Genomic DNA, 54,388 nt, shown 5'->3' on the forward strand with positions numbered 1-54,388 from the left:
TGTCGAACATCGACCAACCAGCAGCGGCACCACCGCATGCGCCGTCGGGCGAACAGTTCATCGAGATGCAGAACAGCCCTCAGTTCCAGGAGCTGAAGGCGCGCCTGCGCAAGTTCATCTTCCCGATGACCGCGTTCTTCCTGATCTGGTACGCGATCTACGTGCTGCTCGGCGCCTTCGCGCATGACTTCATGGCAATCCAGGTGTGGGGCAACATCAACCTCGGCCTGATCCTCGGACTGCTGCAGTTCGTGACCACATTCGTCATCACCGGCCTGTACGTACGCTTCGCGAACCGCGAACTCGACCCGCGTGCCGAGGCCATCCGCAACGAGATGGAAGGCGGCCCGTCGCTGTGAACACCTCCGTCCACACCACCACGCTCGCCGCCACCGTCGGCAGCCCGGTCGCCAACATCGCGATCTTCGCCGCATTCGTGGCGATCACGATGTACATCGTCATCCGGGCCAGCAAGAACAACAATTCGGCCGCGGACTTCTTCACCGGAGGCCGTGGCTTCTCCGGCCCGCAGAACGGCATCGCCATCGCCGGCGACTACCTGTCGGCGGCCAGCTTCCTCGGCATCGCCGGCGCCATCGCGGTCTACGGCTACGACGGCTTCCTCTACTCCATCGGCTTCCTCGTCGCGTGGCTCGTCGCATTGCTGCTCGTCGCCGAATTGCTGCGCAACACCGGCAAGTTCACGATGGCCGACGTCCTCAGCTTCCGCCTGAAGCAGCGGCCGGTCCGTCTCGCGGCGGCCATCTCGACCCTCGCTGTCTCGCTGTTCTACCTGCTTGCCCAGATGGCCGGTGCCGGTGGCCTCGTCGCCCTCCTGCTCGACATCGAGGGTCGTCTCGGCCAGTCGATCGTGATCGCCGTCGTCGGCGCGCTGATGATCGTCTACGTGCTCATCGGTGGCATGAAGGGCACCACCTGGGTGCAGATCATCAAGGCGGTGCTGCTCATCAGCGGCGCGGCGATCATGACCTTCATCGTCCTCGCCAAGTTCGGCATGAACCTGTCATCGATCCTCGGTGCCGCACAGGACGCCATCAGCACCTCCGGCAGCGAAACAGTCGCCTCGCGTGACGTTCTCGCACCCGGCGCCCAGTACGGCGGTTCGCTCGAGTCCAAGATCAACTTCCTCTCGCTGGCCATCGCCCTGGTCCTCGGCACCGCGGGCCTGCCGCACGTGCTGATGCGCTTCTACACCGTGCCAACCGCGAAAGAGGCTCGTAAGTCGGTGGTCTGGGCGATCGCACTCATCGGCGCCTTCTACCTGTTCACCCTCGTTCTGGGTTACGGCGCGGCAGCACTAGTCGGACCGGACAAGATCCTCGCCGCCGCCGGCGGACAGAACGCCGCGGCACCACTGCTGGCCTTCGAACTCGGCGGTGTGGTGCTCCTCGGCATCATCTCCGCGGTCGCGTTCGCCACGATCCTCGCCGTCGTCGCCGGCCTCGCGATCACCGCATCGGCATCGTTCGCCCACGACATCTACGCGTCGGTCATCAAGCGCAACAAGGTGAGTGAGGACGACCAGGTCCGCGTCTCGCGCTACACCGTCGTCGTGCTCGGTGTCCTCGGCATCGTGCTCGGCATCCTGGCCAACGGTCAGAACATCGCCTTCCTGGTGGCCCTCGCCTTCGCCATCGCCGCGGCCGCGAACCTGCCGACGATCGTGTACTCGCTCTACTGGAAGCGCTTCAACACCCGCGGCGCCCTGTGGAGCATGTACGGCGGCCTGATCTCCACGATCCTGCTGATCGTCTTCTCCCCGGCCGTCTCCGGCTCGTCGACCGCGATGATCCCCGGTGCCGACTTCGCCTGGTTCCCGCTGGCCAACCCGGGCATCGTCTCGATCCCGCTGGCCTTCGTCCTCGGCATCATCGGCACCCTGACCTCGCCGAGCGACGCCGGGACCCCGGAACGCAACGCGGAGATGGAGGTTCGCTCCCTCACCGGGATCGGTGCGGAGAAGGCGGTGCAGCACTAGCCTTCGCAGCAAACCCACCCCTTATGGCCAGGTCCACCACCTCGAAAGGTGGTGGACCTGGCCATTCGTGGTGGGTTTGCGGAGGGCAGCCTGGAGCGGCTGAGTTCTCGCCGCTCAGGCGTCCTGGATCCGCGCGAACGGCCGGGCCGCCTCGAGTTCGAACGCGAGTTCCAGCAGGGTCCGCTCGTCACCGAGGTCGGCGGAGAACTGGATACCCACGGGCAGTCCCGACTTCGCCTGTCCCAGCGGCAGACTGATCGCCGGGGTGCCCGACGTGTTGTTCGCTGGCGTGAACGCGACGTAGCGCGTGAGACGGTCCATCGCCTCGCCGAAGTCGATGCCCGGGTCGAGGTAACCGATCTCCGGCGGCAGGTGTGCGAGCGTCGGCGACAGGATCACGTCGAACTGCTCGTGGAGCGACCTGAACGCGGCGGTGGAGCGTCGGAGACCGCGGATCGACGACGGCATGCGGTAGAGGTGCCGCAGGGCGTTGCGCGACAGACCGCGGGTCAACGGGTCGATCTGCTTACGATCGAAGCCCTTGTCGTGCAACCGCTTACCGGTACGGTCCAGCGCGAAGGCCAGCAGCGACCAGTAGTCGATGAACTGCCGGATGTAGGCGCGGTCGACCGGTAGCGGCACCATCTCCGTTCGGTGACCGAGAGATTCGACGAGCTCGGCGACCTCGGTGACGCACCGCTGGGTGTCGCGGTCGAGCAGCTGGCCGGTTATCGGTTCGGTGATCAGCGCGATCCGCAGCCGCCTCTCCCCCGGCCCTTCCACCAGACCGACCGGCGGCAGGCCGGGACCGGGACGGAAGCCCTGCGAGTCGTCGAGGAAGCGAGCGGTGTCCCGCACCGACCGGCTCACGATCCCGTTGCACACCAGGTCGATCGGCGCATCCTCGGTCTGCTTCGCCGGCGCGGTTCGACCCCGGCTCGGTTTGAGTCCCACGAGACCGCATGCGGCAGCGGGGATCCGGATCGATCCGCCACCGTCGTTGGCATGCGCGATCGGCAGCGCGCCCGCCGCCACGAGGGCGGCCGAACCACCGGAGGAGCCACCGGCGGAGTAGTCGGTGTCCCACGGGTTGCGGGTCGGCTCCCGGTCGACGTACTCGGTCGTCGCGGTCAGCCCGAAAGCCGGCATGTTCGACGCCCCGACGAGGTTCACGCCGGTCGCCAGGAACTGGTTGGTGAAGGCCTCGTTCGCCGAGGCCGGGTTCGGCGCGACCGCAGCCGACCCGTGGCAGGTGGGCAGGCCCGCGAAGTCGGTGTTGTTCTTGATGATCGACGGCACGCCGACGAACGATCCGGACGGGAAGTCGTTGTCGACGGCGCGCTTGCGGGCTCGCTCGCGGTCGTCGAAGGCGACCGCGTTCAGCTGGGGATTGACTGCGTCGATCCGGGCGAGAGCCGCTTCGACAGCCTCGGCGGCCGAGATCTCCCGGGCGGCGATGGCGTCGGCGATGCCGACGGCGTCGAGATCACCGAGTGCGTCGTCTGTGAACGCGTGAACCTTCTTCATGCCCGGACCCTATCGCCCTCCGGCGGACCCCGGGGCCGCTCCCAGCATCGCGGCGACATCGTCGACCAGCTCCGCGACGTAGGCGTCGTCGACCGCGAGACCGAAGACCGCGTGGTGGTAGAGGGGTGCGATCACATGGTCGAGGAGCTGCCGCACCGACGGCGTCGCCTCGCCGCGCTCGCGCGCCCGCGCGATCATCTCCTCGGCCTGCTCGCGGCGGATCTCCCAGCACGGGCACACCTCGACGACGTCGTCGCGCGCCGCGACCATCGCACGCAGGTAGGCCCGCCGCTTCGGCCGGCCGATGTCGGCGGCGATCACGCGGGCCCACTCCGCGATGTCGTCGCGGAGTACACCCGTGTCCGGCAGCGGTTCACCCTGCGTCAGTGCGGCGACCGCCACCTCGCCCAGGAGCGCGTCGATCGACCCCCACCTGCGGTAGATGCTGGTCGGGTTGACGCCCGCGAGGTCGGCGACCTCGGGGACCGTCATCGTGTCGCGCTGGCCGGCACCGACGAGTTGCCCGACGGCGGCATACACCGCCGACTGGACACGAGCGCTCCGACCGCCGGGCCTCTTCGCGCGCGGTGCCGCGTCCGCGGAGTCGGCCTGCGACGTTGCGCTTCCCATAGCCATGCAGCCATTATTGCAAATCTGATTGCTTTTGGAAGGAATCCGCGGCTATCGTCGTTCCAAATGCAATTGCATTTGCGTTAAGGAGACGACATGGCGCCGCTACATCCCCACCGCGCGTTCTGGCTGATCGCGGCCACGTACGTGATGGTGCTCTTCGCCTCCGCAGCTCCGTCGCCGTTGTACCCCGTCTACCAGGAGCTCTGGGGTTTCTCCTCGCTCACCCTAACCCTGGTCTTCGCGGTCTATGTGGTCACGATGCTGATGAGTCTGCTGACGGTGGGGTCGCTGTCCGACCACATCGGCCGTCGCCCGGTGCTCGCGGTCGCGCTCGTCCTGCTGATCGCCAGCATGGTGCTCTTCGTCGTCGCCGAGGACGTGGGGACGCTGCTCGCCGCACGCGCGCTCCAGGGCCTCGCCACCGGCGCAGCCATGGGCACGCTCACCGCGACGACCGTCGACCTCCAGCCCACCGCCCGACTCGGCTCGACGATCATCGGCGCCGCCCCGGCCTTCGGTCTCGCGACCGGTGTCGGTGTCGCCGGACTGCTCGTCGAATACGCACCCGCGCCCCGAATCCTGGTCTACGAGGTCATTCTCGGACTGTTCGCGGCGCTGCTGATCGCACTCCTCGTGGTCCCGGAGACCCGCGAGCGCGTGGGCTTCACCTCGCGCCGGCACCTGGCCACGACTCTCGCCCCCCAGGTTCGGGTGCCCCGCGAGGTCCGCCCGGTGTTCTTCGCCGCGGTACCCACCCTGGTGGCCACCTGGTCGCTCGGCGGGCTGTATCTGTCGCTCGGATCCTCGGTCGTCGCACGGGTCTTCGGTGTCACCAACCACGGTGAGGCCGGGCTCATCCTCTTCACCTTCTTCGCCAGCGCGACGATCACCTCGCTGTTCATCACCGGACGACCGGCGACGTTCAAACAGGCCTACGGTTACCCGACCCTCGCCATCGGCGTCCTGATCTCGCTGTCCGGCGTCCTGACCGAGATCCTGCCGCTCTACATCCTCGGCTCGCTCGTGGCCGGCTCCGGCTGGGCGGCGACCTTCCTCAGCGCCATGGACAACATCACCGCCGCGACACCTCCCGCCCAGCGCGGACAGGTCTACTCCTCGGTGTTCGTCGCCAGCTACCTCGCGTTCAGCATGCCGGCCGTGATCGCGGGAATCGTCGTGTCCCACATCGGGCTACGCGCGACGGTCATCGGATACGTCGGCTACGTCCTCGCCGTCGCACTGTTCGGGGCGGGGCTGGCGGTCGTCATGCGACGCGCCGCCGCCAGGACCGAGTCGGCAACTCCTGAACCGGAAAACGCGACGGAGCCGGTTACGGTCGGCAAGTCCTGAACGGGCGCCGGGATCAGTCCCGGTCCCGTAGCCCCACCATCCGGGTGGCCAGCTGCGCGTAGAACTCGCCCATCTTCTCGGGCGGGAGTGAGTTCTCGGCGCGGTACCAGCGAGCGAGGTCGATGCCCATCGACAGCATCGCGTTGGTGGTGGCCTGGGAATCGGACACGTCGAAGTCGCCGTTCTCGATCCCGGCGTCGACGATCGCGCGCACTCGCCGGGTGATCTCCCGGCGCAGTTCCATGACCGGCTCGAGATGTTCCGGGGCCAGCGAGGCGAGTTCGTAGTTCACGACGCGGCCGCGCACGTGTTCGCGCGCATGGTGCTCGGTGAAGGCGCCGATGACCGTCTCGAGCCGCTCCCCGGGCGGGGCAGTCGGATCGTCGACCTCGTCGATCATGGCCAGGATGCGTCGGTGTCCGGCGTCGGAGAGCTCGAAGAGCAGTTCCTCCTTGGACCGGAAGTGCACGTAGACCGCGGCCGAACTCATCTGCGCGCCGTTGGCGATGTCGCGGGTCGTCGTGGCGTTGAAGCCCTTCGCCGCGAACGCCTCGACCGCGGCGAGCAACAACCGCTGTCGGGCCGCGACCGGTTGCGCACGGGTCGTCGGTTCCGTTGACGAGACCACGTCCACCCCCTCGTTCACTCGGCGACCTCGCGCCTGTTCCAACCGATTGACACCGCCTCTGATGCGCGGCATAGTGCAAGATATCACTAAGCAAGCGCTTAGTCAGCGACCGGTCTGTCAGGGTTCTCCCAGGTAGACGGTCCGTGATTGGTGTCGCCGAACACCCGGCAACCCCCGACAGGAGTAGAGAAGAACCCATGCACCTGAAGTTCAGTCCGGAGGAAGAGGCGTTCCGCGAGGAACTGCGCAGCATCTTCGCGAAGGTCCCCGAGGACCTCCGCAAGCGGAACGAAGAGGGGAAGCTCAACTACCCCGACGACATCATCACCTCGGCGCGCATCCTCAACGAGCACGGCGTGCACACCCCGAACTGGCCGGTCGAGTGGGGCGGCAAGGACTGGACCCCGATCCAGTTCCACATCTACCGCGAGGAGATGAGCCTGGCGTTCGTCCCCGACCCGCTGCCGTTCAACGCCGGCATGATCGGCCCGGTCATCGCCCAGTTCGGCTCGCAGGAGATGAAGGAACGCTTCCTGCCGAAGACCGCCAACCTCGACATCTGGTGGTGCCAGGGCTTCTCCGAGCCCGAGGCCGGCTCCGACCTCGCGTCCCTCAAGACCCGCGCGGTCCGCGACGGCGACCACTACGTCATCAACGGCCAGAAGACCTGGACCACCCTGGGCCAGTACGCCGACTGGATCTTCCTGCTCGCCCGCACCAACCCGGACGTCAAGAAGCAGGCCGGCATCAGCATGTTCCTCATCCCGATGGACACCCCGGGCATCGAACTGCGCCCGATCCAGCTGATCGACGGCAGCTACGAGGTCAACGAGGTCTTCTTCAACGACGTCAAGGTGCCCGCCGAGAACATGGTCGGCGAGGAGAACAGCGGCTGGACCCAGGCCAAGTTCCTGCTGGGCAACGAGCGCAGCGGCATCGCCCGCGTCGGCTACACCAAGACCAACCTCGCCCGCGCGAAGCGTCTTGCCGCACAGACCAAGACCGCCCACGGGACCCTCCTCGACGACCCGCTGTTCGCCACGCGCCTCGCCGAGATCGAGAACGAACTGCTCGCCCTCGAGGTCACCCAGCTGCGCGTGGCCGCGTCGTCGGCCGACGGCAAGCCGAACCCCGCCTCGTCGCTGCTGAAGCTGAAGGGCAGCCAGCTGCAGCAGGCCGCCAAGGAGCTCCTCTCCGACATCGCCGGCCCGGACTCGCTCCCGGTCGCCGAGGTCGCCGCCGACGCGCCGAACGGCAGCGCCCAGGTCGACGCACCCGAGTGGGCCCAGCTGGCCACACCCGAGTACCTCAACTACCGCAAGGTCTCGATCTACGGCGGTTCCTCCGAGGTCCAGCGCCAGATCATCGACAAGGCGGTCCTCGGTCTCTGACCGCCGGCCCCTCCGACCTCACTTCGACTTCACAGACCAAGGACGACAATGGATTTCGAGCTTTCCGAAGAACAGGGGATGTTGCGCGACACCGCGCGCGAGGTCCTCACCAAGACCTACGACGTGGAGACCCTCCGCAAGGTGACCGACACCGATCTCGGCTACAGCGAGAAGGTGTGGAAGTCACTCGCGGAGATCGGCATCCTCGGCCTGACCTTTCCCGAGTCCGAGGGCGGCATGGACGCCGGACCGGTCGAGTTCACCAGCGTGATGACCGAACTCGGTCGCGCACTCGCCCCCGAGCCGTACCTGGACTCGGTGCTGGTCCCCGGCTCGCTGCTCGACGCCGCCGACGACGCGACACGCGCCGAGCTGCGCGGCGGTCTCGCCTCCGGTGAGCTGCTGATGGCCTTCGCCCACAACGAGCCCGGCGACCGCTGGCCGCTGGCCGCGGTGGCCACCACCGCCACCGCCGAGGGCGTGCTCAACGGCACCAAGACGCTTGTCGGACACGGCGATTCCGCACACAAGCTGATCGTCTCGGCACGCGTGGGCGACGAGGTGGGTCTGTTCCTCATCGACGCCGACGCCGAGGGTGTCACCCGCACCGCGTACCGCACCCACGATCGTCGACGCGGCGCCGAGTTCACGTTCAACGACGCCAAGGCCACCCGCCTCGGCAGCGGCGACGCAACCGAGCTCATCGCCAACGCGGAGATCGGCATCCAGACCGCACTGTGCGCCGAGGCCCTCGGCGCCATGGAGCGCAGCCTCGAGCTGACCGTCGAATACTTGAAGTCGCGCAAGCAGTTCGGCGTTCCGCTGGCCACCTTCCAGTCGCTCACCCACCGCGCCGCGGACATGTACGTCCAGCTCGAGCTCGCCCGCAGCATGGTGCTGTACGCGACGGTCGCGCTCTCGGACGGTATCGCCGACGCGGCCATCGCCTCGCGCGTGAAGCTGCAGACCGTGCGTTCGGCACGCCTGATCGGCCAGGAGGCCATCCAGATGCACGGCGGTATCGGCATGACCGCCGAGTACCCGATCGCGCACTACGTCAGCCGCCTGACCGCGATCAGCCACACCCTCGGCGACGCGGACGCCCACGTCGCCAAGCTGTCGAAGAACCTCGCGTCGTACGACATGCTCAGCGTCGGCTGACATAGCCAACCGCGCACCCTCCGCTGCCTTCAGGTGTGAGGAGCGATAGCGACGAGCCACGAAGGCCTGGTGAGAAATCGTCACCAGCCCTTCGTGGCTCGCTTCGCTCGCACCTCAGGGAGCACGGGGTGGGCTTCGCTCACACCTCAGGGAGCACGGGGTGGGCTTCACTCGCACCTCAGGGAGCAAGATGCCCCCGCTCATTGAGTAGCCGAGGAGCTCGCGACGAGGCGTATCGAAATGAGCTACGCCTCCCACCCCGTTGCCCTGCCCACCGATAGTGTTCATCTGCGAACGTCGGTGAGGAGAGAGGGACTCGGATGGAATTGCTGCGTGACAATCTGGCCGCTGGGGCGTCGTTCAGCCTCGTCGGGATCGCCCTGCTCGTCGTCGGGTTCGTGGCGCTCGACCTGGTGACCCCGGGCCGGCTGCGGCAGCTGGTGTGGATCGACCACAACCGCAACGCCGTCATCCTCACCACCTCGATGGTCATCGGGCTGTCGATCGTGCTGGTCTGCTCGGTCATCGACACCGAGCTCCTCGAGCTGTGGCGTGCGCTGCTCTACACCGTCGCCTATGTGGTCCTGACGATCGCGGTGATGATGTGGTCGTTCGTGCTCATCGACTGGCTGACGCCGGGCAAGCTCGGCACGCTGCTGCTGGAGAACGACGAGCACCCCGCCGGCTGGATCACCGCCGCGGTCTTCGTCGGCATCGGCGCCGTCATCGGCATGACGCTGCTGGTCTGAGCAGGTTTCCGTCGCGCGACCCCGTCTTATTGACGGTCCGCCAACAGTCTATTGACGGTGCGCCAACAAGCCCATAGGGTTGGCGACCATGACCGCATCACTCATCGAAGAGTCCATCGACATCGACGCATCCGCCGAGCAGGTGTGGTCGGTGATCTCCGATCTCCAGCGCATGGGCGAGTGGAGCCCGCAGTGCAAGAAGATGATCATCCGCGGTGGCACCGTCGGCCTGGGGACCAAGACCATCAACATCAACCGCCGCGGCCCGCTGGTGTGGCCCACCACCTCCAAGGTCGTGCGCTTCACGCCCAACAAGGAGATTGCCTTCCGCGTGGCCGAGAACCACACCGTCTGGAGCTACGCCATCACCCCGAACGGGTCGGGCGTGACCGTGACCGAGCGCCGCGAGGTGAACGGCTCCACCACCAAGGTGTCGTCGCTGCTCGTCGACAAGCTGTTCGGCGGTGCCGATTCCTTCGAGGCCGAACTCAAGCTGGGCATGGCAGAGACCCTCGGCAAGATCAAGCGTGCCGCGGAGAGCCAGCTCGACCGCGTCTGAGAACCGGTGGCGGCCGTCAGGTTCCGCTGATCTTGTCGATCAGTTCGGGGAGGTCGGCCACCGAGTCGATGACGTGGTCCGGGTAGGGCCCGAACTCGTCGCGGGCGAGCGCATCGAGCGCCTCCTCGCGGAACTTGCCGGTGCGCACCAGCACACCGATCAGCGCCGACGCCTGCGCACCCAGGACGTCGTTGTGCATGTCGTCGCCGACCATCACCACCTGGGTGGGCTCGAGTCCCAACATGTCGGTGGCGGCACGGAATCCGAGCGGCGACGGTTTGCCGATCGCCTTGATCTTCTTGCCCGACGCCTTCTCGAGCCCTTCGAGGTAGACGCCGGTGTCGATCGACAACCCGTCGGCCGTCGACCATGTCATCGACCGGTGCATGGCGATCACGGGCACTCCGTCGAGCAGCATCTCGAGGACCTTCGACAGCGCGTCGTGGGTGAACACGGGACCTGCCCCACCCAGCACCACGACCTCGGCGTCCGCCGGGTCGTCGGTCAGCTCGACGCCCGTCATGTCCTCGGCTATCGGGCCCTGGTTGAGAACCCACACCCGTTTACCCGGGAAGGTCGATCCCACGTATTCGGCGGTCAGCTTCGCGGCCGTGAGGATCTCGTCGGCATCGACGAAGAACCCGCAGTCGTTCAACAACTCTGCGATCTCGTTGCGCGAGCGCGAGGTGGTGTTGGTGAGGAACATCCGCGGGATCTTGCGGTCGGCGAGTCGGGAGACGGCCTCCACTGCGCCGGGCAGAGCCTTCCACGAGGTGACCATCACCCCGTCGATGTCGAGAAGCAGACCCAATGCCATGGGCACGAATGTAGTCTGCGGTCCCCGGCCACGCAGTGCAGGCATCCCTCGAACCGGGTACCCCGACCGGACGCGTCGACCCACCTGGCATCCTGAGCGCATGCGTACCGTCGCAGAGCATCAGGCCGTCGTCTCCGCCTTGTTCGGCCCACCCGTTCCCGTCCGGCTGTCGGTGTCGGAGGCGCTGGGCAGGGCGACGTTCGACGACGTCGACGCGCCGCTCTCGTTGCCCGGTTTCGACAACTCGGCGATGGACGGATTCGCCGTCCTCGCCGAGGATCTCGCGGGCGCCTCCCCCGGCTCCCCGGTGACGCTGCCCGTCGCCGCGGACATCCCGGCCGGACGCACCGACGCCCTCGCGCTGACCCCCGGCACCGCGCACCGCATCATGACCGGTGCCCCGTTGCCTGCCGGCGCCGACGCCATCGTCCCGGTGGAACTGACCGACGCCGTGGTCGGCCCGGTCGCGGCCGCGGAGACGGTCACCTTCACGGCACCGGTCGAGTCCGGAAAACACATCCGGCGTGCGGGTTCCGACATCGGGCAGGGCGAGCGCGCACTGCCCGCCGGGACCGTCATCGGGGCGCCGCAGATCGGGCTGCTGGCCGCGCTCGGGATCGCCGAGGTCACCGTCGCCCGGCCGTTGCGCGTCGTGGTCCTGTCCACCGGCTCCGAACTCGTCGAACCCGGAAAACCGTTGCAGCACGGCCAGATCTACGAGTCGAACGGAGCGATGCTCACCGCCGCCGCCATCGAGGCCGGCGCGATCGGCCGGCATGTGCACTTCGTCCCGGACGACACCGGCGACTTCCTCGAACGGCTCGACCAGGTCGCCGGCGAGGCCGATCTGATCATCACGTCCGGGGGTGTCAGCGCGGGCGCCTTCGAGGTCGTGAAGGACGCGCTGTCGGCCACCGGTTCCGTCGAGTTCGTGAAGGTCGCGATGCAACCCGGTATGCCGCAGGGCTGCGGTCACCACACCGCGTCCGACCGGCCCGACGGAACGCCCGGGCCCACCGTGCCGATCATCACACTCCCGGGCAACCCGGTCAGTGCCCTGGTGTCCTTCGAGGTCTTCATCCGGCCGGCACTCCGCGCCGCGATGGGGTTGCCACCGCAACGACGTCGGGTGACCGCCCGGCTCGGCGCCGACCTCCGCTCACCGCAGGGCAAGCGGCAGTTCCTCCGCGGAGTCCTCCGGACCGACGAGGACGGATCGGGCGTCGTCGTCGACCCGATCGGCCCGCCCGGCTCCCATCACCTCCGCTTTCTCGCCGAGGCGGACGCACTGATCGACGTGCCCACCGAGACCGACGGTCTGGCCGTGGGAACTCCGGTCGACGTGCTCGTTCTGCGCTGAGCTCTAAGCTGGACCGGAGTCGTACCCGACCCGTGGTGCGCAAGATTCATCGAGCGGCCCGCACCGGGCACAACAGGAGGTAGATCGTGGCCAGACGTCCGCGTCCGGACGAGGGCAACACCGGTCGTGTCGCCCATTTCCTAGACCTGGCCCGTGAGACCGTCCCGCCGATCCATCCGGCCGGTATCCCGTTCGTCGCCGCCCCCGCGGCGGTCGCGCTCCTGGGACGCCGCCACCGCTGGATCGCGCGGCCCGCGGCTCTGACCGCGGGCGCGTGTGCCGCGTTCTTCCGGCACCCGAGTCGTGTCCCGCCGACCGAGCCGGGCGTGGTGGTCGCACCCGCCGACGGCACGATCGCACTCGTCGACGAGGCCGTCCCACCGGCCGAATCCGGTCTGGGCACCGATCCGCTGCCCCGCGTCTCGACCTTCCTGTCGATCTTCGACGTGCACGTACAGCGTGTGCCGATCGCCGGAACGGTCACCGCGGTGACACACACGCCGGGCGCTTTCCTGTCCGCCGACCTGCCCGAGGCCAGCCGTGACAACGAGCGCACCACCATGACCATCCGTACAACGGCGACCGGCGGCGGCGCGGGACCCGACCTCGCGGTCGTGCAGATCGCGGGACTCGTCGCGCGCCGTATCGTCTGCGAGCCGAAGGTCGGTGACGCTCTGCAACTCGGTGACACCTACGGGCTCATCCGCTTCGGTTCCCGGGTCGACGTCTACTTCCCCAAGGACACCACGCCCCGCGTCTCGGTGGGTCAGCGCGCCGTCGGCGGCGAGACCCCCTTCGCCCACCTCGACCTCTGATCCGGCCTGTGAACCCCCAAGCTGCGAACTCATCCGACGGGCCCGCCGGACGCCGGGTGGGCGGGCCCGGAGTCCGCCGGCCGTCCAAGACCCGCGTCCCCACCGCGCGGTCGGCACGACGCCAGGCGCAGGCCCACGGCCCCGCACAAGCGAATCCGCGGGAACCCGAGCGGCGTCGTCTCCGCAAGCAGGCACAGGCCGGGCGCCTCATCATCCCTTCGTCGTTGACGATCCTCGCGATCTGCGCGGGCTTGACCGCGATGCGCTCCGCGACCACCGGCGACATCGACGCGGCCATGGGTCTGCTGGTGGCCGCGGCGTTCCTCGACGGGATCGACGGGCGGGTGGCCCGCCTCATGGGTGCGACGAGCCGGATCGGTGCCGAGATCGACTCCCTCGCTGACGCCATCAACTTCGGCGTCGTGCCGGCGATGATCGTCTACTTCTTCCTGCTCGACGGCCAGGATCTCGGCTGGGCGCTCGCGCTCATCTACTGCTGCGCGATCGTGCTGCGCCTGGCGAGGTTCAACACCCTGCTCGACGACGACGAGGCACCCGCGTACACGCGGGACTTCTTCGTGGGCATCCCCGCGCCCGCGGCCGCGATCTGCGCCCTGCTGCCGATCGGCATGGCCCAGCAGTTCGGTGACGGCTGGTGGACCTCACTCCCCGCCGTCGGCGGCTGGCTCGTCCTGGTGGCCTTCCTCGCGGTCAGCCGCGTCCCCACCGCGTCCCTCAAGACCGCGTCGATCCCGTCGCGCGCGATCGCCGGGCTCCTGGTCCTCGTCGCGGTCGGCGCCGCTCTCCTGCTGACCTACCCGTACGTGCTGATGATGATCGGCATCCTCGCCTACGCGATCCACATCCCGTTCGCCTGGCGGTCACGGCGCTGGGTCGCCTCCCGACCGGAGTACTGGAACGAGAAGCCCTCCGAACGACGTGCGCAGCGCAAGGCGTCGAAGGCCGCCGCGCCGGGTGGCCGTCGCCGACGCCCGGTGCTGAAGTCGCAGCGCAGGTTGGGCCTCAACCGGCCCACCGGGGCTCCGGTCGCCGCGCAGACCTCCGAGACGGTGTCACATCAGACCGAAAGCGAGACCGAATGAGCTCACAGGTGTCCCTGACGCTGACCGCGCGGCTCCACACCTCCGCCGCCGAGGCACGCCGAGGCATCATCCGGGTCCATCCCGAGGTGCTCACCGCGTTGTCGCTGCGCGAATGGGATGCCGTGTCGATCACCGGCGCCCGCGTGACCGCCGCGGTGGTCGCGGCGACCGACTCGTCGGCGCCGACCGGGGTCGCCCTGCTCGATGAGATCCTCCTCTCCAACGCGGGGGTCAAGGAGAACGCCTCGGTCGTGCTCGCGCCGGTCGACGTACACGGCGCGAGCCGCGTCGTCGTGAACGGTTCGGTGCTGGCCACGCAGTCGATCACCGAGTCCACGCTTCGACGCGCACTGCTCGGCAAGGTGCTTTCGGTCGGCGATGCGGTGTCGCTGCTGCCCCGCGACCTCGGCCCCGAACTCGCCGCGACCGAGGCGACACGCGCCCTCGCCCGCTCGGTGGGCATCACCTGGACCACCGAGCTGCTCACCGTCACCGGCACCGATCCGGGCTCGCCCGTCAGCGTCCAGACCAACACCGCCGTGTTGTGGTCGACGACCGCCGGCGAGGTGCCCCCACTCGGGGACCGCGCCGGCTCGCCGCGAATCCCGGGGGCGCTCGGCGTCGTGCCGGATGCGCCGGTCACCGCACCGTCACCGACGGCGACCGCAACGCCCGTCGGGGTGGTGCCGGTCGAGGAACCCGACGTCCCGGTCCGGCCGGTGTCGGAACTGGTCGGCGTCGATTCGCAGATCACCAAGCTCACCGAGTGGCTGGCGATCACGCTCGACGAACCCGACGTCCTGCGCACCCTGGGCGCCGCACCGCGCCTCGGCGTCCTGGTGACCGGGCCCGCCGGTGGCGGGAAGGCGACGCTGGTCCGATCGGTCTGCGCCAAGCGCACCCTCGTCACCGTCGACGGCCCGACGACCGGCGCAACCGAACCCAACACCCGCCTCCGGACGGTCGCCGACGCGGTGGCCCGCGCCCGGGCGACCGGTGGGGTCCTGCTCATCACCGACATCGACGCCCTGCTGCCGTCCGAGCCGGAGCCGGTCGCCACCCTCATCCTCGACGAGCTGCGCTCGGGCATCTCCGACGGCCGCATCGCGCTCGTCGCGACCACCGCCGAACCCGTCCGCCTCGACTCGCGCCTGCGCGACCCGTCGCTGTGTGACCGCGAACTGATCATCGGCCTGCCCGACGCCGCGACCCGCGCGCGCCTGTTGTCGGCGATCCTGTCGACCGTGCCCACCGAGGGCGACCTCGACCTCGACTCGGTTGCTGCCCGCACCCCCGGTTTCGTCGCCGGCGACCTCGCCGCGCTCACCCGCGAGGCCGCGCTGCGCGCCGCAACCCGGGCCAGCGCCGGAAAGTCCGAACCCGCCCTCCGCACCGAGGATCTCGTCGGCGCGCTCGACGTGATCCGGCCGGTGTCCCGGTCGGACTCCCCCGAAGTCGCCCTGGGCTCGATCACCCTCGCCGACGTCGGCGACATGGTCGAGACCAAGCAGGCCCTGACCGAGGCCGTGCTGTGGCCGCTGCAGCACCCCGACACCTTCGCCCGGCTCGGCGTCGACCCGCCGCGCGGTGTGCTGCTCTTCGGCCCGCCCGGATGCGGCAAGACCTTCGTCGTCCGTGCGCTCGCCGCGTCCGGTCAGCTGTCGGTTCACACCGTCAAAGGCGCTGAGCTGATGGACAAGTGGGTCGGCTCGTCGGAGAAGGCGGTCCGCGACCTGTTCGCCCGCGCCCGCGAGTCGGCGCCGTCGCTGATCTTCCTCGACGAGGTCGACGCGCTCGCGCCGCGCCGCGGGCAGTCCACCGATTCCGGCGTCGCCGACCGCGTGGTCGCCTCGCTGCTCACCGAACTCGACGGCGTCGAACCACTGCAGGACGTCGTCGTACTCGGCGCGACCAACCGTCCCGACCTCATCGACCCGGCACTGCTCCGGCCCGGACGCCTCGAGCGCCTGGTCTTCGTGCCTCCGCCGGATGCCGACGCCCGCGGGGACATCCTGCGCACCAGCGGCCGCGACGTCCCCCTCGACGACGTCGATCTCGACGAACTCGCCGCCGACCTCGAGGGTTACTCGGCGGCCGACTGTTCGGCGCTTCTCCGCGAGGCCGCGCTGTCGGCGATGCGTCGCGACATCAACGCCGCGGCGGTCACGGCCGACGACGTCGCCGAGGCCAGGAGCCGGGTCCGCCCGTCGCTCGACCCCGACCAGGTCGAGAACCTCAAGGCGTACGCCGAGCGTCGGCTGGACTAGGGATTCGCACGGCCCTGCCCCCGACGCTTCTCTGCACTAGTCAAGGTGTGGGCCACACTCTGCCCAACCGGACTCTCTCGCGGCGCGTTATCGCCGCCCAGTGAGTGCGTCGATCCACAGGCGAATGGAAACCTGGAGTGTCTCAGGATGACCGGTGATGGAAGTGCCAGCGTCGACTATCCGTGCCGCGAAAGCGTGGGTGAACACAAGCCCCTCGAGCAGGCTGATCAGGTCGCGGGCTGCAGTCGGAGGGTCTGGCGCGCCCAGGACACCCAGCAGTTCAGTCGCTGCTGACAGTGAGAACAGGCACGATGCCAAGCCCTCTCGTAGTTCATTATCACCCACCGCATCGGCCAGTAGCGCGTACCGAGCAAGTACGTCCCTACGTCGTTCCACCAGAAGCGTTTCAACCTGGGCTGCGATCAGAGTTGCCGCTTCCAGGGACGTTTCCGGAGGACGTGATGGGACAGCATCGAGGAAGTGCTCACGGGATCGGCGCGTCAGGTGCGCGATGGCGGCCGACACCAAGGCGTGACGGGTTCGGTAGTAGTACGAGGTCGATCCCCGGGCCAACCCGAGGCGTGCGTCGATTCCTTGGTGTGTAAGCGCGTGGTTGCCACCCTCGGCCGCGAGGTCCAAAGCGGCCTCGCAGATAAGGACACGGCGTGAGCGACGGTGAGACATGTCTCCATCTTCGCAAACCTCTACGATGTTAGAGTTTCGGCATGTGCTGGACACGCCGAGCTTCACGATCAAGCCGCACCGGACTCATTGACCCCGCCACATTCGACAGAGCGGCAAAAGATCTCGGATTCACCCTCGACGATGCACAACGGCGGGCGGCCGACGCACTCCTGGCCGCGGATCGAAACCTGTATCTGTGGGGCCCCGTCGGGCGGGGAAAGAGCTGGTTGATGGCAACGTACTTCGCTGCGCTGCCGACCAAGCGCAAGCTGCGAATTCACTTCCACGAATTCTTCCGCGACCTGCACCTGGCCATCCGAAGAAACAACAACGACCTTCCGGCAGCCCTCGACGACCTCCTCGGTGACCTGGATGTGGTGTGCTTCGACGAGTTTCACGTTCACGACCCCGCGGATGGCATCTTCATCACCCGCCTTATGCCCGCGCTTCTCGATCGGAAGATCCAGGTCATTCTGACCTCGAACTACCCTCCACAATCCTTGCTGCCCAACCCGCTGTTCCACAACGACTTCGTGCCCACGATCGAGTTGATCGAACGGTCTCTAACGGTCGTCACAGTCGACGGCCCCGTCGACTACCGAACCACCTCCGACCACGCGGCTGGGTTCGCCGCCGGTTCGTGGGTCACCCCCGGCATACCCGAACAGCTGGAGCGCCTTGGCCTCCATCCGCCGACTCCCGACGAACACCAGACACTCAAGCCAGCCGGACATTCCATTCACGTCCGCCGCGCCGCGAACGGATGCATGTGGATCGACTTCGCCGACCTGTGCGAGAAGACCACTGCCCCAGTCGATTACCTCGCGATGGCGCGAGACTTCACGAAGTGGGTGATCAGTGGTGTACCGGATCTTCGAACCGCAGGCCACGAACCGGCGCAACGCTTCGCCAACGTCATCGACGTGCTCTACGACCGCGATGTCCCCACAGTGTTCCTAGCAACTGCGCCACTGGACACCCTCGCCGACGGCGCGCAACTCCCTGTCGACATCGAACGAATCAAAAGCCGACTCGGTCAACTTGCCCGCATCGAACCCGACACAACGGAGGTCGAGATTGCCCCGGAGCAAGCCACAATTCCGCCCCGATCCAATACCGGCGGGCCGTATCTACCGACTACCTGACGCGAATCGAAATCCCAGCCGTGGTGACGCTGCCCACCAATGACTCACAGCGGCACCAGGACCGCAATCTGCGGTGGCGCAGCATCCATCTAACGACACCCTGCGCCAGCAGGTTTGCCCACCGGCGTTTCGGACCGCCGCTCACCAGGTGGTAGAGGACGTAGCTCACAAAGCAGAGCACCAGGCTCACGCAGAGTGCGAGAAGGATGTCCAAGAAGATCACCTTCGGTGCTCAGATGCCACCGAACCCGCAGCCGTAGGTGATGCCCACCGAGGGCAACCTGGAATATCACTGTCCCGCCGGGTCGAGGCCGCAGACCACGTAAGTAGGTCACCGGTTGCACGCGCCCGTTCGCTGAGAATCCGGCATTCGGCCATGGTGCCCCAGATTCCCGTCTTGATGGCACTACGCATTGATGGCGGTGGCTCCGACGCTCAGCTCAGCCGAACATCACGATCCAGAAAGGCGTGTAGGGATACTCAGAGCAACAGTGCGACTGTCGTGCGCAAGTCGTCGGGCGTCATCACGCTTGCCGCGTAGGCACGTCAGCGTGCGATCGATCCCCTCGATTTCGCCCAGCCAGCGCTCGTCGACGGCGCGTTGTTTGCGGGCGAGTAGGTCGGCTTCGAGTTCGTCGAGGCGGCCGACCATCTTCGGGTTGACGTGGAGCTGGCTGCATCGCAGGCACGCGTGCTCGTGTTGACAGCCGGTTCCGTAGGGGCGGCCGCATGATCCGAGTTCGACTTTGCGTTTGTCGAAATGCTCCTCGAACTCCGCCCATTCCTCATCGGTTGTGGGGCGGTATTCCTCCTGGGGGCGCAGGGTTCGTCGGCGGTCCAGGAACTGTTGAACGTGTTGGATCACGTGTTCTTCGAAGACTGCGACGTATCCCTGTGTGGTTTGGAGGTTGAGGTGGCCGAGTAGCGCCGCGCCGATGTGGATCGGCAGGCCGTTGTTCACGAGGTCCGTGATGAATAGGCGTCTGAAGTCGTGGGGGGTGAAGTGAAGGTCTTGGAAGGCCGGGTTGGTCTCGGCGAGGAGTTGGCACTGCTTCTTGATGTTGTTCAGGACGGTTGCCGGGCTGGTTACCCTGCGGACTTCTCCGATCTGACGTTGGAACAGGTGCGGCATCGGCGGCGTCCAGACTCGCTCGTGTCCGTCGTAGCGCGGCAGCGACGGGATCGGCCCCTGAGCGGTCTGACGAGTGATGACTCTCGCGATGACGTGGAACAGCTCAGCGGACATGGGGATGACTCGTTCCCGGTCGGTCTTGGATGGCGCGATGACGAGCAGCGCGATGACTTCACCGTTGGGGCGTTGGTATTGGCGGATGCTGGTGTGTGCGAGCTCGACCAGTTCCTCGACACGGATTCCTGTGTGGCGTAGTACCTCGACGTGCGCCCAGTCCCAGAAGGCGGATTCCTCTTCTTCGTGGATCTTGCGGATGCGCCCGGTTGCGTGGTCGCGGCCGCGCACGATCGGGAACGTGTCGTCCCTGCTCTGCCGGTCTTGGCGTTCGTCCGGGCGGGTGTACGTCCGGCCCGCGTGGGTGAACTCTGCGCCGAGTGGGGTATCCCGCGCGGTCTCGTAGAGTTTGCGGACGTCGACGTACCGATCGTCGACGTGCGCGATGAGCGCTGGAAGCAAGGGTTGGAGCTGGCGGGTCCGGTCGGTCATGCGTTCTTTGATTCGGCGTCGTTGCGCCCCCATTCCTCGGAGGTCCGACGGTGGGATGGGGCACGGTGCCGCCCATCTCCCCCAACGTTCCGGTTCCTCGATCGCCCAGCTCTGGATATCCAAGTAGAACGCGCGCACCGGCAACAGGACACTCTGACCGCCATCGACCCGAGGGGTGCCATCGCGGCGCAGACGGATGTGGGTTCGCCACTGGTCGTACAGTTCGGGTGGGATCGTCAGGCTTCGGTGTCCTGGCGCTAGTTGTTCGATCGTGGCCCAGAAGCGTCCGGCGATCGCACGGGCGAGACCATCGCGTGTGTTGTAGTCGGTGTCGTTTTGCCGGCGCAGCAGGTAGTCGATAATCAGCTGCCGTATCTCGGGGTCACGGACACCATAGTGGTCGACCATCTGCTCCGGCGTCCGTTGCCCCTTGTAGATGAAGCTCCGCAGCGTGGGCGGTGTGTCCGGCGGGAAGTGTCCCATCTGGTGCAGGATCTCCCAGGCCAATAGGCCGGCGAAGCGGTTGCTGCCGGTGCGGGCGCCGACGACGAGGTCATGTCGACGGCATTCGTTCGCGTAGTGGAGCAGCCCTTCTGGTGTCAGATCCGTCAGGGAGATGCCCTGGGTGGTCAGTGCGCAGGACACGTCGAACAACGCTCGGTCCTGGTGACGGGTACCGGCCCGTATCTGTCGAGCCTGATCGAAGAACTTGTCCAGCAACGGATCTTGCTGTGATCGACGAAAGAGCGTGGCGTAGTCGACGAACTTGTTGGCGCGGAATGCCGACAGCGATGGCTTGATCACTCGCATCAGCAGCAGTGATTTGAGTCCGTAGGTCATGTCGTAGCCGTGGTACTTGGTGTCGGCGAGGTCGGAGACCGGTCGTGGGAGGTCGTCCAGCCCGCTGGCCTCCCATCGTTGTTGCCAGGTCTCGCCGGTGAACTCGGAGAGGTGGTTCAGCAATCTCCTGGTGCCTCGGCGACGCTTACCGAGCGATTTGCCCATCGCTCCGAACGTTGGAGACCCGGCCAACTCGACGAGTTCCTCGATCGACGCCTGGGCGAGGTCTCCGAATGGGAGCACTGGACCGGACGGCGTCGATGGGCTCGGGGAGGTTGTGTCGACGGCGAAGCGCGATCGTCTCGCACGGTCTGCGTCATCGACCCGGAGCGACGGAGACCGCCGATTGCGCATGGTGTAGCTCTCAGCCACCGAACACCGCCTTGATGTCCTCTTCCGCGTATCCCGCGGAGTACGCCGGCGTTGGCCGGGGCCGATTGTAGTGCTCCTGCAGTTTGTCGAAGATGTCCTCTACCCTCACGGCGGTATAGCGTCCGGTGGTCTCGATGCTGGCGTGCCGCAGCACTGCTTGCACATCTGTCAAAGTCAGGCCCGGGTCGTTGGCCATTCTTGTTGCGGCTGTGTGCCGTAGGTCGTGCAGCGTCCAGTTGGTGCCGAGCGTGTCGTTGGCCCGCTGTAGTACACGCCGCATTGCCCAGTACGACAGTGCGCGCTTGTCACCTCGACGGGTCCGCCACAATGGCTCGCCGGCAGCCGGGATCCCGTCGGCGTCCAGATACTTGGCCAGGTAGCGCAACGCTTCCGCAGAGACAGGAACAGGCTGCCGGATCCGTGTCCCCTTGGACGTCACATACATCTGGCTAGCTGCCCAATCGACATCGGCGACTCCGACGCCGAGAAGTTCACTAGCCCGGGCACCGCTCGAGACATAGGCCAACAGGAGTGCGCGATCGCGATCACACGTCATCGCCGCAACCAACTCGTCCCACAAAGCGTCCGGAATCGCACGAGGCGGGGCCTGAACGACCCGTTGCCGCAATCTGGCACGCCTGATCTGCGGCGTGACCTCGAGCGGGCTGCGGTGAGCGAGCGCCGAACGACGAGACCGCGACGAGGGCACCGGATTGACGACTGGCCCACGCCCACAATGCGCATGGAACGCATAGAAACCGTGGACCACGCTCAACGCATGGTTGATCGTTCTGGGCGAATAGCCCTCCCCCAGTACTGGTTTCCCAGTTCGAGCGTTGACGGTTCCGGGAACCGATCCAGAGCGTCGCAGCCGTTGCCGTTGAGGATTGGGCGCGGACTTCAGCCAACCGACGAGAACATCGACCTCGCTCCCGGTTGCTCGGTCCCACTCGACGTCGAGCATCCACAGCAGCCGGAACCACCGCAACAGGTCGTAGCCGTAACTCCGGCAGGTCAACGGGCTGACATCACTCAGTGCCAGATCACGCAAATACTGTGTGATCGGCTCCACCTCCGCACCAGCATGGTCCACCACGACGTACGGCGGAAACCTTGTCTCAGCCGCGGACACCGCGCCGATCCGATCGCAGTCGACCTGGCCCTCCATCAATTGCCTTCGCAGTTCCGACATGCACCAGCTCCTTAATCCGGGACGCTGGCCATCTTGGGCCAACGTCGATTGGTGCAGTCAACTATTCAAGTACCTATTCGGCGTTGACCAGATAGAACACCGATGCGCCGCCACCGGCAGCCTGTGGCGAGGCGCCGATCTGGACCCAGTAGGTCGATCCGCCCTTGCTCGCGGACAGCACGGCGACGGACTGGCCGCCCTCGGTGGAACGATGAGATTCGACGTACCCGGCGTCGGTCAGCTTCGTCGTCGCCGCCTCGAGCTGGTTGCCGGCGTTCGCCGGCCCCTGGACGGTGACCTCCCAGCCGTCGGCCCGGGTGCCGCTCGCGGACAGGACATGGCCGTCGATCAGCGGCACCTGTGTGACCGGGAAGTCAGAGGGCAGCGGGACACCGTCCGGACCTGCCTGTTCCTCGTCGCCGCACCCCGCCAGAACGCCTCCGACCACGACGATCGATGCGAATACCACAAGTAGGCGCCAGAGCCAGTCGAACCGGAACATACGGGCAACGGTAAAGTAGTTCCCGCGGGTGATCGCCCGTGACACCCCGCCGGGAGAAAGACGGAGTGCCCTTTTGATTTCTGTGTTGGCTGCGTTGGCAGTGTGCGCACTGATTGCGCCCGCAGTCATCCATTGGATCGGCACCCGAGGTTTCTACATCCTCGCGCTCGCGCCTCTCGGCGCCCTGATCTGGGTGATCTCCCACTGGCCCGCCCCCGAGGCCGACCGCGCCGTCGTCGAGACGGTGAGCTGGGTTCCGTCGCTGCAGATGGACATCGTCACCCGGTTCGACACGCTCACAGCCATCCTGTCGGTCCTGATCCTCGGCGTCGGCGCCCTCGTGCTCTGCTACTGCGCCCACTACTTCGACGACGCCCGCCCGCGCGTCGCATTGTTCGGCGGCGAGATGGTCGCCTTCGCCGGCGCCATGTTCGGCCTGGTCATCTCCGACAACATGCTCGTGCTCTACGTGTTCTGGGAGCTCACGACCGTCCTGTCGTTCATGCTCGTCGGCTTCTACAACGTTCGCGCGACGGCCCGCCGCTCGGCCACCCAGGCGCTGCTGGTCACCACCTTCGGCGGGCTGGCCATGCTCGTGGGCATCATCATGCTGGGAGAACGGTCCGGCACCTACCTGCTCTCCGAGATCGTCTCGGCACCGCCGACCGGCGTCTACGTCGACATCGCGATCGTTCTGTTGCTCATCGGCGCGCTCAGCAAGTCGGCCATCGTCCCGTTCCACTTCTGGCTCCCGGGCGCCATGGCCGCACCCACCCCGGTCAGCGCTTACCTGCATGCCGCGGCGATGGTGAAAGCCGGAATCTATCTGATCGCGCGCCTGGCCCCGGGCTTCTCCGCCACCGCCAGCTGGCAGATCGCCGTCGTCGGCCTCGGTGCGCTGACGATGGTCCTCGGCGGCTGGCGTTCGCTGCGTGAACTCGACCTGAAGCTCATCCTCGCCTTCGGCACCGTGTCCCAGCTGGGATTCATGGCCGTGCTCGTCGGCATCGGCGACGCGAACGTGGCCATGGCCGGTCTCGCCATGCTCGTCGCGCACGCCATGTTCAAGGCGTCACTGTTCATGGTCGTCGGCATCATCGACCACGCGACCGGTACCCGCGACATCCGCAAACTCGCCCGTCTCGGACACCGCCTGCCGGTACTCGCCGCCACCGCCGCGCTCGCCGGCGCGAGCATGGCCGGTATCCCGTTCACCTTCGGGTTCATCGGCAAGGAGACCGCTTTCGCGTCGGTCTGGGACACCGGGGCCCTCGACCCCTGGCAGGCCCACACCGTCGACATCGTCCTGCTGGTCGGATCGATCCTCACCTGCGCGTACACGCTCCGCTTCCTGTGGGGTGCGTTCGGACGCAAGGTACGCAACACCCCCAGCCCGGCCGTGGCGAAGATGCACGCCCCCGCCTGGGCCTTCTACATCTCCCCAGTCGTCCTCGCGGTCGCCGGCGTGGTCGCCGGATTCGTCAGCGGCCCCATCGGCGCGCTCTTCGAGCCCTACGCCGAAACCCTGAACGGCTACGGGCACGAGCTCGAACACCTCGCGCTGTGGCACGGGTTCGGACTCCCGGTGATCTTCTCGATCATCGTGATCGTCGGCGGTGCCATCGCCTTCCTCGGCATCCGCAGGATCCGCGACCGCGTCTTCGGCTTCCGGCCGGTGCTCAACGCCGACCGCATCTACGACGCCGCGCTGCGGTCGGCCGACACCATCTCGTTGCTTCTCACGCGCAACACCCAGCGCGGATCGCTGCCGATCACCCAGGGCATCATCCTCTGCACGGCGATCCTGCTGCCGACGATCGTGCTGTTCGTCGGCGCGCGCGACCAGCTGCAGATCGACTACGACGCCACCGCGCCCCAGTTCGTCATCGGCGGCATCATGATCGCCGCGGCCCTCGCCGCGGTCGTCCTGCGCAACCGCCTCGCCGCCACACTGCTCGTCGGTATCACCGGTTACGGCTCCGGCATGCTCTTCGCCCTCTACGGTGCTCCCGACCTCGCGCTCACCCAGTTCCTGGTCGAGACACTGACTCTGGTCATCTTCGTTCTCGTCCTGCGCAAGCTGCCCGCCGAGCCCGAGAAGCGGCACGCCACCGGCTTCAAGCCCCTACGCGCGCTGATCGGCCTCGCCTTCGGCGCCATGCTCGTGGTGATCGGCCTGTACGCGGCGTCCGCACGCTCGACGGAACCGCTGCACGTCGACCTCCCCGAGGCCGCCTACAAGTACGGCCACGGCGCGAACGCGGTGAACGTCCTGCTGGTCGACATCCGCGCCTGGGACACGCTCGGCGAGGTGTCCGTGCTGATCGCCGCCGCGACCGGCGTCGCCTCGATGGTGTTCCGCAACCGACGCTTCGGCGCGGCTCCACGCGTCGCAGACGCCGCCCGGCTGCAGGCCGGTATCAGCGGCAGCGACCCCGATGACGACGAGGATCAGATCCCACCGGACCGCACGACCTGGCTGCTCGGTTCTGGTCTGCGCGATCCGCGCCATCGGTCGATGGTCCTCGAGGCCACCACCCGACTGCTGTTCCCGACGATGGTGGTCCTGTCGGTCTACTTCTTCTATGCCGGTCACAACTCGCCGGGCGGCGGCTTCGCGGGCGGTCTCACCATGGGTCTCGCGCTGGTCCTGCGCTACCTGGCGGGCGGCCGCTACGAACTGGGCGAGGCCCTGCCCATCGAACCGGGTCGCATCCTCGGTGCGGGCCTGGCGATCTCCGCGGCCACCGCGGTCACCTCGATGTTCTTCGGGGCGCCTGCTCTGTCGTCGGCGGTCTTCGAGATCACCGTCCCCGTCCTCGGCGAGATCAAGCTGGTCACCGCTCTGTTCTTCGACCTCGGCATCTACCTGATCGTGATCGGCCTGGTGCTCGACGTGCTGCGCAGCCTCGGAGCCCGCCTCGACGTCGAGACGACGATCGCGCGCACTCCGGTCCGCACCCAGGGAGATGATCCGACGGCGATCCCCGCCGAGTCCGACGAGCCGACAGCCGAGAACGTTCCGACGGGAGAGGAAGAGGTGGCCCGATGAGCACCAACCTCCCACTTCTCCTCGTGGTCGGGGTCATGGCCGCCTGCGGCGTCTACCTGTTGATGGAACGCAGCCTGGTCCGGATGCTGTTCGGCCTGCTCCTGGCCGGCAACTCACTCAACCTGTTGATCATCGTGGTGTCCGGCGGGATGGGGAATCCGCCGATCCTGGGCCGGTCGTCGGAGAACCGTGCCACCGATGCCGACCCGCTCGCCCAGGGAATGGTCCTGACCGCGATCGTCATCACCATGGGCGTCGCGGCCTTCGTTCTCGCCCTGGTCTACCGGCTGTTCGTGATCAACCGCGACGACGACGACCTCGAGGACGACGTCGAGGACGTCAAGATCAAGACCGGCACGCTGGACACGGCCCCCGACCGCGACCGCAGCGACGACCCGGTCACCCTGTCCGACACCGCGAGCGGCGACTACTTCGACGACTCGGGCAACCCCCTCTCCCCCGAGGAGGTCGCCGAACGGCATGCGGCACTGCACGAGACCGACATCATGCCGACCGACTCCGATGACGTCGTCGACGAGATCGGGTCCGACGACACCGAGGACGACCCCGACCTCGTGGGCGACAAGATCCCCGAGGACGAATCCGACGACCCGAAGGTCATCGGGGCCTCCGGGGAGAAGGTCGACACCGACGACGCCGAACACGATTCCGAAGGGGGTGACCGATGATTCCGCAGCCGTCCTGGATTCCCGTCCTGATCACGCTGCCGACGCTGGTCCCCCTCGGCGCCGCCGCGCTGTCGCTGCTGCTCGGCCGCAGCCCGCGGTTCCAGCGCGTGGTCGCCATCGCCGCGATCTCCGTGGCCTTCATCGCGTCGTGTCTGCTGCTCTTCCTGACCGACCGGCACGGCACCTTCGCGGTCGCCATCGGCGGGTGGGGTGACAAGGGCTATCCGAACGGTCCTCTCGGCATCACGCTGGTCGTCGACCAACTCGCCGCCCTGATGCTGGTCGTCTCGACGATCGTGCTGCTCTGCGTCATCGTGTACGCCATCGGTCAGGGTATCCGTGACGGCACAGCCCAGCAGCCGACGTCGATCTTCCTGCCGACCTACCTCATCCTCACCGCGGGTGTCTGCAACGCCTTCCTGGCCGGCGACCTGTTCAACCTGTACGTCTCCTTCGAGGTGCTCCTCACCGCGAGCTTCGTGCTGCTCACGCTGGGCGCCAGCGAGGAACGCGTCCGCGCCGGCGCGTCGTACGTGATGGTGTCGATGGTGTCGTCGCTGATCTTCCTGGCCGGCATCGCTTTCGCCTACGCCACCACGGGCACGCTGAACCTCGCAGAGATGGCGGTCCGCCTCGACGACGTCTCCAGTGGCACCCGCAACGCGCTCTACGCCGTCCTGCTCGTGGCATTCGGCATCAAGGCCGCGGTCTTCCCGCTGTCGACGTGGCTGCCCGACTCCTACCCGACCGCACCCGCCCCGGTCACCGCCGTGTTCGCGGGCCTGCTCACCAAGGTCGGTGTGTACGCGATCGTCCGTGCCCACACGCTGCTGTTCCCCGGCGGGTCGATGGACACGGTGCTGATGGTCGCGGGTCTGCTGACGATGATCGTGGGCATCTTCGGTGCGATCGCCCAGTCCGACATCAAACGTCTGCTGTCGTTCACCCTCGTCAGCCACATCGGTTACATGGTCTTCGGCATCGCCCTGTCGTCGGAATTGGGGATGTCGGCGGCGATCTACTACGTCGCCCACCACATCCTCGTCCAGACCACGTTGTTCCTGGTGGTGGGGCTCATCGAACGCCAGGCGGGATCGGCGTCGCTGCGCCGCCTCGGCGGCCTGATCGCCAGCCCCGTCCTCGCCATACTGTTCCTCGTCCCGGCGCTCAACCTGGGCGGCATCCCGCCGTTCTCCGGCTTCATCGGCAAGGTCGCGCTCCTCGAGGCCGGCGCGCAGAACGGTTCGGTGCTGGCCTGGATTCTGGTGGCCGGCTCGGTCGTCACCAGCCTTCTCACGCTGTACGTGGTGGCCCGCATCTGGACCAAGGGCTTCTGGCGGCCGCGTGCCGACGCCCCCGAGGGCGAACTCGCCGACCAGGGACCGTCCGCACTCATCGACGAACGCGACGACGGCGCCTTCTCCGAACGCGAGGACGTCGGCCGCATGCCGGCGATGATGGTCCTCCCCACGTTCGCGATGGTCGTCGCCGGTCTGGTGCTCACCGTGTGGGCCGGGCCGATCTTCGACTTCACCGACAGTGCCGCGACCGACGTCGTCCACCGCGGCGTGTACGTCGAGGCCGTATTGGGCGGAGGTGAATCACGGTGACTTCCGGAGAACAACCCACCGGGAAACACGAACAGAGTGCCCGGACCACGGCACCCAGACGACGCGCGCCGGTGGTGTCCACCAAGGGACCCGTGCTGTCGCTGGTGATCAACACCTGGCGGGTGTCCCTGCTCTTCATCTTCTGGCACTTCGTCAGTGCGCTGGTGTGGCTGCGCAATCACACACGCATACCCAAGTGGCTCGGCAGCGACAGCCGTGAGGTCGGCGTCCGGCTGTGGACCATCGCCTGGCTGACCTTCGTCTGGGTGTTGTTGTGGGGCACCGTCTCCTGGGCCAACGTCATCGGCGGTGTGGTCCTCGCGGTCGCCGTGCTCACCGTGCTGCCGCTGCCGCGTGTCCCCGTCGAGGGTCGCATCCACCCGCTGTCGGTGGCCCAACTCGTCGTACGGCTCGTCGCCGACTTCTTCGTGTCCAGCCTGCAGATCGGCTGGATGGCCATCCGCCCCGGCCGGCCGCCGCTCGGCGCCGTGGTGCGTGTTCGGGTCGCGATCAAGTCCGACATGGTCCTCACCCTCGCCGTCGACTACCTGAACCTCGTGCCCGGCACGATGGTGCTCGAGATCGACCACCGCCGTCGCATGCTGTACGTCCACGTCTTCGACGTCCGGTCGGAGAAGAAGGTGCGCGCGTTCTACGACCAGGTCGCCTACGTCGAGCGCATGTTCATCAAGGCCTTCGAGCGCGACAGCGAATGGCATCCCAGCCCATACCACGGCATCGACGAGGACTTCCATCACGTGCGGCCCATCCAACCGGTCGCCGGCGCGCAGTCGGCGGACATCCCGACCGCGACGACGGAGACCTCCCGCCCGGATCGAGGTGAGTCATGAGCGTCGTGTGGACGATCGCGGCGACGATGCTTCTCGTCGCCGCCATCCTGACGATGATCGCCATCCTGCGCGGACCGTCGACGCTGGACCGTCTGGTCTCGCTCGACGTTCTCATCGCGCTGTGCATGTGCGGTCTCGGTGTGTGGGCGGCCTACAGCCTCGATTCGACGGTCGTGCCGGCCATCGTCGCGTTGTCGCTGCTGAGCTTCGTGGGATCGGTGGCGATCGCCCGTTTCCGAGTGCGAGATGACCAGACATGACGGTGCAGAAATGATTGTGGACATCATCAGCGGGACGCTGATCCTCACCGGCTGCCTCATGGCCGTCACCGCCGCCATCGGCCTGGTGCGGTTCCCGGACACGCTGAGCCGCATGCACGCTGCCACCAAGCCGCAGACCTTCGGACTGCTGTGCATCCTGATCGGCGCGGTGGTCCGCCTCGGCGACAACGTCGACAGCGGCATGCTCATCCTGGCGGGGCTCTTCGCCCTGATCACCGCACCGGTGGTCGCACACCGGATCGGACGCCTCGCCTACCAGGAACAGCGCGCCCGCGACGGCCTCATGGAGGAGCGCGACCTGGAGTCACCCGACCGGGATTGACCCCGCTTCCTGAGTAGCCCCGGAGCTTGCGGAGGGCTCTTACTCTCTGCTCCCTGAGTAGCCCCGGAGCTTGCGGAGGGCTCGCACTCTCTGCTCCCTGAGTAGCCCCGGAGCTTGCGGAGGGCTCGCACTCTCTGCTCCCTGAGTAGCCCCGGCAGCTTACGAAGGGCTCTTACTCTCTGCTCCCTGAGTAGCCCCGGAGCTTGCGGAGGGCTCGCACTCTCTGCTCCCTGAGTAGCCCCGGAGCTTGCGGAGGGGCGTATCGAAGGGTCAGTCCAGCTCGGACACCACCGATGCGACGACGTCGCGCATCGAGTGGGTGTCGCGGTACACCGCGCGCTGCCGCTGATAGCTGGCGCCCTGCGCGATGATGCGCTCCACGCCGGCGAGTTCGTCGACGCAACCGAGGTCGCGTGCGATCGGCTGGAGGCGTTCGAGCAGCCGGTGCAGATCGTCGGTGACGAGTTCCTCCCGGCACTGCCCGTCGAGGATGACGATGGCCTCGAGGCCGTATCGCGCTGCACGCCACTTGTTCTCCTGGACCAGCCAGGGGGCCATCGTCGGCAGGGTCTCCCCCGCCGAGAACCGACGGTCGAGATCGACGACGAGACAATGGATCAGCGCGACGATCGCGGAGAGCTCACCGAGGTTGGTCATGCCGTCGCAGACGCGGACCTCGATGGTGCCGAGATGCGGTGACGGGCGGATGTCCCAACGGATCTCGTTGAGGTGGTCGATGATGCCGGTGGTCTTCTGGTCGGCGACGAAGGCCTCGAACTGGTCCCAGGTCTCGAACTGGAAGGGCAGGCCTGCGGTCGGGAGCTGCTGGAACATCATCGCGCGGTTGCTGGCGTAGCCGGTGTCCTGGCCGGCCCACATCGGCGACGAGGAGGACAGCGCCAGCAGGTGCGGGTAGTAGTTCAGCAGCGAGTCGAGGATCGGGAGCACCTTGTCGCGGTGGCTGATCCCGACGTGGACGTGGACGCCCCAGATGAGCATCTGCCGACCCCACCACTGGGTGCGCTCGATCAGTTCGGCGTAGCGGTGACCTTCGGTCAGCAGCTGCGTCGAGTATTCGGCGAAGGGATGCGTGCCGGCGCCGTAGAGGTCGACGCCGAGTTCCTCGGTGAGCACACGGACCACGCCGAGCGTGTCGGTGAGGTCCGCGATGGCCTCACCGGTGGTCCGGCAGATGCCGGTCACCAGTTCGACGGTGTTGCGGAGCAACTCTTGGTGGATCTTCCCCAGGCGTTCGGGGTGGTGCTCCTCGACCGAGGCGAAGAGCGCTGCCGCCGAGTTCGACAGATCGCCGGTGACCTTGTCGGTCAGCGCGAATTCCCATTCGACCCCGAGGGTGGGGGTCGGCGATCCGTCGAACTCGATCGGTGACATGGACGGCCGCGATCGCTGCCGGACCGCGGGGCCTAGCTCTTCTCTTCGATGACGCCGCAGGCGATCCGGGAGCCGGCGTCACCGGTCTTCAGGGTGTCTTCCTTCGGTCCGCCCGGGTACTTGTCGGCCGGGATGTTGCCGAAGTTGTCGGCCTTCTCGTGGATCATGATGGCCTTGCCGAAGATCTGCTCCAGCTTCACCGCGTCGGTGGTGGTGACCGTACGACCGGTGTGGTCCTCGAGGATGTTGATCGAGACCAGGTCACCGCTCGACGGGTGGCTGGTGTTGCCGTCGACCTGCAGGTGTCCGCCGGCCGAGGTGAAGGCCTGTGCGCCACCGGAACCGGCGTCGCAGGTGCCGTTCTCGTGGATGTGCATGCCGTGGAAGCCGGCGGGGAGGTCACCGTCGGTGACGCGCACGCTGACCGTGACCGGACCATCGCTCTCGGACTCCGCCGAGAAGGTGGCCTCGCCGACGACATTGCCATCGGTGTCCTTGATCTCGGCGACCGCGATCTGACCGCTGGGCTCGCCGTCGACGTCGTCGGCAGCGCCCGGGGGCAGCGGCTTGTCGGAGACCACCGGCGGCGTCGTGCCGGGGACATCCGTGGGGTTCTGGTCGGGGCTGCAACCGGCCAGGGCCAGCCCGATCAGGCCCGCGGAAGCCAGCGCGGCGAGCGCGCGCGACGCGGTGATGTTCGAACGTCCGGACATGTCACTCCTTGATCACTGTCACCGGGGCTGCGCCCGGTTCGGGGCGGTTCACTGGGCGTCGGCCCAACGGTGCGCGACGACTACACCGCGCGCGGTTGAAGTTGTGTGATTGCTATGACGATAGTCCGGCCGCGTGCGTCACGATCCACTGACCGCGGTCACCACGATCACCGGGACCCCGCCCTTGCACCGGGTGAACGAGCTGGGGCGTTCCTCGACAGAGACCGTGCCGCCCAATGCCTCCGCGAGTTCGTCGGCCTGGGCCTTGTCTGAGTCCGAGTCGTAGAAGATCGTGTTCTCGCTGAAGCCGCCGGCGGTGTAGTTGCCGGGCTGGGCCATCGTGTAGCCCTTCTCCTTCAGCAGGTCGCTCACGTCCGAGGCGAGTCCGGACACCTGGCCGGCGTTGATCACGCACACCCGCTTCGTCGTCGACGCCGCCGAGGTCGACGACGAGGTGGTGGAGGCGGGTGTCTGGGTGGCGGTCGCGGTGGTCTCCGTGGCCTGGGGTTCGCTTCCCGACGTCGCCGCGGAATGCCAGCCGAGCCCGATGAAGACGACGGCCACTGCGAAGAGCATCATCGCCCCCGCGCGCAGCGGCAGGCGATTGGGCTCACGGTCTGCATTCATCACCGACGACCTTAACGCACCTCGGGTGGCTGACCGGGGTCAGCGTCTCAGGTGATCTCGAAGCCGAGACGGCGCGCGGCGCGGGCCTTCTGGCGCGACGCACGCAGACGGCGGAGTCGCTTGACGAGCATGGGATCCGCTGCCAGTGCCTCCGGACGGTCGACCAGCGCGTTGAGCACCTGGTAGTACCGGGTCGCCGACAGACCGAACAGTTCCTTGATGGCTTCTTCCTTGGCGCCGGCGTACTTCCACCACTGCCGCTCGAAGGCGAGGATGTCGTGTTCCCTGCGCGTCAGGCCGTCTGCGCCGACCTCGTGCGGGTCGAGCTGGGCTCCGTTGTCGGGGGTGGGTTGATCGCCGTCGTTCTGGCTACGCGCGGTTGCGCCGTCCATCTCACTCCCTCACCGATAAACCTGATGACACTCACACCGCCGCTGATGTGCCGGACCGATTGTTCGAATCCGAATCGGACAACCCTGACACGACAACGAATCACAACGGTGTGGTTCGGAGACAATCTAACCACGGTCACGCCATCCGATCGCGCTGTGACTCGCCACGACGCACGGTCGGTCGGAACTGTGTGTGAGCTGTCGCTGTTAGCCTCACCTCACCACGTTCGCATCGATCCGGGGGAATCGGATGTTCTCAGTGCTCACACGCGGTCTCACCGCTCTGTCCGGTGGGGTCGGGATCACGACCCTGGCACTCGCCGCGTCGACGGTACTCGCCGCCCCGACGACGGCTGAACCGGGCGGAACGAGCACCCGTGTGGTGGTGATCGTCCCCGGACAGCAGCTCTACGCCGACGAGGGCCAGAACGAGGAGACCTTCCGCCCGCTCGCGGATGCGATCCGGGCCGCCGGACACCGTGTCGTGTACGCGCACGCCGGCGGGAAGAACGTGGCCGACGACGCCCGTCTGATCAAGGACGTCGTCGAACCACTCGCCGCGGACGCCGCGTCGATCGACATCGTCGCGCACAGCGCGGGCGGTCTAGGCGCGCGCCACTATCTGAAGTTCCTCGGTGGCGCAGCCCTGGTCGGCGAGTATGTGGCGATCGGCACGGCCCAGTACGGCTCGCCCGGCGGATGCTCGCAGCCGCGCGACGCCGGCTACGACACCTGCATGTACGCCGACGCGATCAAGCGGCTCAACGAGGGCCCCGACGCCCCCGGGCCGACCCGCTACTCGGTGGTCCAGAGTGACGGCGAGTGGACCGACGGCCGGCTCGACGGCACCGCACAATGCCGCGCCTACGCACCGGTTCCGCTGGCCAACACCGGTTTCGACCATGCCATCGAGATGCGTGAACCGACGATCGTCTCGCGGGTCGTGACGTCCCTGCGCGGCGGCTGTGCCGGTCAGGTCGTCACCGACCCCGTCGACGGTTTCGACTGGCAGTCGACCCTCTTCCCGGGCATCCCCGGGCCGGCGGGCGATGCCGTCCGCGACGCCGTACCCGGAGTCGTTCCGGCGCCCTGAGCAGCGATAGGGTGATCGACTATGGCGATTCTCCCGATCTGCATCGTGGGCGAGCCGGTGCTGCACCAGCCCACCTCCCCGGTCCCACTCGACGCGGACGGCCGTCCGTCACAAGAGGTCATCACCCTCCTCGACGACATGTTCGACACCATGGACGCCGCGCACGGCGTCGGTCTGGCCGCGAACCAGGTCGGGGTCGGGTCCCGCATGTTCGTCTACGACTGCCCCGACGGCGACCGCATGGCGACCCGCCGCCGCGGCGAGGTGATCAACCCGGTCCTCGAGACCTCCGAGATCCCCGAGACCATGCCCGATCCCGACGACAACGACGAGGGTTGCCTGTCGGTGCCGGGTGAGCAGTTCCCCACCGGCCGCGCCGACTGGGCGCGCGTCACCGGCGTGGACCGCACCGGTGCCCAGGTCGTCATCGAGGGCAACGGCTTCTTTGCCCGGATGTTGCAGCACGAGGTCGGCCACCTCGACGGGTTCCTCTACGTCGACGTTCTCGTCGGCCGGAATGCGCGTGCCGCGAAGAAGGCCATCAAGCGCAACAAGTGGGGAGTCCCCGGACTGACCTGGCTGCCGGGCGCCGTCGCCGACCCGTTCGGGCACGACGACGACGAAGACGACGACTGACCGCCACTGATCAGGTCACACCGGACGACAGTGTCCCAACCGCACACGACGAAGTCGGGCGCCGTGATCGGCGACCGCGTCGTCGTGCGCTATCTGCTCGGTGAGGCGACTCCTGCCGACTGGCGCGGCAATCCCGATGCGGCGCAATCGGATGTCACCGGCATCCTGCTCGACGACACCGACCCGCTCCGCCTCGAACGCGACGGCGAGGTGGTCTCGATCCCGGCCGCCGCCATCACCTCGGTGAAGCTGCTCTCGGCGACGCCGGTGCGTAACAAGGAGATCCGCGCCCTCGAGAGCGTTGCGGCCCGATCCTGGCCGGGCGTCGAGACCGCGTGGATCGCCGGGTGGTTCGTCCGCGCCGGGCACGGGTTCACCCGCCGCGCGAACTCCGCCATCCCACTGGACATGTCGGCCCACCCGGATGCGACGACGCTCGCCCGCATCACTCAGTGGTATGCCGACCGAGACCTTCCGCCCCTACTCGCACTTCCCGAGCGCCTGCTGAAGGCCGCCACCGTCGGAGGCACCGAGGACATCGAGGTGCAGATGCTCACCTCCGCCGTGGCGCCCCTGACCGAACGGTTGACCGAATCCCGTTCCGACGCTGTTCATCTCGCTGACCAGCCGGACACCGATTGGCTGGCTGCCTACACCGGGCACCGCGCCGGCGACGACACCGACCTCGACCACGCCGACGCTGTGCGGCAGGTGGTGACCGCAGGCGACGGGCCGCCGGTCTTCGCCACGATCCCCGACACCGGGTCGTCGGCGGCCGTCGCGATCGGTCGCGGCGTGGTCACCGAGTCCCCGGACGGTCGACGATGGCTCGGCCTGTCGGCGTTGTGGACCGATCCGGAACGACGCCGGACCGGGTTGTCCTCGCAGGTTCTCGCCGAATTGGTCGCGTGGGGTGCCGAACACGGCGCCGATCGCGCCTACCTGCAGGTCGAGACCACCAACCGCCTCGCCGGCGCCTGGTACCGGCGGCTCGGCTTCGGTCTGCACCACAGCTACCGCTACGTCACGCTCGACACCCCCTCCCCCGCCGAGCCCCAGGAACTCTGATGCCAAGACGTTCACGCACGACGCCGACCGTCGCCCAACGCCGTCGGCAGGCCGTGATCACCGCCGCCGCCTTCGTGGTCATCGCGCTGGTGTTCGCGATCACCTGGTTCCTCAACAGCGGCAGCGACTCTGGAGCCGACGAGTCCTCCACTGCCGTCTCGTCGAAGAGTTCGACCGTCCGGACGCCAGCCGCCGAGACCACCACGGCCGAATCGACCGCGAAGTCGAGCACCCGCAAGACGACCTCCAAGACCACGGCCCCGAAGTCGAACAGGACGCGGACGTCTACGGCGAAGACGCCGGCGCCGGCGGCGGTACCTGTGCACGTCACGCGCACGCTCGCCCTCATCGACGCCGGCGAGTGGCCGGAGGCCGCCCGCGCACCGGGGACGAAGGGCGGGATCACCTTCCGTAACAACGAGCGTCGTCTGCCGGTCACCGATGCCGACGGACGCCGGGTCGCCTACCGGGAATGGGACGTCAACCCCAAGGAGCCCGGTCGCAGTCGCGACGCCGAGCGGATCGTCACCGGAAGCGACGGAACCGCCTGGTACACAGCCGATCACTACCGATCGTTCATCCTGATTCGAGGACCGTCATGACCGCGCACGACGATTCCGGCACTCACTTCCGCCGCTTCCTCGACGCCGCCGGTCACCACGGCCCGGCCGTCGGACTCACGGTGTCCGCGGACCTACCCGACCTCGGCCCCGACACCCGCCTGCGCACCATCAGCGGTACGGCGGCGACCACCACCGGCACGATGTACTCCACGTTCGCGCGCGTCTGGGATTTCCCGGATCACTTCGGCCGCAACCGAGATGCCTTCGACGACTGCATGCGCGACCTCGACGCCCCCGATGCCGACGGACGCACACCGGCGGCCATCGTCACCCACATCACCCAGGCTCACCGCCTGCTCGACGAGGACGACGCGACCTTCACCTGGTTCGCCGACTCGATCGGTTTCTACCGCGATCACTATCGCGACGTCGGACGGACCTTCGTACTGATCCTGTCGACGTCGGCCTCGCGCGTCTCGGCTGTCCGGGCGCGCTGGGACCGCGCCGGTGTACCGGTCGCCGGCCTCGACAACTTCGGGGAGCGCTGAATGCGGTTCGCCACATGGAACGTCAACTCCATCCGCGCACGCTCCGAAGCGGTGGTCGAGTGGATGGACAACGCCGACATCGACGTCCTCGCCATGCAGGAGACGAAGTGTCACGACGACGCCTTCCCGCTGATGAGCTTCCTCGCGTCCGGTTACGACGTCGCGCATGTCGGGCAGGGCGCCTACAACGGCGTGGCGATCGCGTCGCGGGTCGGACTCGACGCCGCCGAGATCGCCTTCGACGGGGTGCCCACCTATCCGGTCGACAACCAGCCGATCCGGGAGGCCCGCGCGATCTCCGCGGTGTGCGCGGGCATCCGGGTCTGGAGTCTGTACGTGCCCAACGGTCGGGCACCCGAGGACCCGCACTACGAGTACAAGCTCCGCTGGCTCGATGCCCTCGCCGACCACATCGCGTTACGTCTGGCCCACGACCCGGCCGCGGAGATGATGCTGGCCGGCGACTGGAACGTCGCGCAGACCGACGACGACGTCTGGGACCGCGAGTACTTCGACGGACGAACCCATGTCACGCCACCGGAACGTGCTGCGGTGCAGCGCTTCTTGGACGGCGGCCTGGTCGACTCCGCGCTCCCCTATGCACCGGGGTACACCTTCTGGGACTACACGCAGCTGCGGTTCCCGCGCAACGAGGGGATGCGCATCGACTACGCGTTCTGCTCACCCGCGCTCGACACCCGCGTTCTGGGCGCGCACATCGACCGCGAGGCGCGGAAACGCAAGGGCGCCAGCGATCATGCCCCGGTTGTGTTCGAGCTGGGTTGATTTCGCACCCCCAACGCTCCCCGATCACGAAAGCGCGACCCCCGTCGCTGCCTGAGGTGCGAGGAGCGCAAGCGACGAGCCACGAAGGCCTGGTGAGCCGACCTCGCGAGCCCTTCGTGGCTCGCTCCGCTCGCACCTCAGGGAACGGAGTTCGCTTGTCGCGCAGACGAACGATCAAGCGAAGGACTTGCCCGGAATCCAGTAGGCCTGGGCTTTGACCGACCTCTTGGGGATTCCGTACTCGTTCTTCAACGACGCAGCCACGGCGCGAGTGCTCACCGAATCCAGTGCGACCCAACCGAAGTGGTCCGCAGCGGAGAACGCCGAGGACCGCACCGCGTCGACGACCGCGGCTCCGTCACGCTCGCGCGCGACCCAGTGGACGGTGTCCTGTGCACGGGCCCGCAGGGGCAGCGATCTGTCGCTCTCGTGCTGATACTCGAGCCAGATGGTCGCCGGCGTCGACGGGTTGTCAGACGCCTCGATGGCATCGAGTAACGAGTTGATCGCCGGGAGCGAGGCGGGGTCGCCGGCGATGATCCACCCACGGACCTCGTCGCCGGGCATCGCGAACTTGGAACCCATGACGGTGGCGGTGACCGAGTCCCCGACCTGCGCATGCTGCGCCCAGCGGGCAGCGATTCCGTCGTGGATCGCGAACTCGATACCGAAGGTGTCGGCAGCGGGATCGGCATCAACCAGGGTATACCCGCGCTGATGAAGTCTCCCTGAGTCGTCGAACCACATCCGAATCCACATCGTCGGATGCAGCGCCCGCTTCGACAGGAGACCGCCACCGGTGAACGTCAGGCGCACATAGTGATCGGTGACGACCTCGGTGCCGGTCACGGTCAGCTCGAAGTCGTCACCACCGAGCAGCTTGAGGACAGCGCCCTGCCATCCCCGGCCCTTCGCCGCGACCTGACTCACTTCTGTCCGATGATCTCGAATGCCCCGTCCTCGACCATCTGGCGGGTCTCGAGACGACGGATCTTGCCAGAGGTGGTGCGCGGAACCGAGTCGGGCGCCACGAAGATCACGTCGGCAGGCATGATCCCACACGCCGACGCCACCTCCGAATTGACCTCGGCACGAGCCTTTTCCGGGTCCGAACCCTTGTACTCGGCGAGGATCACCAGGCCCGGGCGCGACGAGCCCTCACCGCGGGCCATCGCGACCACCCCGCCCCGGCGCACGCCCGCGACCTCCGCGGCGGCACGCTCGATCTCGATCGGGAAGAGGTTGCGGCCGGCCACGATGATGACCTCTTTGGCCCGTCCACAGATGACCAGGCGGTCGTCGATCAGGTAACCGAGGTCACCTGTGGAGAACCATTCCCCCGCACCGAGATCGGCGCCGCCGAGATAGCCGCGCATCATCGAGGCGCCACGGATCTCCACGTGGCCCACGGAACGACCGTCGATGGTGGGAACGTCCACATTCGGTTCGACGATGCGAACCTGCATACCGCCCAGGGGCTTTCCGAGGATCGCGTAGCGGCGTCGGATGGGCTCGCCGCCACCGGGCGGGGTCACGGTGACCTCGTCGTAATGGGCGCCCTCGCCGACCGCGGGCATCGTGACGGCACAGGCGGATTCGGCCATTCCGTAGGCGGGAGCCGCGGCCGAGCGCTCGAAACCGAACGGTGCGGTGGCCTCCAGGAACTTGTCGAAGGCGTCGGCGTCGATGGGCTCGCCGCCGCTGATCGCGACGCGGAGGTTCGACAGGTCGATGTCGCGCAGGAGTTTTCCGTACCGGCCGAGGATGTCGTAGGCGAAGTTCGGAGCGGCGGTGACGGTGGCCTTCGTCTCGGTCAGCCACTGCATCCACTTGAATGGTGCGGCCGCGAAGGCGGTGTTCGGCACGACGTAGGCGGAGATGCCCGTCGTCATACCGGCGAGGAGGAACATCAGGCCCATGTCGTGGTAGAGCGGCAGCCAGGTGAAGCCGGTGTCGCGAGTGCGGTGCAGGCCGAGGCGGCTGACCAGTTCGATCGCGTTGGAGTAGACCGCTGACGCCGTGAGCACCGCGGTTTTCGGATCACCGGTCGACCCGGCGGTCCCCTGTAGAACGGCGACGGTGTTGGTGTTCACGTTGCGGGCGACGAAGCCGGTGGTGTCGGCGGCGACTCCGTACTCGGCGACTCGAGCGATACGGAGCTGCCCGTCGACCTTGGCGAGCAGATCGAGCTGGGAGCCGCCGCCCAGGACGGTGCCGACGCCGATCGAGACGAATCGCGTGTAGGTGGTCTCCGCCCAGCGGCTCTCGTCGGCGCCGCGGATGGGTCCGGGCAGGATGCTCACCGGGACGCCGGCGAGCCACGCGCCCTGGATCGCGGCGATGAGGTCGATCGTGGGATCGCCGATGAGACCGACGGCGAGCGGCTCGTGCAGGTCACTGTCGGCGAGGAGTTGCACCGCGATCTGTTCGGCGCGTGCGTGGACCTCGCGCCAGGGCGCGGTCACCCATTCGCCGGATTCGGAGTCGAGCACGGACAGCGTGGTGTCCCCGGCCAGCATCGCCTCGCGGACGGTCGCCGCGAGGGTGTTGGTCGACCCTGTTTCCTCCAGGACCACGCTGCTCTGCGACATGTTCGTTCCCCGTTCTCTCCGACCCCAGGAGTCGGCCGTCGTGTTCGTGTGGATGCGTCCGGTCCGCTCGTAGATCACGGGTCGCGGCGACCGGACTCAGCTCGCAGCCCTTGGGTAGGTTAGCCTAATCTTCGTGGTGCGCAAGAGCCGACCGCGGTCGAAGTGTGGCGTGATCCAGATCATCTGGCCAGACGACATCAACTAACTTAGGCTTACCTAAGTTCAAACGCCGATGCAGGCGTTTCGTCCAGCAAGTAGTTAGTATAACCTACCCTAAATTGGGTATTTTGCTCGAGTAAACGACGTTCCCGACCGCGAGAGGCAATCGGCTGATGGCCACGAATTCTGAGATGACTGACCCCATCGAGGACCTCGTCAGCCCCGCCGCCGTCCGAGCCCAGGTCGCCGGCGCGCTCGGCGTCACGCCGGAATCCCTCGACCCCGCCGGCGACCTCATCGCCCAGGGCCTCGACTCCCTGCGCATGATGCGACTCGCCGGGACCTGGCGCAAACGCGGCATCGACATCGACTTCGCCCGCCTCGCCGCCCAACCCACCCTCGACGCCTGGATCGAGATGATCACCGCCGACGCGTCGTCTCCGTCGACCCCGGAAGCCGTCTCCCCGCAGAGCGACGCGCCTGTGTTGCCGGACATCCGCGGCGAGATCGCTGCCGCGCTCGGGGTCACACCCGAGTCCCTCGACCCCGCCGGCGACCTCATCGCCCAGGGCCTCGACTCCCTGCGCATGATGCGACTCGCCGGGACCTGGCGCAAACGCGGCATCGACATCGATTTCGCCCGCCTCGCCGCCCAACCCACCCTCGACGCCTGGACCGCCCTCCTCGGCGGATCGTCGACTCCCGCGGAGACGCGCATATCGCCGGAAATCGTCGATCCCGGTTCACCTTTCCCTCTGGCTCCGATGCAGCACGCCTACTGGATCGGGCGATCCGACAGCCATGCGTTCGGCAATGTGGCCGCGCATCTCTACATCGAGTTCGACGGCCATGACCTCGATCCCGACCGCTTCACCACCGCCATGGGTGAGCTGCTCCAACGACATCCGATGCTGCGGATCCGCGTACTCCCCGACGGCACCCAGGTCGTCGGGCCGTCGCACCCGGAGGCGATCGCCGTCCACGACCTGCGCACCCATACGCCCGACATGGTCGAGGCGATCCTCGCCGAAAAACGTACCCACGGAACACATCGCACACTCCCGGTCGAAGAGGGTGCGGTCATCCGCGCCGAACTGAGCCTGCTGCCCGACGGGTCCACCCGGGTGCATCTCGACGTCGACATGATCGCGGCCGACGCCATGAGCTATCGCGTCCTCGTCGACGACTTCGCTCGCCTCTACCGCGGGGAGACACTGCCCGAACTGGGTGTCACCTTCGCGACGATCACTGCCGACCGGACCTCCCGCGAGATCCGCGACGAGGACCTCGCCTGGTGGCGCGAGCGCATCCCGCACCTCCCCGGACCGCCGGAACTCCCGCTCGACGATCGCGCCCTCCGCGGCGAGGTCGAACCCCGCAGCGTCCGCCTGCACCATTCCGTCTCGGCCTCCGAATGGAAGCGCCTCGAGGACCACGCCCATCGTCGAGGGGTGACCCCCGCCGCCACGGTGGCGGCGGCCTTCGCCGAAGCGGTCGGCACCCATGCGGCGAATTCTCGCTTCCTGCTGACTGTTCCGCTGTTCGATCGCCCCCAGATCCACGCCGACGTCGAGCGCGTGGTCGGCGACTTCACGTCATCGATCCTCGTCGACGTCGATCTGAGCCACTCGGCGACCCTGGCCGAGCGCGCACGCCAGATGCGGTCGGCGATGCACGACGCCGCCGCCCACGGATCGATGAGCGGTCTCGACGTCCTCCGCGAACTCGGCCGCGCCCGAGGCGAATCCGTCGTCTCCCCGGTCGTGTTCACCAGCGCGCTCGGACTCGGCGACCTGTTCTCGCCGCAGGCCACCGACGTCCTCGGCGACCCCGCCTGGATCGTCTCGCAGGGCCCGCAGGTGCTGCTCGACGCCCAGGTCACCGAGATCGCCGGCGGTCTCCTCCTCAACTGGGACGTCCGGGTGTCCGACCTCGACGAGACCACCGCCCGCGCGATGTTCGACTACTACATCCGACTCCTCGGACTACTCGTCGACGGCGAATGGGATGTCCCGGCGCCCGACCCGGTCGACGATGATGTTCGTGCACAGCGGCTTTCGGTAGAAGTACCGCTGCCCGACACCGACACCTTCGACGACACCCTCCACGGCACCGTCTTCGCTCGCGCGGCCCAGCGGTCGGCGACCCCGGCGGTCATCACCGACACTCGCACCTGGTCGCACGGCGAGCTCACCGACGAGGCCCTGCGCGTGGCGGGCGCACTCACGGCTGCGGGTGTCCGCGCCGGCGACACCGTCGTCGTCAACCTGCCCAAGGGCGGCGACCAGATCGTCGCCGCGCTCGCCGTCCTCGCCGTCGGCGCCGCCTACGTACCGATCTCGCCGACACAGCCCGCGACCCGTCGGGATCGCATCGTCTCCATCGCCGGGCCGCGCGCCGTGCTCACCGCCGACGCCGACGCCTGGGCGGGGTCCGACGGCCCCGCCGTCATCGACCTCGAGAAAGCACGCACCGCGGCACCGGTGGCCCCGGTGAAGGTCGCCGGCGAGGAGTTGGCCTACATCCTGTTCACCTCCGGATCGACGGGGCTACCCAAGGGCGTTCAGGTTCCTCATCGCGCCGCGGTGGCCACCATCACCGACCTCGTCGACCGCTACTCGATCGACGCCCGGGACCGCAGCCTGCAGGTCTCCTCGCTCGAGTTCGACCTCTCGGTCTTCGACATCTTCGGACTCCTCGCCGTCGGCGGCGCCGTCGTCGTACCCGGTGACGACGAGCGCACCAAGGTCGACGACTGGGTGCGTCTCCTCACCGAACACTCGGTCTCCGTGCTCAACTGCGTGCCGTCGGTCCTCGGGATGATCCTCGACATCGGTTCGCTGCCGGCCTCGGTGCGGATGATCATCATGGGCGGCGACAGGGTCGACGTCTCGCTGCTCGAACGGGTTGCCGCACAACTGCCCGACTGCCGCGTCGCCGGCCTGGGCGGTACCACCGAGACCGCCATCCACTCCACCATCTGCGAGGCGGACGACGTCCCGGCCGGAATGGCGTTCGTGCCCTACGGTGTCCCGCTGCGCGGCGTCCGCTGCCGGGTCGTCGACGAGACCGGCCGCGATCGCCCCGACCTCGTACCCGGCGAGCTGTGGATCGGTGGCGCCGGTGTCGCCGACGGTTACCGCGGCGATCCCGAACGCACGGCCGATCGCTTTGTCCACCACGACGGCGAGAAGTGGTATCGCACCGGAGATCTCGCCCGGTACCTGCCCGGCGGGTTCCTCGACTTCCTCGGCCGCGCCGACCACATGGTCAAGGTCCGCGGCTACCGCGTCGAGCTCGGCGAGGTCGAGGCCGGACTTCTCGCCCTGGCCGAGGTCGCCTCGGCGGTCGCCTGGTCCGACGGCCGAGATCTTCATGCCGCCGTCGTCGCCGGAACCGATGCCGATGCCGATGCCGATGCCGATGCCGATGCCGATGCCGATGAGAACACGATCCGCGCAGGTCTCTCCGATTCCCTTCCGCCGCACATGGTCCCGCGGTCGATCGCCGTCCTCGACGCACTCCCGCTGACCGCGAACGGCAAATACGACCGCAAGGCCCTCGCGGCACTCGTCGACACCGCCGAGGGCGGTCGGCAGGTCGTGGAACCGCGCTCCCCGCTAGAGGAGGCGCTCGTCGTGATCTTCTCCGAGGTCCTGCCCGTCCGGCCGATCGGCGTCACCGAGGACTTCATCTCCCTCGGCGGCGACTCGGTGCAGGCCACCCGACTCGTAGCCCTGTCCCGCACCTGGCTCGACGCACCGCTCCTGTCGGTGGCCGACATCTTCGGCCACCGGACGATCTCGGGCCTCGCCGAGCGGCTCACCGCCCTCGACGGACCCCGGGTTGCGCGCGTCGCCGAGATCCTCCTCGACGTCGTGGCCCTCTCCGATGAACAGGTGGATGCCGAACTCGCCGGCACCTGACGCAACCGGCCCGGCCGCATCTCCAGACACCCCGACAGCAAAGGCATCATGACCACTTCACCGGCACCCACGTACGACCTGCACTCGGTCGATCTCGACGACGTGTCGCACGCCGTCACGGTCCACGGGTGGCTGACCCATCCCAAGGCCAAGTTCTGGGACATGCTGGAGAGCTCCGTCGCCGACGTGGAGAAGATGATCCGGGACACCGCAGCGGCGACCGCCGGCACGCCCTACGGCATGCGTCTGGGTTACCACGACGGCCGGCCGCAGTTCCTGTTCGAACTGTACGACCCGCAGACCAGCGAACTCGCCGACCCCGCAAGCGGTTACGTCCACGCCGAGGGTGACATCGGGATGCACCTCCTCGTGGCCCACTCCGAGCAGGCGCTGCCCGGTTTCACCGGCGCGGTGATGCTGCACATCATGCGGACCGCGATCCTCGAGGTCGGTGCCGCGCGGGTGGTCGTCGAACCCGATGTCCGCAACACCGCGGTCCACCGTCTCAACGCGAGCGTGGGCTTCCGGGTCGACGGCGACTACCCGGTCGGCAACAAGACGGCGCACCTGAGTTACTGCGCCCGAGACGACTTCCTCCGCGTCACCGCCGACGGCACCAGTGTCGGCGCCGTCGAGGTGACGGATCTGGGAGCGTAACTCCGTTGACCATCGAACAGATCCGCCCGACACGGACCGCGCAGCAGTCCACCGAGTCGTATCGGCAGGTGTATCACCGCCGGATCGCGCGGAAGATCCTCGCCGAGTTCTCCCACGAACGCGCTCTGAGCCCGGCCGAGACCGGCCCGGGTCGCTACGTGGTCGGTTCCGCCGACGGCCGCACGGAGTACCACTTCCGCGCCGAGGTCCTGTCTCTGGAGAACTGGGCGATCGAGGAGTCCTCGTTGCGCCGTGTGCGCGACGGGAAGGAACTGCCCGTCGACGCCGTCGCGCTGGTCGTCGACCTCGCCCCGATACTCGGCATCGGTCCACAGGCGTTGCCGGAGTACCTCGAGGAGTTCATCAACACCCTCGCGATCAGCGCCGACCGGCCTGACGAACGACGCATCACGGCAACCGATCTCGCGCATGCGGACTTCCAGACCGTCGAAAGGACGATGACCGAGGGTCACCCGTGCATCGTGGCGAACGCCGGGCGCCTCGGCTTCAGCGCCGACGACATCGAGCGTTACGCACCGGAGGTCGGCAACCACTTCCGGCTCGTCTGGGTCGCCGCCCGCCGCGAGGACTGCGACGTGGCGACGGTGAGCGGCGTCGACTACGACACCATGCTCGTCGACGAACTCGGCACCGAGACCCTGGCGGAGTTCGATGCCGTCCTCCGCGAAACCGGTTGTGATCCCGACGATTACCGCTATCTCCCCGTTCATCCGTGGCAGTGGACGGAAAAGGTCCGGAAGCTCTACTCGGCCGATCTCGCCGATCGCCGCATCGTGCTCGTGGGCGAGAGTCCGGATCTCTACCAGGCGCAGCAGTCGATCCGCACGGTCTTCAACGCGACCACGCCCACCCGCCACTACGTGAAGGGCGCGCTATCGATCGTGAACATGGGCTTCACCCGGGGCATGTCGGCGGATTACATGCGCACCACCCCGCTGATCAACAACTGGGTCCGCGGGCTCGTCGCCGACGACCCGTACCTGGCCGCCATCGGGTTCGAGATGATCTTCGAGGTCGCGGCCATCGGCTACCGCAGCCCCACCTTCACCCCGATCACCCAGCCGGGTTCGGAGTACCGCAAGATCCTGGCGGCGTTGTGGCGTCAGAGCCCCGTCGCGCTGGTGCGTGGCGGCGAGCAGCTCTCCACCATGGCCGCTCTTCTGCACCTCGACCATCACGGCGACCCGCTCGTCGGTGCGTTCATCGCACGATCGGGGATTCCGGCCGCCGAATGGGTCCGGCGCTACCTGCGGACGTATCTCCACCCGATCGCCTACCTGCTCTACCGGTACGAACTGAAGTTCTCCCCCCATGGCGAGAACCTGATCCTCGTCCTCGACAACGGTGTCCCGGTCCGCGCGATCCTCAAGGACATCGGTGAAGAGGTGTCGGTCTTCGGTGAGCCGGAGGGTTTCCCGGAGAGTTGTGCCCGCGTCCTCACCACCGAACCCGACGAGATCCGCAACCTCGGGGTCCTCTCGGACATCTTCGACGACTACCTGCGGCCGCTGGCGGAGGTCCTCCACACCCACCGTCTCGTGACCGACGAGGAGTTCTGGGACCTGGTGGCCGAGAGTCTGCGTGAGTTCGTCGCGGCCCACCCCGATCTCGACGACCAGTTCGCCAGATGGGATCTGTTCGCACCGGAATTCGGCGCGGTACACATGAACGGTCTGCAGCTGCGGAACAACAAGCGCATGGTCGACATCGAGGACTCCTACGCCTCGCTCATCGACGCCGGGCACATGCTCGTCAATCCCGTCGCCGATCGGGGACGACGATGACCGTCACGACCTCCGAAACGCCCGGCCCCGAGATCCTGCGCGATGCGCACGGCATCCCGCACGTGCTGGCCGCCACGGCGACCGACGCACTGTACGGACAGGGCCGCGCCTGCGGACAGGACCGCCGCTGGCAGATCGAGTTCATGCGTCTGCGCGCCGAGGGGCGTACCGCCGAGGTGTTCGGCGACTCCTGCGTCGAGTGGGACACCTTCGCGCGGCGCGCCCGACTCGACGCGGTCGCCGAGCAGATGTACCACGCGTCGTCGGCCCGCAGCCGCAGCCTGCTGCGCGCCTATGCCGACGGTGTGAACAGCACTCTGCCCGACACCGGAACCGCGTCTTCTGCACCGGAACTCGAGGCCCTCCAGCACCAGCCTGCGCCGTGGCGGCCGTGGACGCCGATCTCGGTCTTCATCATGCACCACGTGCTGTTCGGCCGGTTCACGACGAAACTGTTCCGGTTGCACGCCTGTCGGACCACGGGACCGGATGCGCTGCGGTTCTGGGCATTCGAGGGCAGCGAGAGCGATCCGACCGTGCCGCCGATGCCGGACGAGCAGTTCCTGCAGGAGATCCTCGACCTCACCCGGCCCACTCCGGCCGCCGATTCCCCCGTCGGCGAGACCGTCGACCTGGGCGACCCGATGTCGGGCAGCAACGCGTGGGGGGTGTCCGCCGCCCGCAGCGCCACCGGCTCCCCGATCGTGGCCGGTGATCCCCACCGGTTCCTCGAACTGCCCGGCATCTACGAGCAGTTCCACCTCGCCTCGACCGATCCGGCACAACCCTTCGACGTCGTGGGCTTCGCCTTCGCCGGTGTCCCCGGCGTCCCGCACTTCGCGCAGGGCCCCGAGATCGCCTGGGGCATCACGAATGCGATGGCCGACTACCAGGACCTCTACGTCGAGCGATTGACCCGTGACGAGGACGGGACGCTACTCGTCGAGGTGCCCGGCGGGCGCCGTGTCCCGGCGGCCGTCCACACCGAGCACATCGGCGTCCGCGACTCCGAACCCGTTGCGGTCGAGGTGATCACCACCCACAACGGCGCCGTCGTGTTCGGCGGCCCGGACGAGCCGTTCACGATCAGCCTCCGGTCGCCGCTGCTCTCCGAGGACGTCACCTTCGACGCCCCACTCGACCTGCTGTTCGCCCGCACGATCGACGACGTCGAAGCCGCACTGTCGACGTGGGTCGAACCGGTCAACCGCGCCGTCGTCGCACACCGTGACGGAACCACGGTGACCCACGTGGCCGGCCGCGTTCCCGTCCGCGCTCCCGAGAACTACTGGCTCCCCGTTCCCGGCTGGGACGAGCGATACCAGTGGCAGGGTCACGACACCGGTTCGCTCGGCGACCCGGGCTTCGACGCGACGGTCGCCGACGGCGGCGTGAGCGTGACCGCAAACCAGCGGATCTCGGGAACACCCGCGCTGCAACCGATCACGACCGAGTGCGTCGAGGCGTTCCGGGCCGACCGGATCACCGCCCGCCTCGATGCCCTCGACACTGTCGACCCCGAGGACTGTGCGGACATCCACCGCGACGTCGTCCTCGAGCAGGCCGCGGTGGTGCAGCAACTCCTGACCCGCGTCGTGGGCAACACCCCGGCCGCCGAGGACATCCGGCTGCGCATCCTCGCCTGGGACCGCACCATGTCCGCCGACAGCTCCGACGCATATCTCTTCGCGGAGTTCCGCAGCCAGCTCGTGCTCGGTGTCGCGCGCACCGATACCCTGGCGCCGCTGCGCGGTCCGCACGGCTTCCCCGCCGTGTTCCAGCCGTGGTTCGTACCGGAACCCCGCCTCGCGAGCGCAATCACCACGGTCATCGCCAACTGCGCGCTGATCGGCATCGACATCGACGAGGTCGCAGTCGGTGCGCTCGATGCCGTCGTCACCCGCACCGAGACGATCGGGCACGTTCCGAACTGGGGCGCCGTGCATGTGCTCGCCCCGATCCACGGGTTCGATCTCGTCGGTGCGTCGCCCCGCCATCCGGACCTGTTCGCAAGGCTGCGACCCACCCCGCTGCCCCTCGCCGGGGATTCGGAGTGCGTCTTCGCCAACGCATCCGCCGTCGGCACCCATGTCTGCATCACCGGCTCCGCGGCCCGCTACGTCTGGGATCTCGCCGATCCTCACGCAAGCCGCTGGGTGGTTCCGCTCGGCGCCTCCGGCGACCCGGCCTCCGAACACTTCCAGGACCAGGCCTCGCTGTGGGCCGACGGCCGGCTGATCCCCGTCACCCGCGATTGGGAAGCCCTGCGCGCACCGGACGCCGGAGCCACCCGACAGGCCACTTCGACTACCACTCCGACGAAGGGGGAACCGTGCCCACGCTGACCGAAGCGCGACTCACACTGCTGCGCCGGCGGATCGCGGAATCCGGCGCGGCGCTGTCCGGGACTGCCGCCGAGTCCAGTACCGAATCGGGCACCGAGGCCCCGGCTTCGTTCGGGGAGTTCGGCATCGCCGAGCGCCGGATGTGGAAGATCTACGAGCTCGACCCAGAATCGGTCTCGCACAACATCGGTCTCGTACTCGAGTTCGGTGGCGACCGCACCGTCGATTCCGTCGTCGCCGCAGCCGAACTCCTCGTCGAGCGTTTCGAGGTGCTGCGCTCGGTCGTCGAGGTCGACGACCACGGCGTACCCCGCCGCACCCGGGTGGCACGCGAAGGGCATTGGGATGCAGGGCGTTCGGTCTGGACCTGGGGCGCCGATGACGTCGGGGGCGAGTCGGCCGACATCGACACGGTCGCCACGCGGATGACTCGCATCCCGTTCGACCTGCACGTCGACGCGCCGTTGCGCCTGCGGGTGTCGGCGCGCGACGGGCAGGTGACCATGATCCTGGTCGTCCACCACCTCGCCGTCGACGACACCTCCTGGCCGTCGCTGCTGGGCACGCTCGTGTCCGGAGAGTGGGTCGCCGACGCCGACGCCGAATCCCGGCCCCCGACCCCGGATGCCGCCACCGCAACCGAGGCCGCGGATTCCGCAGTGCGACATGCGCTGTCGACGTGGGCGGCCGAAGACGTGCGGTACCCGCTCTCGGGCGAACTGCCCACCGAGAGCGCCGCCGAGAGCTGGCTGTCCCCCATGGACGACCGTGCGGGTATCAAGGTGACCGCTCCGGTCGACGGAGAGTCGCTCACCGCATTCGACCGGGTCGCCCAGACCGTCGGCGCAACCCCGAATGCGCTTCTCATCGGGGTGTGTTCGCTGGCCGCCTACGCACTGACCGGTTCACCCGATCATGTGCTCGTCGTCCCGGCCGACAACCGACGACGACCACAGTCACCGCAGCACATCGGATACTGCGGCAACATCATCCCGATGCGGTTCCGCGTCGACCCGACCGCGACCGTCGAGCAGGCCCTGCGCGACGCGGGCACGGTGATCTACCGGGCGATGGAACATTCCGGCACCGACTTCGGTCCGATCCTGACCGCACTCCGTCAGCAGGGCGGGCGGTTCCCGATCATGGAGATCATGGCCTCGGTGCGGCCCGCTCCGCTGCGCGGCATCGCCCGACCCGACGACGCACCGGTCACCTGCCGTTCGGTCTTCAACGGGATCGCCAACTATCCGTTGTCGATCGCCTTCGAGGCCGACGACCACTCCACCCACGTGGAGGTCGACCACCAGCCGGGGATCGTTCCCGAGCACGTCGCCGCGCGAGCCACCGCGGTGTTGACCGCACTCGTCGATCTCATCCCGTCCGCGCTGGGGACGACGGTCGCCGAACTCCTCGCCGAGCTCGACAGGCGGGTCCCGTGACCGACCAACACCCGCACGGCTCCGCACACCACCACACGACCACCGCACGTCCAGGGGGTAACTCAGTGACCGAAGACCGCGACTCTGCATGGGGTGCGTCCCGTTTTGCGCGGCCGGGTACGGGCTGGGCGGAGATCGGTCGCGGTCTGGCCGAGGCCGCGGAGTCGGTCACCGATCACCACCACGGAGCACCTCTGCCGGCCGGGGATCCGGTGTCGGTGCTCGCGGCGGTCACCGGCTCGCTGGGCGCGCCCGCGATCCCCGAATCCGGGATCGGCGAGTCCGAGGCCCTGTCGCGGATGGCGCGCCTGGTCGCCGAGTTCGGACTCGACCTCACCCATCCACTGACCGCGGCTCATCTTCAGCCGGCACCCCTGTCGGTCGCGGTTGCCGCCGATGCACTGGCGAGCGCCACCAACGCCTCCCTGGACACCTATGACTCGGGTCCCGCGACCCTCGCCCTGGAGACCTGGACCGTTCAGTCCCTGGCCCGCATGGCCGGATTCGGCCCACGGGCCGGCGGCGTCTTCAGTCCCGGCGGTTCCATCTCGAACCTGTTGGCGCTCATGATCGCCCGCGATCACACCGCGGCTCGGCGGGGCGTCGACGTCCGCCAGGACGGCGTCGGTGCACTGCGCCGACCGGTGGTGTTCTGTTCGCGAGTCGCCCACTTCTCGGTGCATCGCGCCTGTGCCGCACTGGGGCTCGGCGAGTCCGCGGTGATCCCCGTCGAGGTCGACGCACACCACCGGATGCTCCCGGAGGCGCTCGAGAGCGCGATCCGCAAGGCCGGCGACGTGACCCCGCTCGCGATCGTCGCCACGGCCGGAACCACCGACTTCGGTACCGTCGACCCGCTGCCCGACATCGCCGACATCGCCGAACGTCGCGAGATCTGGCTGCACGTGGACGCGGCCTACGGCTTCGGCACCCTGTTCTCCGACCGCCTGTCCGGGCTGCTGTCCGGCATCGACCGCGCCGACTCGGTGACCCTGGACCTACACAAGGTCGGGTGGCAGCCCGCCGCGGCCAGCCTCATGCTGCTCGCCGACGCCGGTCGTTTCGTCTCGCTGAACCGCTCGGTGGCCTATCTGAACCCCGACGACGACGTCGAAGCAGGTTACAGCGGCTTGCTCGGGCAAACCCTGCAGACCACCCGTCGGCCCGACGTCCTCAAGGTCGCCGCGACGCTGCTGGCGTACGGGCGTCGCGAACTCGGCGGGATGCTCGACCGGTGCAACGACCTCGCCGTGTACGCCGAACAGCGGGTTGCCACCGAGCTACAGCTCGAGCTGATCGCACCGGTCACGTTGACCACCATCGTCTTCCGCTACCGCTGCGCCGACCTCGACGCCGTCAACGGTGAACTGCGCCGCCGCCTCATCACCGACGGCAAGGCGCTCATCGGGCGCACCCAGGTGCGGGTCCCCGGTGAGGACGAACCTCGGACCTGCCTGAAGCTGACCCTTCTGAACCCCGAGACCGCCGAGAGCGACATCGACGAGCTGTTCGACGAACTACTCCGTCTGGCAATCGAAGTGGAATCCGAGAGCACCTCGGTCGCGAGCGGCCAGGCACACAGTGAAGAAATGGTGAGGGTGTCGGAATGACCCGTGTAGAGAACGTGGATGTCCTGGCGATCGGCTGCGGTCCGTTCAACCTGGGGCTCGCCGCGCTGGCATCGACCGTCGACGACCTCGACGTACTCGTCGTGGACTCCCGCGACGAGTTCCGCTGGCATCCGGGCCTCATGTTCGACGAGGCCCGGTTGCAGGTCGGGTTCCTGTCCGACCTGGTGACACTGGTCGACCCGACGCATCCGATGTCGTTCCTGAACTACATGGCCGACACCGACCGGATGTACCGGTTCCTGGTGCGGGAGAACTTCTATCCCACGCGCATCGAGTACGAGGCGTACCTGCACTGGTGCATCGACCGGCTCGACACCCTGCGCTGGGGCACCACCGTCACCGAGGTCACCTGGGATGACGACGCCGACGCCTTCGCCGTCACGATCCTCTCCGGCGGCGCAACCTCGTCCGTGATCGCGCGCCACGTCGTCGTCGGCGTCGGTACCGAACCGTTCGTGCCCGGGTCGTTGTCGTCGGACTCCCCGGCGGTCATCCACAGTTCCGACTACCTGTACCACCAGGACAAGGCCCATGCCGCGGACACGGTGACCGTCATCGGTTCGGGACAGTCGGGCGCCGAGATCGTCATCGACCTGCTCGAGGCCAATCTCCGCGGCGGACCGTCTGTGCGATGGTGGACCCGCACGCCGTGGTTCGCCCCGCTCGACTTCACCAAGATGTCGCTCGAGATGACCACCCCGGCGTACATGGACTACTTCCAGAGTCTGCCGGAGGAGGCCCGCGATCGGATCCGCCCGCAGCACTGGCAGTTCCACAAGGGCGTCTCCAGCGACACCCTCGAGCGGGTGCACGAGCTGATGTACCAGCGTCAGCTGCGTGAGAAGCTCAATCCGGTCCAGTTGCGCATCTCCACCGAGGTCGACGCCATCGACACCCTCGCCGATGGCAAGCTCAGGGTCCGCGGACGCCACCTCGACACCGGCACCCAGCTTGCTCACACCACCGACATGGTCATCGCCTGCACCGGTTACCAGCCCCGGCCCACGCCGTTCCTGGACCCCATCGATTCACGGCTGGACCGTGACTCGCGCGGCCGGCTCGTCATCGGACCCGCTCACCAGGTGGAAGCCGAACCCGCACTGGCCAACCGATTGTTCGTCGCGAACGCCGAGGAGCACGCCGTCGGCGTCTCGGCCCCCAACCTCGACATCGGCGCGGTCCGCAACGCCCGAATCCTCAACGCCGTCACGGGCCGCGAGGTGTACCGCCTCCCGAAGGACACCGCGTTCACCGCCTTCGGCGCCGACGACCTCGACGACGTCGTCACCTAGACGCGAACGCTCGCTGTCGCCGCAGATGTCGCGCTACGTGTCGCGCACCGATACGAAGCGCGACATCTGCGCCGGCCGAGATCACCGAACACAAAACGGCCCGACCCACAGCAGTGGGTCGGGCCGAATCGTGTTGCGTGTCAGCTGGTCGCGGCTGCGAAGCTCGGCTTGAGCAGGTCCAGCACGTAGGGCACCGAATTCGGTGTCGGCGCGTTGAGGCCGGTGATCTGCGACTGAGTCATGAAGGTCACGGCACCGTTCTCGACCGCCTTCAGATTCTTGTAACCCGGGAGCTTCCTGAGGGTCTCGGCCTGTTCCGGCGTCGCGGTGGCGACGACCAGCACGTCGGCGTCGAGCATCGGGATGTTCTCGGTGCTCAGCCCGAACCGGGGATTGCGGGTGCGCTGGTACTCGGCGACGAGCTTCGGCGCCATCTGCATCTTCAACTCGGTGAACAACTTTGCCGCACCGTCGTTCGGGTCACCGAGGACCGACAGCTGGTCGTTGCCGTACATGAAGGCCAGCGCGTAGGTCTTGCCGGCGAGCTTCGGGAACTCCTTGCCGACGGCGTCGACCTTCGCGTTGGTGTCGTCGATGATCTCGGTCGCCTCGTCGGGCTGGTGCAGCACGGTGCCCATGACGGTGACCATGTCCTGCCAGGGGTCGATCTCCTGGCCGCTGATCGCGTTGACCGTCGGCGCGAGCTTGGATATCTGCTCGAATTCCGGGCTGTCGGAAGCGAATCCGGGAGCGAAGATCAGGTCCGGGTCGAGTTTGGCGATCGTCGTCGCGTCATCGCCCTTGGTGGGGTCGATGAACGTCGAGTCGGCGAGCTTCTGGCCGTACCAGGGCTGCAGTTCGCCGGTGGCCGACTTCGAGTAGTCGTAGTAACCGACCGGGGTCACACCGAACGACAGCGCCACGTCGGTCCACTGGTCACCGAGGGTGACGATGCGCTTCGGCGTCTCCGGGATCGTCACCGAGCGCCCGTCGGGCAGATTCAGCTGCACCGAACCACCGGTCGACTCATCCGAACTCGAGCATCCGGCAAGGAGGCCGGCGGACATCAGCGCGCCCGCGAGGAGCGCGCCCAGACGAAGTCCTGTCTCCTTATACACATCTCCGAGCCCACGAGACTAGCGCTCATC

46 protein-coding genes (1 of these 46 only partly in view) are annotated in these 54,388 nt (G+C 67.7%); 31 read left to right on the forward strand and 15 right to left on the reverse strand.

What is annotated here, in order from left to right:
* Both LQD00_RS05715 and LQD00_RS05720 read left to right on the forward strand, forming a co-directional pair.
* On the forward strand, nt 1-359 hold the 3' portion of the coding sequence (locus tag LQD00_RS05715) for a DUF485 domain-containing protein (protein ID WP_006867308.1). 1 nt of this gene lie to the left of the window's left edge; only the last 359 of its 360 coding nucleotides appear in the window; only part of the start codon is in view: it crosses the left edge, with 2 bases visible at nt 1-2; it ends in the stop codon at nt 357-359.
* Nucleotides 356-1,999 (forward strand): solute symporter family protein, encoded by a 1,644-nt coding sequence (locus LQD00_RS05720; RefSeq protein WP_232716045.1) that lies wholly within the window; start codon nt 356-358, stop codon nt 1,997-1,999. The genes LQD00_RS05715 and LQD00_RS05720 overlap by 4 nt, the downstream gene beginning before the upstream one ends.
* A 114-nt stretch (nt 2,000-2,113) precedes the next feature.
* On the opposite strand, the gene LQD00_RS05725 is transcribed toward LQD00_RS05720, so the two are convergent.
* Nucleotides 2,114-3,526, reverse strand: a complete 1,413-nt coding sequence (locus tag LQD00_RS05725; RefSeq protein WP_006867310.1) for an amidase — start codon at nt 3,524-3,526, stop codon at nt 2,114-2,116.
* 9 nt (nt 3,527-3,535) lie between these two features.
* Complete coding sequence (locus LQD00_RS05730) at nt 3,536-4,162, reverse strand: TetR/AcrR family transcriptional regulator (protein ID WP_232716046.1); 627 nt, start codon at nt 4,160-4,162, stop codon at nt 3,536-3,538.
* A gap of 90 nt (nt 4,163-4,252) precedes the next feature.
* On the opposite strand from LQD00_RS05730, the gene LQD00_RS05735 reads away from it, so the two are divergent.
* Nucleotides 4,253-5,509 (forward strand): MFS transporter, encoded by a 1,257-nt coding sequence (locus LQD00_RS05735; RefSeq protein WP_232716047.1) that lies wholly within the window; start codon nt 4,253-4,255, stop codon nt 5,507-5,509.
* A 13-nt stretch (nt 5,510-5,522) separates the two neighbouring features.
* Here LQD00_RS05735 and LQD00_RS05740 read toward each other — a convergent pair whose 3' ends face one another.
* Nucleotides 5,523-6,209 carry a TetR/AcrR family transcriptional regulator gene (locus LQD00_RS05740; protein WP_269784671.1) on the reverse strand — a complete coding sequence of 229 codons (687 nt, stop codon included), beginning with the start codon at nt 6,207-6,209 and terminating at the stop codon, nt 5,523-5,525.
* A gap of 125 nt (nt 6,210-6,334) precedes the next feature.
* On the opposite strand from LQD00_RS05740, the gene LQD00_RS05745 reads away from it, so the two are divergent.
* From LQD00_RS05745 to LQD00_RS05760, 4 genes are all read left to right on the forward strand, one after another.
* On the forward strand, nt 6,335-7,528 hold the full coding sequence (locus LQD00_RS05745; RefSeq protein ID WP_006867314.1) for an acyl-CoA dehydrogenase family protein: 1,194 nt from the start codon (nt 6,335-6,337) through the stop codon (nt 7,526-7,528).
* Between the two features lie 48 nt (nt 7,529-7,576).
* Nucleotides 7,577-8,689, forward strand: coding sequence for an acyl-CoA dehydrogenase family protein (locus LQD00_RS05750; protein WP_232716048.1), 1,113 nt, complete (start codon nt 7,577-7,579; stop codon nt 8,687-8,689).
* Nucleotides 8,690-9,009: 320 nt separating this feature from the next.
* Nucleotides 9,010-9,438: a DUF350 domain-containing protein gene (locus LQD00_RS05755; RefSeq protein WP_006867316.1), complete on the forward strand. Its 429-nt coding sequence runs from the start codon at nt 9,010-9,012 to the stop codon at nt 9,436-9,438.
* 88 nt (nt 9,439-9,526) lie between these two features.
* The gene (locus LQD00_RS05760) at nt 9,527-9,997 is read left to right on the forward strand and encodes an SRPBCC family protein (protein WP_232716049.1); all 471 of its coding nucleotides are present in this window, start codon (nt 9,527-9,529) and stop codon (nt 9,995-9,997) included.
* Between the two features lie 16 nt (nt 9,998-10,013).
* On the opposite strand, the gene LQD00_RS05765 is transcribed toward LQD00_RS05760, so the two are convergent.
* A complete protein-coding gene (locus tag LQD00_RS05765; protein WP_232716050.1) occupies nt 10,014-10,814 on the reverse strand; it encodes an HAD-IIA family hydrolase in 801 nt (266 codons plus the stop codon).
* A gap of 100 nt (nt 10,815-10,914) precedes the next feature.
* Here LQD00_RS05765 and moeA point away from each other — a divergent pair, with 100 nt between their 5' ends.
* The 4 genes from moeA (at nt 10,915) to LQD00_RS05785 (ending at nt 16,359) form a co-directional block, all read left to right on the forward strand.
* Nucleotides 10,915-12,174, forward strand: a complete 1,260-nt coding sequence (gene moeA, locus LQD00_RS05770; protein ID WP_232716051.1) for a molybdopterin molybdotransferase MoeA — start codon at nt 10,915-10,917, stop codon at nt 12,172-12,174.
* Nucleotides 12,175-12,260: 86 nt separating this feature from the next.
* On the forward strand, nt 12,261-12,989 hold the full coding sequence (locus LQD00_RS05775; RefSeq protein ID WP_119031163.1) for a phosphatidylserine decarboxylase: 729 nt from the start codon (nt 12,261-12,263) through the stop codon (nt 12,987-12,989).
* 56 nt (nt 12,990-13,045) lie between these two features.
* Nucleotides 13,046-14,092, forward strand: coding sequence for a CDP-alcohol phosphatidyltransferase family protein (locus LQD00_RS05780; RefSeq protein WP_232716052.1), 1,047 nt, complete (start codon nt 13,046-13,048; stop codon nt 14,090-14,092).
* Nucleotides 14,089-16,359, forward strand: a complete 2,271-nt coding sequence (locus LQD00_RS05785; RefSeq protein ID WP_232716053.1) for an AAA family ATPase — start codon at nt 14,089-14,091, stop codon at nt 16,357-16,359. Before LQD00_RS05780 ends, LQD00_RS05785 begins: the two co-directional genes overlap by 4 nt.
* An 87-nt stretch (nt 16,360-16,446) precedes the next feature.
* On the opposite strand, the gene LQD00_RS22870 is transcribed toward LQD00_RS05785, so the two are convergent.
* Nucleotides 16,447-17,043 carry a TetR/AcrR family transcriptional regulator gene (locus tag LQD00_RS22870; protein WP_406566961.1) on the reverse strand — a complete coding sequence of 199 codons (597 nt, stop codon included), beginning with the start codon at nt 17,041-17,043 and terminating at the stop codon, nt 16,447-16,449.
* 41 nt (nt 17,044-17,084) lie between these two features.
* On the opposite strand from LQD00_RS22870, the gene zapE reads away from it, so the two are divergent.
* Entirely contained in the window at nt 17,085-18,188 is a 1,104-nt protein-coding gene (gene zapE / locus LQD00_RS05790) for a cell division protein ZapE (RefSeq protein ID WP_269784672.1), read from the forward strand.
* Between the two features lie 451 nt (nt 18,189-18,639).
* Here the strand turns inward: zapE and LQD00_RS05795 are convergent, their stop codons facing one another.
* The 3 genes from LQD00_RS05795 to LQD00_RS05805 all read right to left on the reverse strand — a co-directional run bounded on the left by LQD00_RS05795 (nt 18,640) and on the right by LQD00_RS05805 (nt 22,772).
* On the reverse strand, nt 18,640-20,706 hold the full coding sequence (locus LQD00_RS05795) for a tyrosine-type recombinase/integrase (RefSeq protein WP_232716055.1): 2,067 nt from the start codon (nt 20,704-20,706) through the stop codon (nt 18,640-18,642).
* A gap of 364 nt (nt 20,707-21,070) precedes the next feature.
* Nucleotides 21,071-22,270: a tyrosine-type recombinase/integrase gene (locus LQD00_RS05800; protein WP_232716056.1), complete on the reverse strand. Its 1,200-nt coding sequence runs from the start codon at nt 22,268-22,270 to the stop codon at nt 21,071-21,073.
* Between the two features lie 73 nt (nt 22,271-22,343).
* Nucleotides 22,344-22,772 (reverse strand): hypothetical protein, encoded by a 429-nt coding sequence (locus LQD00_RS05805; protein WP_232716057.1) that lies wholly within the window; start codon nt 22,770-22,772, stop codon nt 22,344-22,346.
* Nucleotides 22,773-22,845: 73 nt separating this feature from the next.
* On the opposite strand from LQD00_RS05805, the gene LQD00_RS05810 reads away from it, so the two are divergent.
* Genes LQD00_RS05810 through mnhG form a run of 6 tightly spaced genes read left to right on the forward strand, consistent with a single transcriptional unit; the run spans nt 22,846 to nt 29,577 of the window.
* Nucleotides 22,846-25,824 (forward strand): Na+/H+ antiporter subunit A, encoded by a 2,979-nt coding sequence (locus LQD00_RS05810; protein WP_232716058.1) that lies wholly within the window; start codon nt 22,846-22,848, stop codon nt 25,822-25,824.
* A complete protein-coding gene (locus LQD00_RS05815; protein WP_232716059.1) occupies nt 25,821-26,513 on the forward strand; it encodes a Na(+)/H(+) antiporter subunit C in 693 nt (230 codons plus the stop codon). Before LQD00_RS05810 ends, LQD00_RS05815 begins: the two co-directional genes overlap by 4 nt.
* Nucleotides 26,510-28,123 carry a Na+/H+ antiporter subunit D gene (locus LQD00_RS05820; protein WP_232716060.1) on the forward strand — a complete coding sequence of 538 codons (1,614 nt, stop codon included), beginning with the start codon at nt 26,510-26,512 and terminating at the stop codon, nt 28,121-28,123. The genes LQD00_RS05815 and LQD00_RS05820 overlap by 4 nt, the downstream gene beginning before the upstream one ends.
* Nucleotides 28,120-28,974: a Na+/H+ antiporter subunit E gene (locus tag LQD00_RS05825; RefSeq protein ID WP_232716061.1), complete on the forward strand. Its 855-nt coding sequence runs from the start codon at nt 28,120-28,122 to the stop codon at nt 28,972-28,974. The genes LQD00_RS05820 and LQD00_RS05825 overlap by 4 nt, the downstream gene beginning before the upstream one ends.
* Nucleotides 28,971-29,234: a monovalent cation/H+ antiporter complex subunit F gene (locus LQD00_RS05830; RefSeq protein ID WP_232716062.1), complete on the forward strand. Its 264-nt coding sequence runs from the start codon at nt 28,971-28,973 to the stop codon at nt 29,232-29,234. The genes LQD00_RS05825 and LQD00_RS05830 overlap by 4 nt, the downstream gene beginning before the upstream one ends.
* A 10-nt stretch (nt 29,235-29,244) precedes the next feature.
* Nucleotides 29,245-29,577, forward strand: a complete 333-nt coding sequence (mnhG, locus tag LQD00_RS05835; protein ID WP_006867329.1) for a monovalent cation/H(+) antiporter subunit G — start codon at nt 29,245-29,247, stop codon at nt 29,575-29,577.
* A 270-nt stretch (nt 29,578-29,847) separates the two neighbouring features.
* Here mnhG and LQD00_RS05840 read toward each other — a convergent pair whose 3' ends face one another.
* The 4 genes from LQD00_RS05840 to LQD00_RS05855 form a co-directional block, all read right to left on the reverse strand.
* A complete protein-coding gene (locus LQD00_RS05840) occupies nt 29,848-30,969 on the reverse strand; it encodes a glutamate--cysteine ligase (RefSeq protein ID WP_232716063.1) in 1,122 nt (373 codons plus the stop codon).
* A 32-nt stretch (nt 30,970-31,001) separates the two neighbouring features.
* Nucleotides 31,002-31,682 carry a superoxide dismutase family protein gene (locus LQD00_RS05845; RefSeq protein WP_232716064.1) on the reverse strand — a complete coding sequence of 227 codons (681 nt, stop codon included), beginning with the start codon at nt 31,680-31,682 and terminating at the stop codon, nt 31,002-31,004.
* Between the two features lie 138 nt (nt 31,683-31,820).
* The gene (locus LQD00_RS05850) at nt 31,821-32,309 is read right to left on the reverse strand and encodes a LytR C-terminal domain-containing protein (protein WP_006867332.1); all 489 of its coding nucleotides are present in this window, start codon (nt 32,307-32,309) and stop codon (nt 31,821-31,823) included.
* Nucleotides 32,310-32,356: 47 nt separating this feature from the next.
* A complete protein-coding gene (locus LQD00_RS05855) occupies nt 32,357-32,701 on the reverse strand; it encodes a DUF3263 domain-containing protein (RefSeq protein ID WP_005199114.1) in 345 nt (114 codons plus the stop codon).
* A gap of 250 nt (nt 32,702-32,951) precedes the next feature.
* Here LQD00_RS05855 and LQD00_RS05860 point away from each other — a divergent pair, with 250 nt between their 5' ends.
* From LQD00_RS05860 to LQD00_RS05885, 6 genes are read left to right on the forward strand one after another with little or no spacing between them, the layout of a single operon-like run.
* Nucleotides 32,952-33,794: a lipase family alpha/beta hydrolase gene (locus LQD00_RS05860; RefSeq protein ID WP_232716065.1), complete on the forward strand. Its 843-nt coding sequence runs from the start codon at nt 32,952-32,954 to the stop codon at nt 33,792-33,794.
* 21 nt (nt 33,795-33,815) lie between these two features.
* On the forward strand, nt 33,816-34,430 hold the full coding sequence (locus tag LQD00_RS05865; protein WP_232716066.1) for a peptide deformylase: 615 nt from the start codon (nt 33,816-33,818) through the stop codon (nt 34,428-34,430).
* Between the two features lie 30 nt (nt 34,431-34,460).
* The gene (locus LQD00_RS05870) at nt 34,461-35,498 is read left to right on the forward strand and encodes an N-acetylglutamate synthase, CG3035 family (protein ID WP_232716067.1); all 1,038 of its coding nucleotides are present in this window, start codon (nt 34,461-34,463) and stop codon (nt 35,496-35,498) included.
* Nucleotides 35,498-36,100, forward strand: coding sequence for a ribonuclease domain-containing protein (locus LQD00_RS05875; RefSeq protein ID WP_232716068.1), 603 nt, complete (start codon nt 35,498-35,500; stop codon nt 36,098-36,100). Before LQD00_RS05870 ends, LQD00_RS05875 begins: the two co-directional genes overlap by 1 nt.
* Nucleotides 36,097-36,609, forward strand: a complete 513-nt coding sequence (locus LQD00_RS05880) for a barstar family protein (RefSeq protein ID WP_232716069.1) — start codon at nt 36,097-36,099, stop codon at nt 36,607-36,609. The genes LQD00_RS05875 and LQD00_RS05880 overlap by 4 nt, the downstream gene beginning before the upstream one ends.
* Nucleotides 36,610-37,395 (forward strand): exodeoxyribonuclease III, encoded by a 786-nt coding sequence (locus LQD00_RS05885; RefSeq protein ID WP_232716070.1) that lies wholly within the window; start codon nt 36,610-36,612, stop codon nt 37,393-37,395. It abuts the gene before it with no gap.
* A gap of 174 nt (nt 37,396-37,569) precedes the next feature.
* On the opposite strand, the gene LQD00_RS05890 is transcribed toward LQD00_RS05885, so the two are convergent.
* Together LQD00_RS05890 and mbtM are read right to left on the reverse strand one after the other, a co-directional pair.
* Nucleotides 37,570-38,325: a siderophore-interacting protein gene (locus LQD00_RS05890; RefSeq protein ID WP_232716071.1), complete on the reverse strand. Its 756-nt coding sequence runs from the start codon at nt 38,323-38,325 to the stop codon at nt 37,570-37,572.
* Nucleotides 38,322-39,986: a long-chain-fatty acid--ACP ligase MbtM gene (gene mbtM, locus LQD00_RS05895; RefSeq protein WP_232716072.1), complete on the reverse strand. Its 1,665-nt coding sequence runs from the start codon at nt 39,984-39,986 to the stop codon at nt 38,322-38,324. The genes LQD00_RS05890 and mbtM overlap by 4 nt, the downstream gene beginning before the upstream one ends.
* Nucleotides 39,987-40,318: 332 nt before the next feature.
* Here mbtM and LQD00_RS05900 point away from each other — a divergent pair, with 332 nt between their 5' ends.
* The 7 genes from LQD00_RS05900 (at nt 40,319) to LQD00_RS05930 (ending at nt 53,240) form a co-directional block, all read left to right on the forward strand.
* Nucleotides 40,319-44,071 (forward strand): non-ribosomal peptide synthetase, encoded by a 3,753-nt coding sequence (locus tag LQD00_RS05900; RefSeq protein ID WP_232716073.1) that lies wholly within the window; start codon nt 40,319-40,321, stop codon nt 44,069-44,071.
* A gap of 48 nt (nt 44,072-44,119) precedes the next feature.
* Entirely contained in the window at nt 44,120-44,728 is a 609-nt protein-coding gene (locus tag LQD00_RS05905) for a GNAT family N-acetyltransferase (RefSeq protein ID WP_232716074.1), read from the forward strand.
* Nucleotides 44,729-44,733: 5 nt separating this feature from the next.
* Entirely contained in the window at nt 44,734-46,533 is a 1,800-nt protein-coding gene (locus tag LQD00_RS05910) for an IucA/IucC family protein (RefSeq protein ID WP_232716075.1), read from the forward strand.
* Entirely contained in the window at nt 46,530-48,878 is a 2,349-nt protein-coding gene (locus tag LQD00_RS05915; protein WP_232716076.1) for a penicillin acylase family protein, read from the forward strand. Before LQD00_RS05910 ends, LQD00_RS05915 begins: the two co-directional genes overlap by 4 nt.
* Entirely contained in the window at nt 48,866-50,317 is a 1,452-nt protein-coding gene (locus LQD00_RS05920; RefSeq protein ID WP_232716077.1) for a condensation domain-containing protein, read from the forward strand. The genes LQD00_RS05915 and LQD00_RS05920 overlap by 13 nt, the downstream gene beginning before the upstream one ends.
* 65 nt (nt 50,318-50,382) lie before the next feature.
* On the forward strand, nt 50,383-51,927 hold the full coding sequence (locus tag LQD00_RS05925) for a pyridoxal phosphate-dependent decarboxylase family protein (protein WP_232716078.1): 1,545 nt from the start codon (nt 50,383-50,385) through the stop codon (nt 51,925-51,927).
* Nucleotides 51,924-53,240: a lysine N(6)-hydroxylase/L-ornithine N(5)-oxygenase family protein gene (locus LQD00_RS05930; protein WP_232716079.1), complete on the forward strand. Its 1,317-nt coding sequence runs from the start codon at nt 51,924-51,926 to the stop codon at nt 53,238-53,240. Before LQD00_RS05925 ends, LQD00_RS05930 begins: the two co-directional genes overlap by 4 nt.
* Before the next feature lie 140 nt (nt 53,241-53,380).
* On the opposite strand, the gene LQD00_RS05935 is transcribed toward LQD00_RS05930, so the two are convergent.
* Nucleotides 53,381-54,307, reverse strand: coding sequence for an ABC transporter substrate-binding protein (locus LQD00_RS05935; RefSeq protein WP_232716094.1), 927 nt, complete (start codon nt 54,305-54,307; stop codon nt 53,381-53,383).
* Nucleotides 54,308-54,388 lie beyond the last annotated feature (81 nt).

Source organism: Gordonia metallireducens (assembly GCF_021245825.1).
GTDB classification, from domain to species: Bacteria; Actinomycetota; Actinomycetes; order Mycobacteriales; family Mycobacteriaceae; genus Gordonia; species Gordonia namibiensis.

What these genes read in the sequence shown, in the direction of transcription:
- LQD00_RS05815 (WP_232716059.1), top strand. Translation starts at nt 25,821, where the DNA reads ATGAGCACCAACCTCCCACTTCTCCTCGTGGTCGGGGTCATGGCCGCC.
- LQD00_RS05900 (WP_232716073.1), top strand. Translation starts at nt 40,319, where the DNA reads ATGGCCACGAATTCTGAGATGACTGACCCCATCGAGGACCTCGTCAGC.
- LQD00_RS05745 (WP_006867314.1), top strand. Translation starts at nt 6,335, where the DNA reads ATGCACCTGAAGTTCAGTCCGGAGGAAGAGGCGTTCCGCGAGGAACTG.
- LQD00_RS05800 (WP_232716056.1), bottom strand. Translation starts at nt 22,270, where the DNA reads ATGTCGGAACTGCGAAGGCAATTGATGGAGGGCCAGGTCGACTGCGAT.
- LQD00_RS05935 (WP_232716094.1), bottom strand. Translation starts at nt 54,307, where the DNA reads ATGTCCGCCGGCCTCCTTGCCGGATGCTCGAGTTCGGATGAGTCGACC.
- LQD00_RS05830 (WP_232716062.1), top strand. Translation starts at nt 28,971, where the DNA reads ATGAGCGTCGTGTGGACGATCGCGGCGACGATGCTTCTCGTCGCCGCC.
- LQD00_RS05750 (WP_232716048.1), top strand. Translation starts at nt 7,577, where the DNA reads ATGGATTTCGAGCTTTCCGAAGAACAGGGGATGTTGCGCGACACCGCG.
- LQD00_RS05735 (WP_232716047.1), top strand. Translation starts at nt 4,253, where the DNA reads ATGGCGCCGCTACATCCCCACCGCGCGTTCTGGCTGATCGCGGCCACG.
- LQD00_RS05805 (WP_232716057.1), bottom strand. Translation starts at nt 22,772, where the DNA reads ATGTTCCGGTTCGACTGGCTCTGGCGCCTACTTGTGGTATTCGCATCG.
- LQD00_RS05755 (WP_006867316.1), top strand. Translation starts at nt 9,010, where the DNA reads ATGGAATTGCTGCGTGACAATCTGGCCGCTGGGGCGTCGTTCAGCCTC.
- LQD00_RS05840 (WP_232716063.1), bottom strand. Translation starts at nt 30,969, where the DNA reads ATGTCACCGATCGAGTTCGACGGATCGCCGACCCCCACCCTCGGGGTC.
- LQD00_RS05725 (WP_006867310.1), bottom strand. Translation starts at nt 3,526, where the DNA reads ATGAAGAAGGTTCACGCGTTCACAGACGACGCACTCGGTGATCTCGAC.
- LQD00_RS05740 (WP_269784671.1), bottom strand. Translation starts at nt 6,209, where the DNA reads ATGCCGCGCATCAGAGGCGGTGTCAATCGGTTGGAACAGGCGCGAGGT.
- LQD00_RS05765 (WP_232716050.1), bottom strand. Translation starts at nt 10,814, where the DNA reads ATGGCATTGGGTCTGCTTCTCGACATCGACGGGGTGATGGTCACCTCG.
- LQD00_RS05860 (WP_232716065.1), top strand. Translation starts at nt 32,952, where the DNA reads ATGTTCTCAGTGCTCACACGCGGTCTCACCGCTCTGTCCGGTGGGGTC.
- LQD00_RS05880 (WP_232716069.1), top strand. Translation starts at nt 36,097, where the DNA reads ATGACCGCGCACGACGATTCCGGCACTCACTTCCGCCGCTTCCTCGAC.
- LQD00_RS05785 (WP_232716053.1), top strand. Translation starts at nt 14,089, where the DNA reads ATGAGCTCACAGGTGTCCCTGACGCTGACCGCGCGGCTCCACACCTCC.
- LQD00_RS05865 (WP_232716066.1), top strand. Translation starts at nt 33,816, where the DNA reads ATGGCGATTCTCCCGATCTGCATCGTGGGCGAGCCGGTGCTGCACCAG.
- moeA (WP_232716051.1), top strand. Translation starts at nt 10,915, where the DNA reads ATGCGTACCGTCGCAGAGCATCAGGCCGTCGTCTCCGCCTTGTTCGGC.
- LQD00_RS22870 (WP_406566961.1), bottom strand. Translation starts at nt 17,043, where the DNA reads ATGTCTCACCGTCGCTCACGCCGTGTCCTTATCTGCGAGGCCGCTTTG.
- LQD00_RS05915 (WP_232716076.1), top strand. Translation starts at nt 46,530, where the DNA reads ATGACCGTCACGACCTCCGAAACGCCCGGCCCCGAGATCCTGCGCGAT.
- LQD00_RS05795 (WP_232716055.1), bottom strand. Translation starts at nt 20,706, where the DNA reads ATGACCTACGGACTCAAATCACTGCTGCTGATGCGAGTGATCAAGCCA.
- zapE (WP_269784672.1), top strand. Translation starts at nt 17,085, where the DNA reads ATGTGCTGGACACGCCGAGCTTCACGATCAAGCCGCACCGGACTCATT.
- LQD00_RS05820 (WP_232716060.1), top strand. Translation starts at nt 26,510, where the DNA reads ATGATTCCGCAGCCGTCCTGGATTCCCGTCCTGATCACGCTGCCGACG.
- LQD00_RS05885 (WP_232716070.1), top strand. Translation starts at nt 36,610, where the DNA reads ATGCGGTTCGCCACATGGAACGTCAACTCCATCCGCGCACGCTCCGAA.
- mnhG (WP_006867329.1), top strand. Translation starts at nt 29,245, where the DNA reads ATGATTGTGGACATCATCAGCGGGACGCTGATCCTCACCGGCTGCCTC.
- mbtM (WP_232716072.1), bottom strand. Translation starts at nt 39,986, where the DNA reads ATGTCGCAGAGCAGCGTGGTCCTGGAGGAAACAGGGTCGACCAACACC.
- LQD00_RS05730 (WP_232716046.1), bottom strand. Translation starts at nt 4,162, where the DNA reads ATGGCTATGGGAAGCGCAACGTCGCAGGCCGACTCCGCGGACGCGGCA.
- LQD00_RS05850 (WP_006867332.1), bottom strand. Translation starts at nt 32,309, where the DNA reads ATGAATGCAGACCGTGAGCCCAATCGCCTGCCGCTGCGCGCGGGGGCG.
- LQD00_RS05855 (WP_005199114.1), bottom strand. Translation starts at nt 32,701, where the DNA reads ATGGACGGCGCAACCGCGCGTAGCCAGAACGACGGCGATCAACCCACC.
- LQD00_RS05905 (WP_232716074.1), top strand. Translation starts at nt 44,120, where the DNA reads ATGACCACTTCACCGGCACCCACGTACGACCTGCACTCGGTCGATCTC.
- LQD00_RS05875 (WP_232716068.1), top strand. Translation starts at nt 35,498, where the DNA reads ATGCCAAGACGTTCACGCACGACGCCGACCGTCGCCCAACGCCGTCGG.
- LQD00_RS05845 (WP_232716064.1), bottom strand. Translation starts at nt 31,682, where the DNA reads ATGTCCGGACGTTCGAACATCACCGCGTCGCGCGCGCTCGCCGCGCTG.
- LQD00_RS05930 (WP_232716079.1), top strand. Translation starts at nt 51,924, where the DNA reads ATGACCCGTGTAGAGAACGTGGATGTCCTGGCGATCGGCTGCGGTCCG.
- LQD00_RS05760 (WP_232716049.1), top strand. Translation starts at nt 9,527, where the DNA reads ATGACCGCATCACTCATCGAAGAGTCCATCGACATCGACGCATCCGCC.